The 57,671-nt window shown below is 60.2% G+C and carries 52 protein-coding genes (1 of these 52 running past the window's edge); 29 read left to right on the top strand and 23 right to left on the bottom strand.

What is annotated here, in order from left to right:
• Positions 1 to 1,287: the end of a diguanylate cyclase gene (locus AAF358_14375; protein ID MEM7706742.1), read on the top strand. It extends 1,587 nt beyond the left edge of the window; the window shows 1,287 of its 2,874 coding nt (coding positions 1,588-2,874); the start codon falls outside the window, past its left edge; it ends in the stop codon at positions 1,285 to 1,287.
• A 5-nt stretch (positions 1,288 to 1,292) separates the two neighbouring features.
• On the opposite strand, the gene AAF358_14370 is transcribed toward AAF358_14375, so the two are convergent.
• Positions 1,293 to 2,261: a helix-turn-helix domain-containing protein gene (locus AAF358_14370; protein ID MEM7706741.1), complete on the bottom strand. Its 969-nt coding sequence runs from the start codon at positions 2,259 to 2,261 to the stop codon at positions 1,293 to 1,295.
• Positions 2,262 to 2,431: 170 nt separating this feature from the next.
• On the opposite strand from AAF358_14370, the gene AAF358_14365 reads away from it, so the two are divergent.
• The 6 genes from AAF358_14365 (at position 2,432) to AAF358_14340 (ending at position 11,035) form a co-directional block, all read left to right on the top strand.
• Complete coding sequence (locus AAF358_14365; GenBank protein MEM7706740.1) at positions 2,432 to 2,806, top strand: VOC family protein; 375 nt, start codon at positions 2,432 to 2,434, stop codon at positions 2,804 to 2,806.
• A gap of 40 nt (positions 2,807 to 2,846) precedes the next feature.
• On the top strand, positions 2,847 to 4,589 hold the full coding sequence (locus tag AAF358_14360; GenBank protein ID MEM7706739.1) for an amidohydrolase: 1,743 nt from the start codon (positions 2,847 to 2,849) through the stop codon (positions 4,587 to 4,589).
• Positions 4,582 to 4,947, top strand: a complete 366-nt coding sequence (locus AAF358_14355; GenBank protein MEM7706738.1) for a nuclear transport factor 2 family protein — start codon at positions 4,582 to 4,584, stop codon at positions 4,945 to 4,947. The genes AAF358_14360 and AAF358_14355 overlap by 8 nt, the downstream gene beginning before the upstream one ends.
• Before the next feature lie 128 nt (positions 4,948 to 5,075).
• The gene (locus AAF358_14350; protein MEM7706737.1) at positions 5,076 to 7,502 is read left to right on the top strand and encodes a TonB-dependent receptor; all 2,427 of its coding nucleotides are present in this window, start codon (positions 5,076 to 5,078) and stop codon (positions 7,500 to 7,502) included.
• Positions 7,503 to 7,841: 339 nt separating this feature from the next.
• The gene (locus tag AAF358_14345) at positions 7,842 to 9,266 is read left to right on the top strand and encodes an amidase (protein MEM7706736.1); all 1,425 of its coding nucleotides are present in this window, start codon (positions 7,842 to 7,844) and stop codon (positions 9,264 to 9,266) included.
• 29 nt (positions 9,267 to 9,295) lie between these two features.
• Positions 9,296 to 11,035, top strand: a complete 1,740-nt coding sequence (locus AAF358_14340) for an amidohydrolase family protein (protein MEM7706735.1) — start codon at positions 9,296 to 9,298, stop codon at positions 11,033 to 11,035.
• 4 nt (positions 11,036 to 11,039) lie between these two features.
• Here AAF358_14340 and AAF358_14335 read toward each other — a convergent pair whose 3' ends face one another.
• Positions 11,040 to 12,557: an AMP-binding protein gene (locus tag AAF358_14335; protein ID MEM7706734.1), complete on the bottom strand. Its 1,518-nt coding sequence runs from the start codon at positions 12,555 to 12,557 to the stop codon at positions 11,040 to 11,042.
• A 4-nt stretch (positions 12,558 to 12,561) separates the two neighbouring features.
• On the bottom strand, positions 12,562 to 14,079 hold the full coding sequence (locus AAF358_14330) for an amidase (protein MEM7706733.1): 1,518 nt from the start codon (positions 14,077 to 14,079) through the stop codon (positions 12,562 to 12,564).
• Between the two features lie 212 nt (positions 14,080 to 14,291).
• On the opposite strand from AAF358_14330, the gene AAF358_14325 reads away from it, so the two are divergent.
• The 3 genes from AAF358_14325 (at position 14,292) to AAF358_14315 (ending at position 19,984) form a co-directional block, all read left to right on the top strand.
• Entirely contained in the window at positions 14,292 to 15,482 is a 1,191-nt protein-coding gene (locus tag AAF358_14325) for an efflux RND transporter periplasmic adaptor subunit (GenBank protein MEM7706732.1), read from the top strand.
• Positions 15,479 to 18,688: an efflux RND transporter permease subunit gene (locus AAF358_14320; protein MEM7706731.1), complete on the top strand. Its 3,210-nt coding sequence runs from the start codon at positions 15,479 to 15,481 to the stop codon at positions 18,686 to 18,688. Before AAF358_14325 ends, AAF358_14320 begins: the two co-directional genes overlap by 4 nt.
• Positions 18,689 to 18,763: 75 nt before the next feature.
• Complete coding sequence (locus AAF358_14315) at positions 18,764 to 19,984, top strand: hypothetical protein (GenBank protein ID MEM7706730.1); 1,221 nt, start codon at positions 18,764 to 18,766, stop codon at positions 19,982 to 19,984.
• A 4-nt stretch (positions 19,985 to 19,988) separates the two neighbouring features.
• Here AAF358_14315 and AAF358_14310 read toward each other — a convergent pair whose 3' ends face one another.
• Positions 19,989 to 20,183 carry a hypothetical protein gene (locus AAF358_14310; protein MEM7706729.1) on the bottom strand — a complete coding sequence of 65 codons (195 nt, stop codon included), beginning with the start codon at positions 20,181 to 20,183 and terminating at the stop codon, positions 19,989 to 19,991.
• Positions 20,184 to 20,444: 261 nt separating this feature from the next.
• Positions 20,445 to 21,872: an alanine/glycine:cation symporter family protein gene (locus AAF358_14305; protein ID MEM7706728.1), complete on the bottom strand. Its 1,428-nt coding sequence runs from the start codon at positions 21,870 to 21,872 to the stop codon at positions 20,445 to 20,447.
• Between the two features lie 206 nt (positions 21,873 to 22,078).
• On the opposite strand from AAF358_14305, the gene AAF358_14300 reads away from it, so the two are divergent.
• The 6 genes from AAF358_14300 to AAF358_14275 all read left to right on the top strand — a co-directional run bounded on the left by AAF358_14300 (position 22,079) and on the right by AAF358_14275 (position 26,626).
• The gene (locus tag AAF358_14300; protein MEM7706727.1) at positions 22,079 to 22,525 is read left to right on the top strand and encodes a hypothetical protein; all 447 of its coding nucleotides are present in this window, start codon (positions 22,079 to 22,081) and stop codon (positions 22,523 to 22,525) included.
• 108 nt (positions 22,526 to 22,633) lie between these two features.
• Positions 22,634 to 22,987, top strand: coding sequence for a hypothetical protein (locus AAF358_14295; GenBank protein MEM7706726.1), 354 nt, complete (start codon positions 22,634 to 22,636; stop codon positions 22,985 to 22,987).
• 22 nt (positions 22,988 to 23,009) lie between these two features.
• Entirely contained in the window at positions 23,010 to 24,209 is a 1,200-nt protein-coding gene (locus AAF358_14290; protein ID MEM7706725.1) for a class I SAM-dependent methyltransferase, read from the top strand.
• Positions 24,210 to 24,230: 21 nt separating this feature from the next.
• Complete coding sequence (locus AAF358_14285) at positions 24,231 to 24,755, top strand: FMN-binding protein (protein MEM7706724.1); 525 nt, start codon at positions 24,231 to 24,233, stop codon at positions 24,753 to 24,755.
• Positions 24,745 to 25,683, top strand: a complete 939-nt coding sequence (locus AAF358_14280; GenBank protein ID MEM7706723.1) for an FAD:protein FMN transferase — start codon at positions 24,745 to 24,747, stop codon at positions 25,681 to 25,683. The genes AAF358_14285 and AAF358_14280 overlap by 11 nt, the downstream gene beginning before the upstream one ends.
• Positions 25,676 to 26,626, top strand: a complete 951-nt coding sequence (locus tag AAF358_14275) for an alpha/beta hydrolase (protein MEM7706722.1) — start codon at positions 25,676 to 25,678, stop codon at positions 26,624 to 26,626. The genes AAF358_14280 and AAF358_14275 overlap by 8 nt, the downstream gene beginning before the upstream one ends.
• A 6-nt stretch (positions 26,627 to 26,632) precedes the next feature.
• Here AAF358_14275 and AAF358_14270 read toward each other — a convergent pair whose 3' ends face one another.
• The 6 genes from AAF358_14270 to AAF358_14245 form a co-directional block, all read right to left on the bottom strand.
• Positions 26,633 to 28,159 (bottom strand): FAD-dependent oxidoreductase, encoded by a 1,527-nt coding sequence (locus AAF358_14270; protein ID MEM7706721.1) that lies wholly within the window; start codon positions 28,157 to 28,159, stop codon positions 26,633 to 26,635.
• 69 nt (positions 28,160 to 28,228) lie between these two features.
• Positions 28,229 to 31,024, bottom strand: a complete 2,796-nt coding sequence (locus AAF358_14265) for an MMPL family transporter (protein ID MEM7706720.1) — start codon at positions 31,022 to 31,024, stop codon at positions 28,229 to 28,231.
• Positions 31,021 to 31,980, bottom strand: a complete 960-nt coding sequence (locus AAF358_14260) for an outer membrane lipoprotein-sorting protein (protein ID MEM7706719.1) — start codon at positions 31,978 to 31,980, stop codon at positions 31,021 to 31,023. The genes AAF358_14265 and AAF358_14260 overlap by 4 nt, the downstream gene beginning before the upstream one ends.
• Positions 31,977 to 32,603 (bottom strand): PqiC family protein, encoded by a 627-nt coding sequence (locus tag AAF358_14255; GenBank protein ID MEM7706718.1) that lies wholly within the window; start codon positions 32,601 to 32,603, stop codon positions 31,977 to 31,979. The genes AAF358_14260 and AAF358_14255 overlap by 4 nt, the downstream gene beginning before the upstream one ends.
• On the bottom strand, positions 32,600 to 34,264 hold the full coding sequence (locus AAF358_14250; GenBank protein MEM7706717.1) for an MlaD family protein: 1,665 nt from the start codon (positions 34,262 to 34,264) through the stop codon (positions 32,600 to 32,602). Before AAF358_14250 ends, AAF358_14255 begins: the two co-directional genes overlap by 4 nt.
• A complete protein-coding gene (locus AAF358_14245; GenBank protein ID MEM7706716.1) occupies positions 34,261 to 35,604 on the bottom strand; it encodes a paraquat-inducible protein A in 1,344 nt (447 codons plus the stop codon). The genes AAF358_14250 and AAF358_14245 overlap by 4 nt, the downstream gene beginning before the upstream one ends.
• A 154-nt stretch (positions 35,605 to 35,758) precedes the next feature.
• Here AAF358_14245 and AAF358_14240 point away from each other — a divergent pair, with 154 nt between their 5' ends.
• The gene (locus AAF358_14240; protein MEM7706715.1) at positions 35,759 to 37,468 is read left to right on the top strand and encodes a C13 family peptidase; all 1,710 of its coding nucleotides are present in this window, start codon (positions 35,759 to 35,761) and stop codon (positions 37,466 to 37,468) included.
• Positions 37,469 to 37,480: 12 nt separating this feature from the next.
• The gene (locus AAF358_14235) at positions 37,481 to 38,005 is read left to right on the top strand and encodes a hypothetical protein (GenBank protein ID MEM7706714.1); all 525 of its coding nucleotides are present in this window, start codon (positions 37,481 to 37,483) and stop codon (positions 38,003 to 38,005) included.
• Positions 38,006 to 38,012: 7 nt separating this feature from the next.
• Here the strand turns inward: AAF358_14235 and AAF358_14230 are convergent, their stop codons facing one another.
• The gene (locus AAF358_14230) at positions 38,013 to 38,477 is read right to left on the bottom strand and encodes a nuclear transport factor 2 family protein (protein ID MEM7706713.1); all 465 of its coding nucleotides are present in this window, start codon (positions 38,475 to 38,477) and stop codon (positions 38,013 to 38,015) included.
• 170 nt (positions 38,478 to 38,647) lie between these two features.
• Here AAF358_14230 and AAF358_14225 point away from each other — a divergent pair, with 170 nt between their 5' ends.
• Complete coding sequence (locus AAF358_14225; GenBank protein MEM7706712.1) at positions 38,648 to 39,277, top strand: hemolysin III family protein; 630 nt, start codon at positions 38,648 to 38,650, stop codon at positions 39,275 to 39,277.
• Positions 39,278 to 39,334: 57 nt separating this feature from the next.
• On the opposite strand, the gene AAF358_14220 is transcribed toward AAF358_14225, so the two are convergent.
• Complete coding sequence (locus AAF358_14220) at positions 39,335 to 39,706, bottom strand: hypothetical protein (protein MEM7706711.1); 372 nt, start codon at positions 39,704 to 39,706, stop codon at positions 39,335 to 39,337.
• 91 nt (positions 39,707 to 39,797) lie between these two features.
• Here AAF358_14220 and AAF358_14215 point away from each other — a divergent pair, with 91 nt between their 5' ends.
• From AAF358_14215 to AAF358_14205, 3 genes are all read left to right on the top strand, one after another.
• Positions 39,798 to 40,379 (top strand): TetR/AcrR family transcriptional regulator, encoded by a 582-nt coding sequence (locus AAF358_14215; GenBank protein MEM7706710.1) that lies wholly within the window; start codon positions 39,798 to 39,800, stop codon positions 40,377 to 40,379.
• A 264-nt stretch (positions 40,380 to 40,643) separates the two neighbouring features.
• Complete coding sequence (locus AAF358_14210; protein ID MEM7706709.1) at positions 40,644 to 40,982, top strand: helix-turn-helix transcriptional regulator; 339 nt, start codon at positions 40,644 to 40,646, stop codon at positions 40,980 to 40,982.
• Positions 40,972 to 42,258: a HipA domain-containing protein gene (locus tag AAF358_14205; protein ID MEM7706708.1), complete on the top strand. Its 1,287-nt coding sequence runs from the start codon at positions 40,972 to 40,974 to the stop codon at positions 42,256 to 42,258. Before AAF358_14210 ends, AAF358_14205 begins: the two co-directional genes overlap by 11 nt.
• 53 nt (positions 42,259 to 42,311) lie before the next feature.
• Here AAF358_14205 and AAF358_14200 read toward each other — a convergent pair whose 3' ends face one another.
• The 3 genes from AAF358_14200 to AAF358_14190 form a co-directional block, all read right to left on the bottom strand.
• Positions 42,312 to 43,472 (bottom strand): aspartyl protease family protein, encoded by a 1,161-nt coding sequence (locus AAF358_14200; GenBank protein ID MEM7706707.1) that lies wholly within the window; start codon positions 43,470 to 43,472, stop codon positions 42,312 to 42,314.
• Positions 43,473 to 43,639: 167 nt separating this feature from the next.
• Positions 43,640 to 44,668 carry a serine hydrolase domain-containing protein gene (locus AAF358_14195; protein MEM7706706.1) on the bottom strand — a complete coding sequence of 343 codons (1,029 nt, stop codon included), beginning with the start codon at positions 44,666 to 44,668 and terminating at the stop codon, positions 43,640 to 43,642.
• A gap of 171 nt (positions 44,669 to 44,839) precedes the next feature.
• On the bottom strand, positions 44,840 to 46,072 hold the full coding sequence (locus AAF358_14190; protein ID MEM7706705.1) for a S41 family peptidase: 1,233 nt from the start codon (positions 46,070 to 46,072) through the stop codon (positions 44,840 to 44,842).
• Between the two features lie 299 nt (positions 46,073 to 46,371).
• Between AAF358_14190 and AAF358_14185 the strand changes: the two genes are divergently transcribed.
• The 5 genes from AAF358_14185 (at position 46,372) to AAF358_14165 (ending at position 48,839) form a co-directional block, all read left to right on the top strand.
• Positions 46,372 to 46,821 (top strand): hypothetical protein, encoded by a 450-nt coding sequence (locus AAF358_14185; protein ID MEM7706704.1) that lies wholly within the window; start codon positions 46,372 to 46,374, stop codon positions 46,819 to 46,821.
• 5 nt (positions 46,822 to 46,826) lie between these two features.
• Positions 46,827 to 47,426 (top strand): ZTL protein, encoded by a 600-nt coding sequence (locus AAF358_14180; GenBank protein MEM7706703.1) that lies wholly within the window; start codon positions 46,827 to 46,829, stop codon positions 47,424 to 47,426.
• A 226-nt stretch (positions 47,427 to 47,652) separates the two neighbouring features.
• Positions 47,653 to 47,946 carry a hypothetical protein gene (locus AAF358_14175; GenBank protein ID MEM7706702.1) on the top strand — a complete coding sequence of 98 codons (294 nt, stop codon included), beginning with the start codon at positions 47,653 to 47,655 and terminating at the stop codon, positions 47,944 to 47,946.
• Positions 47,943 to 48,149: a hypothetical protein gene (locus tag AAF358_14170; GenBank protein MEM7706701.1), complete on the top strand. Its 207-nt coding sequence runs from the start codon at positions 47,943 to 47,945 to the stop codon at positions 48,147 to 48,149. Before AAF358_14175 ends, AAF358_14170 begins: the two co-directional genes overlap by 4 nt.
• A 219-nt stretch (positions 48,150 to 48,368) precedes the next feature.
• Positions 48,369 to 48,839, top strand: coding sequence for a hypothetical protein (locus AAF358_14165; GenBank protein ID MEM7706700.1), 471 nt, complete (start codon positions 48,369 to 48,371; stop codon positions 48,837 to 48,839).
• A gap of 233 nt (positions 48,840 to 49,072) precedes the next feature.
• On the opposite strand, the gene AAF358_14160 is transcribed toward AAF358_14165, so the two are convergent.
• The 7 genes from AAF358_14160 to AAF358_14130 all read right to left on the bottom strand — a co-directional run bounded on the left by AAF358_14160 (position 49,073) and on the right by AAF358_14130 (position 54,898).
• Positions 49,073 to 50,038 carry a hypothetical protein gene (locus AAF358_14160; protein MEM7706699.1) on the bottom strand — a complete coding sequence of 322 codons (966 nt, stop codon included), beginning with the start codon at positions 50,036 to 50,038 and terminating at the stop codon, positions 49,073 to 49,075.
• Positions 50,035 to 50,289, bottom strand: coding sequence for a colicin immunity protein (locus tag AAF358_14155; GenBank protein ID MEM7706698.1), 255 nt, complete (start codon positions 50,287 to 50,289; stop codon positions 50,035 to 50,037). The genes AAF358_14160 and AAF358_14155 overlap by 4 nt, the downstream gene beginning before the upstream one ends.
• Before the next feature lie 45 nt (positions 50,290 to 50,334).
• The gene (locus AAF358_14150; GenBank protein MEM7706697.1) at positions 50,335 to 51,168 is read right to left on the bottom strand and encodes a hypothetical protein; all 834 of its coding nucleotides are present in this window, start codon (positions 51,166 to 51,168) and stop codon (positions 50,335 to 50,337) included.
• A 93-nt stretch (positions 51,169 to 51,261) separates the two neighbouring features.
• Positions 51,262 to 52,002, bottom strand: coding sequence for a hypothetical protein (locus tag AAF358_14145; GenBank protein ID MEM7706696.1), 741 nt, complete (start codon positions 52,000 to 52,002; stop codon positions 51,262 to 51,264).
• Positions 52,003 to 52,219: 217 nt separating this feature from the next.
• Complete coding sequence (locus AAF358_14140; GenBank protein MEM7706695.1) at positions 52,220 to 52,525, bottom strand: hypothetical protein; 306 nt, start codon at positions 52,523 to 52,525, stop codon at positions 52,220 to 52,222.
• Between the two features lie 16 nt (positions 52,526 to 52,541).
• Positions 52,542 to 54,362, bottom strand: a complete 1,821-nt coding sequence (locus AAF358_14135; protein ID MEM7706694.1) for a hypothetical protein — start codon at positions 54,360 to 54,362, stop codon at positions 52,542 to 52,544.
• On the bottom strand, positions 54,359 to 54,898 hold the full coding sequence (locus AAF358_14130; GenBank protein MEM7706693.1) for a terminase: 540 nt from the start codon (positions 54,896 to 54,898) through the stop codon (positions 54,359 to 54,361). The genes AAF358_14135 and AAF358_14130 overlap by 4 nt, the downstream gene beginning before the upstream one ends.
• Positions 54,899 to 55,016: 118 nt before the next feature.
• Between AAF358_14130 and AAF358_14125 the strand changes: the two genes are divergently transcribed.
• Positions 55,017 to 55,643, top strand: coding sequence for a hypothetical protein (locus tag AAF358_14125; protein MEM7706692.1), 627 nt, complete (start codon positions 55,017 to 55,019; stop codon positions 55,641 to 55,643).
• A 64-nt stretch (positions 55,644 to 55,707) separates the two neighbouring features.
• Positions 55,708 to 57,435: a caspase family protein gene (locus AAF358_14120; protein ID MEM7706691.1), complete on the top strand. Its 1,728-nt coding sequence runs from the start codon at positions 55,708 to 55,710 to the stop codon at positions 57,433 to 57,435.
• Positions 57,436 to 57,671: the final 236 nt, after the last annotated feature.

The following is a 57,671-nucleotide window of genomic DNA, read 5'->3' as shown; positions in this document are numbered from 1 at the left end:
CGCGGCACCTATCGCTTTGACGGCGTCCGCTTCCTGGCTGACGACCTTGGAGGTCTGAGCGACCTCAAGCCGACGAACGAGGTACTGTCGTTTTTCGATGGGCCTAACGGATCCATCTGGGGCTACAACTATCGAGCGCTCTACAGCCGTCGGGCCGGTTTCTGGACCGTGACGGACTTAAGTGGCTTGGACTCGGGAGCGATCGATGCCGTGATGCTGGCGGCAGATAACTCGCTTTGGATCGGCGGGGCCAGTGAAGTATTCCACTACAAGCCGGAGGTCTCGTCCGCACCCGGCAGCGCGGCGCTCAGCCTGGCGGAGCTCGTTCGGGTGGACAGCAACGATGGTGACAACCAGGCACTGCCTCTGGTGGGAGAGCTCAGCCTGGCCGGCACTAGCGCCAGCGTTGAGGCGCGATTCCGACTGAGCGATCTGGATCAGGCCGCCTCAACCGTCTATCGCAGCCGTTTGCTGGGTCAGAGCGAACGCTGGTCGAGCTGGAGCGGGCGTGGCGAGGTCAGCTACGCAGGCCTGACGGCCGGAACGTATACGCTCGAGGCCGAGGCGCGTACCGGCACCGGCCGAATCTACACCCTGGAACCCCGCGTCTTTTCTGTGGTACCGCGCTGGTTCGAGGCAATCTGGGCCCGATCGCTGGCGCTGCTCTTTGTTACGGCGCTGCTGCTCGTAGCAGTCACCGCGATGCAGCGACGCCAGGTTGCGCGGCTTGCGGCACAGAACCGGGCGCTCGACGAGACCGTCAAGGTACGGACCCGGGAGCTGGAGGTCGCCAATCGACAGCTTCGAGATCAGGCGGAGCGTGATGCGCTGACCGGGGTTGGCAATCGCCGCCTGTTCGACCAGAAAATGTGTGAAGTCTTCGACGAGGTGTTGGAATACGGCACCTCGATGGCGCTGCTCCTCGTGGACGTTGATCACTTCAAGCGCTACAACGATGCCCATGGCCATCAGGCCGGTGACTGGCTGCTGTCCAAACTCGCCCGGGTATTGGCCAACAACGTTCGCGACGACACGGTGGTTGCACGCTACGGCGGCGAGGAGTTTGCTGTGGTTGTCCCGCGCTGCGACAACCTGTCGGCAGCCCGCCTCGCACGACGCCTCGTGCGTCAGGTTTCAGAAGAACTCGATGAGGTGACCGTGAGCATCGGCGTTGCGGGCTACGCTGCCGAGCGCGACGAGAGCCCGGACGACCTGATCAGCCGCGCGGATCAAGCGCTCTACAGCGCCAAGAACCAGGGGCGCAATCGGTTCGTATTGGCTGCCTGACCCGCTCAGGCGGCGGGCGAGTCCTCGTCGGCCCTCACCGCACTCGGACAGCGGCCGTAGCGTTCGCTGAAGGCGTGGGTCAGGTGCGACAGATCGTAGAACCCCCAATGGATAGCGATCTCGGTGATGGTCATATTCCGCGCCGTGGGATCCTGCAGCATCGCGTGGCACGCAGCCAGCCGCTGCGAGCGGATGTATCGGGTAACCGTGTCGGGTTCCGCGGAGAACAGCTTGTGCAGGTAACGCGTACTGATCGCAAAGTTTGAGGCGATCATCGCCGGTCCGAGGCGTCGGTCGCACAGATTTGTTTCAATGAACTGCTTCACCGCCATGAGCGTTTGCGCGGCCGGCTGCCGGACGGGCACGCCGCTCTGCGTTCGCGCGGTCACGACACCCCCGAGCAGATCGATGATGGTGTGCTCGACTCGCTCGGCCATCGTCTCCGGCAGTGCTGACAGCTTGCCGGCGACGTTGGCGACAAAGCTGGACAGCAGCGCGCAGCTGGGGTCTTCAGCCGGCATCCGCTGACCGAGAAGCTGCTCCCGATTTCTCAGCATTCGGTTAGCTGTGACTTCGTCGATGGCCAGCACCGACATCCGGTAGGGCCCGTCAAATCGGAGCCGATAAGGTTCGGTGTTGGAGCAGATTACAAAGTCGCCCGGCAGCAGGTGTGCCACCTGCCCACACTGTTCGAAACTCGACTGTCCCGCGAGCTGAAACTTCACCAGACAACTGCCCTCATTGATCTGCCCAATGTGGCTTCGCAGTCGGTCCACGCTCACCGCGGAGGTGGCGACGTTGGCGATGGCCAGGCGCTCGAGCTTTACCGTGTCGACGGCGCCGTTGAATGGCGCCGGCGGGCGTTTGGGAAGTCGACATCGGGTGGGACTGAACAGCCGATTGACCAGACCGGAGAAGTGTTCGAAGCGTTGCCCGGGAGCGACATCCGACAGCGGAAAATTCTGATAGAGCATTTTCCAGGGCCCCGCCACGAAAAGTTAACGTGTTCACAAACTACCGCGCTTTGCTTAAGCTGGCAAATCTGTCAGCGCCTGCCAGCGGCCGGCGCGGCGCTTGACAGACCTGAGCGGTTTCGCCTTTCGCCCGGCCGAGCAACCTGCCATTGCCTTGAGGAGGCCCCGTCATGATCCCTTACACCACCGTTGGAACCAACGATTTGCCTGCTGCAACCGCGTTCTATGACGAGCTGCTGGGCATGCTCGGCGGCAAGCGCGCCATGGATTTCGGCCGCGGCTACGCCTGGGCTGTGGCGCCGGACCAACCGATGTTTTGCGTCATGAAGCCGTTCGACGAGCAGGTCGCGAGCGTCGGCAACGGGGTGATGGTGGCGCTTGCTGCCGGCAGCAGCGAACAGGTCGATGCAGCCTACGCCAGAGCCGTTGAGCTGGGCGCCAAAGACGAAGGCGCCCCGGGGTCGCGCGGCGATGGTTTCTATGGCGCCTATTTCCGTGACCTGGACGGCAACAAGCTTTGCGTGTGCCATATTTCCATGGGCTGACAAGAACCGACGCACAGTCGGGGGGCTGAGGGAGAGAGTGATGATCAGACCGATAGTGCTGCTGTTGATCCTTGCGCTGGTGAGCGGCTGCGGCGAGCCGCCGGCGGAAACCGCGACGAGCGCTGATACCACCGGCGTCGCGGCAGGCCCGGACGCGATTTACCACAACGCCCGGATCTACACGGTTGACGCCAGCGATAGCTGGCAAGAGGCGCTGGCGCTCACCGACGGCAAGATTGTTGCGCTGGGGGCCAGCGAAGAAGTCCTCAAACTGGCGGGCGCCGAGACGCAGCTGGTGGACCTGGGAGGGCAGACGATGATGCCGGGTATCCACGATACCCACATGCATCCGGCTGACGCCGGCATCTCCCGAACGCTGGAGTGCAGTTTCCTCACAACCGACCTCACCAGGGCGCTGGAAATTCTGCGCGGGTGTATCGCCGAAGCGGAGCCGGGGGAATGGATTCGGGGTGGTCAGTGGAACGAAGTGTATTTCGTCGATAATCCCAAGCTGCCGAAGATCGTTCTCGATGAGATTGCGCCGAATAATCCGGTGTTTCTGATGGACTGGTCGGTGCACCATGCGTGGGTGAACACACTGGCGCTGGAGGCGTTTGCGATCGATCGCGATACGCCCGATCCATCGGGCGGCGTCATCCAGCGCGACGTGAGCAGCGGTGAGCCGACGGGCCTGCTGTTCGACAACGCGGCCTACAGCAAGCGAAAGCTGCTGCCACGCTACACCGAAGCGCAAACCGCCGCGGCGCTGAAGTGGGCGCTGGACCAGGTGGTGCCCTACGGCATCACCACGATCAAAGACGCGATTGTCACCACCGACCTGATGGCCGCTTACCAGGCCCTGGACGCGGCCGGCGAGCTGATTCCCCGAATCAAGACCAGCCTGACCTGGAAAAGCGCTTGGGCTTTGTCCCGCGACGATGAGCGGGCGTTGATGGGGGCTCGAGAAACCAACCGCACGTCGATGATCGATCCAAACTTCGCCAAGATCATGCTGGACGGCGTGCCCATGACGTACACCTCGGCCCTGCTGGCGCCCTACGAGCCCAACGACGTGGTGGGTCCCGACCATAAGGGCAAGCTGATGATTCCGGCAGATGAGCTGACCCGCGACGTGGTGGAGCTGGATCGACAGGGCATGAGCGTCAAAATCCACGCGACCGGCGACGCGGCCGCCCGGGCGGCACTGGATGCATTCGAGGCCGCCAGGAAAGCCAGCGGCAACCAGGACATCATTCACGAGGTGTCCCATGCGGAAATGATTCATCCCGATGACGTTCCCCGCTTTAAGGAGCTGAACGTTGCCGCCGAGATGTGCCCCATCTTGTGGTATCCAATACCTGGGCTGACCTGGGAAACCTGGTTCGGCAAAGATCGGGTTCCCGCATGGCAGGTCAAAACGCTGCTGGCGGCCGGAGCATTGGTGACCTATGGCTCCGACTGGCCGGTGGTCCCCACCGCCAATCCGTGGCCTGGTATCGAGGCCATGGTCACGCGCAGTGACCCGGTCAAGAGCAACCTGGAGCCCGAGTTTGCGGAGGAGGCTGTGGACCTCAAAGCCGCGGTGCGCGTGTTTACCCATAACAGCGCCATTGCCAACCGGGTAGGTGATCGGTCGGGATCGCTGGAAGTCGGCAAAGACGCCGACTTTATAGTGTTGAGTCAGAACATTTTTGAGGTGCCGATTCGGGACGTCAGCGCGACTAAGGTGGTGCTGTCCGTGATCGGCGGGGAACCGGTCTTTGAGGAGCAATCATATGAGTAATGAGACAGCGGCCGCGCGTGCCGTGATCGAACGCTACATCGAGGGGACCCGCAGCGGAGACGTGTCGATGCTGAAGTCGGCGTTCCATCCGGCGGCCATGATGGTGGGCTATCTGGGCCCGGATCTGCTGACCGGTGGCCCTGAGCCGTTTTACCAGGCGATGGAGGCTAACCCGCCCTCAGCGGAGGCGCAGGCGCAGTACGAGCCGGTCATCTCCCATCTGCGCGTGGACGGCACCGTTGCCACCGCCACGCTCGAGGAGAAAGGCGTGCTGGGCATGAATTTTGTGAATCACTTCCTCCTGATCAAAGACGGCGAGGAATGGGCAATCAACGCCAAAAACTTTGTGGTCGTGTAGCAGGTATCGGGTGGTGCACTCTCATACAAATGCCATGCGCTGATCGCCATGCGTCGCCTCGGGGCGCCACCCTATACTCAGTCTTTGCCGGCCTATCCGCCGGCCTGGACGAGGGAGACTGACCAAGCATGCAATCCAAGACCCGAGCAGCAGTATGGGGCGCCCTGGCGAGCGTTTCCGCCGGCGTAGCCGGCCTGGCCCAGGCCCAGGTGATCGAGGAAATCACCGTGACGGCCCAGAAGCGGGAGCAGGGCGTCAACGATATCGGTATCACCGTCAACGCCTTTACGGGGCAGCAGCTTCAGGAGCTGGGGGTGTTCAGCTCTGAGGATCTGGCGGTGTTTACGCCGGGCCTGACGGTGAACGAGACCGCCGCCACCGGCGTGCCGCTCTACAGCATCCGCGGTGTCGGCTTTCAGGACTACTCCACCGGTGCCTCCTCGACGGTTGGCCTTTACTTTGACGAAGTGGCGATTCCTTACACGGTCATGAGCCGTGGATTGCTGTTCGACGTCGAGCGTGTTGAAGTGCTCAAAGGGCCGCAGGGAGACCTCTACGGTCGCAACACCACCGCCGGCCAGATCAACTTTGTCAGCCGCAAGCCCACCGAAGAGTTCGACGCCAGCGTGGTGATCAACTACGGCCGCTTCAACACGGTGGACGTGGAGGGGTTTGTCAGCGGTCCGCTGTCCGATCGGGTCCAGGGGCGGTTCGCCATGAAAACCACCCAGTCCAATGAAGGCTGGCAGCAGAGCGCAACCCGCGACGACGAGCTGGGCGAGAAGGACGTCACCGCCGTGCGCGGTATGCTGAATTTTGATCTTTCCGATTCGGCCTCGCTGCTCGTGAACGTACATCACGTGGACGATCAGTCCGACAACCGTGCCAACACGGCCTACGACGGCCGGATTGTGGGCTTGGGTGAGTTCGTGAACCCCTACACGCCGCTCGATCAGTACATCCTGCCGACGGGGCAGTTTTTTGGCCAAACGCCGCCGTGGTACCGCACCGGCGACAACGAAACTGCGGACTGGACCAACAGCTACACCAGCCCGATCACCGGTCGCACCTTCGACCTACGGCCCCAGCGGGACAATCAGCTGACCGGCATTTCCGCCAAGCTCGAGTGGGACATCGGCGGCATGACGCTGACCTCGATCACCGCTTACGACGACTTTGACCGGGTGGAGTCCAACGACTGGGACGGCGGTTTTTTCAACGACTCCAGCAACATCAACACCACGGATCTGCAGGTTTTCTCCCAGGAGCTGCGCCTGAGCGGCGCCACGGAAAACCTGAACTGGATCGCCGGTTTGTACTACTCCGATGACGAGGTGGATGAGTATTACCACTACTTCATGTCCGATTCGGTGTTCGGCCTGGGGTCCATCCCCTTCGGCGTCGGTTTGTTTGCGCCGACACCGATCCGCGAGCTCGACACCATCTACGTTCAGAACACCGATTCGCAGGCGGTGTTCGGGCACGTCGAGTGGCAGTTTTCGGAGAAGATGCGCCTGACGGTGGGCGCACGCTATACCGAAGAGGATCGCGACTGGAGTGGATGCACGTTCGTCGCCGATGACGGCAGCCTGGCGGGTTTTCTGAACGCCCAGTTCGGCGCGACCCTCGGGCCCGGCGACTGCGGAACGATCGATGATGACCCCACTTCGCCGACGTTTATCTTCGCGTTGATCGGCGGCCCCAACGTCAACGACGCGTTCCGGGTTTACGAAGAGGCCATCAGCGTCGGTCGCTGGATGGGCAAGATCGGCCTGGACTATGCGGTCAACGAAGACGTCCTGCTCTACGCTACGCTGGCCAACGGGTTTAAGTCCGGCGGCTTTAACGGCGCCAACTCCAATACGACCCAGCAGCTGCGCTCCTACCGGCCGGAAAAACTGAACTCCTTTGAGGTGGGCCTCAAGTCGACGCTGCTGGACGGCGCGATGCAGCTCAACGCGGCGGCTTTCTACTACGACTATAAAGACAAGCAGGAGCAGGATCGGGCGGTGACCTTTGTCGGCAACATCTCCGGGCTTACCAACGTGCCGGAGTCGACCATCAAAGGCGCGGAGATCGACCTGCAGTGGGCCGCCACCGAGCAGCTGATGCTGCAGGCGACGGTAGCGCTGCTCGATACGAATGTGGACGAGTGGCTGGCGGTGGATCAGGACCTCAGCGTCTGGCCCAACACGGTCTTCCGCGACGCCTCCGGCATCGAGCTGGCTATGGCGCCCGACCTTTCCTACAGCGTGCGTGCTGAGTACGTCTGGCCCATGTCCAACGGTATGGAGGTTTTCCTCGGGGGCGACGCGAACTATACCGACGAAACCACCGGCGGTGCCCAGGTGACCGACGCCACCGACGATTTCACCATCGCCAACCTGCGGTTTGGCGTCGGGAACGCTGATGGGACCTGGCGTGCCATGCTGTGGGGCCGAAACATTACCGACGAGTACTATTTTCCGGCCGCTTACCAGGGCGGCAATGGACCTCTGGTCCGGGCCAACGGCATGCCGCGCACCTACGGCGTGTCTTTGAACTATCGCTTCTAACGCATAACGCCCGGCTAGTGGGCCGCTTGGCCATTTCAGTCTCCTCAGCGAGCGTGTCAGGCGTCGGGCCTTAGCGATTTGTCGTGGTCATAATCGATGTTATGACCATAGCGGATCAACGCCGGAATGGTGCCTGAGACGCCCGCCCTGCGGGTCGCCACCTGGACCCGCCTGGCGGCGTTGCAAGCCTTGCCAAGGGCTACGGCCATTGGCTGCGGCTCGCGCCTTTCCAGCCAGGCCCAGGTGACGACTGAGGAGACCGAAATGGTCAAGCGGCCCACTTGGGCCGCCCTGAGGCAAACTTAGGGCGGCCCTTTTTTTGGTCTGACTGAGGAGAACATGGCTCTGCAAGAGCTAGTCTGGAAATCAGCCGCTGAGCTGGCAGATCTCATCCGCCGGCGCGAGGTCTCGTGCACCGAGGTGGTCTCAGCCCATTTGGCGCAGCTGGACTTCTGCAACGAGCGGCTCAACGCGGTGGTGACCCGGACCGACGCGCAGGCGTTGGAGACAGCCCAAAGCCTCGACGATCGCCTGGCCCGCGGCGAGGTTCTCGGGCCGCTCGCCGGTTTGCCCGTGGCCCACAAAGATCTGGCCCTGACCAAGGGTGTGCGGACCACCTTTGGCTCCAAGACCAAGGCTGACTTTGTGCCCGAGGAAAACTCGTTGCTGGTCCAGCGCATGCACAACGCCGGCGCCATCATGCTCGGCAAAACCAATACGCCGGAATTCGGCGCTGGATCACAGACCTTCAACGAGGTTTTTGGCGTCACGCGCAATCCCTACAACCCCGAGCTCACGTGCGGCGGCAGCAGCGGTGGTGCGGCGGTGGCGCTGGCCGCGGGGATGGTCAGCCTGGCTGACGGCAGCGACATGGGCGGCTCGCTGCGCAACCCGGCGGCCTGGTGCAACGTAGTGGGGCTCCGCCCGACGCCGGGACGCGTCCCGAGCTGGCCGACGCAGTACCCGCTGGCGACCTTGCCGGTAGAGGGGCCGATGGCGAGAACCGTTGAGGACGTGGCGCTGTTCATGAGCGCCATCGCCGGACCTGATTCGCGCTGTCCGCTGTCCCGGCGGCTGAGTGAGCAGGATTTCTCCAAGGCGCTAGCCCGCAGCTTCAGCGGGTGTGCGGTCGCCGTTGCCGCCGACTATGCCGGACAGCTGCCGCTGGTTGAGGGGATGGCGGCTTACGTCGAACGCGGTGCTGAGGTTTTGGCTGACGCGGGCGCCGTGTTGTCTGAGGAACTGCCGGACCTCGCCGGCATCGATGAGGTGTTCAAAACGCTGCGGGCCAGCCTGTACGCGGGAATGTTGGGCCCGGCGCTCGACCACCATCGTGCAGACTACAAGCAGACGCTGATCTGGAACATTGAGCAGGGGCTCAAGCTCAGCCCAAAAAAAGTCGAAGACGCGCAGCTGGAGCTCGAACGGATTCGCCAACGCTTTGACCGCTTCTTCGAGCGCTTTGAGTATCTCCTGTTGCCGGTCACCCAGCTGCATCCGTTTCCGGTGGACATGCCGTACCCCGAGTCCGTCGCCGGTGAGCTGATGCACTCCTATCTGGACTGGATGCGGTCGTGCTACTTCATCACCGTTCCCGGGCACCCGGCGGTCTCGGTACCCGTCGGCTTCACCGACGAAGGGCTGCCGGTTGGGCTGCAGATTGTGGGTCGATACGGAGATGATTTTGGCGTCCTCCAGGCAGCGTGGGCGGTGCAGCAGGCCACCGGCTGCGGCCGTCAAAGGCCGCCAGGGTGTGTCCAATGATCTTGGAGAGTCCTATGGGAAGCTTGAGCGTGAAGAGTACAGCCCTGACCGTGTTGCTCTTGGCACTGGGCGCGTGCGGAACCACCTTGCGTGAGCCGCAGCAACCAAGCAGCCAGCGGGTTTTTCTCGACGGCGTGGTCTACACCGTCGACCCGTCACTACCGCAGGCGGAGGCGATGGTCATCGACGGCGAGCGGATCGTGTTTATCGGCGACAGCAAAACGGCTCTCCAAGAGGCGGAGTCGGGCGCGGAACGCATCGACCTGGCCGGGAAGATGGTGCTGCCGGGGCTGATCGACGCGCACCTGCATCCGATCCGCGGCAGCCTGCAAACGCTCTATGCATGCAGCTTTCCCTTCAGCGCTACGCCGGAGCAGGTCCAGCAGGCGATCGCCCGCTGTGTTGTCGAGCAGCCGGAGAGCGACTGGATCATCGGCGGGCAGTGGGACAGCGCGTTTTTCGAAACGCATGAGCTCGCGTCCCCGCGGCAGCTCCTCGATGCAGTATCGGGCGACAAAGCGGTGTATCTGCGAGACGACAGCCTGCACAACGGCTGGGTCAACAGCCGGGCACTGGCGCTGGCCGGGATCGACAAAGAGACCCCGGATCCGCCGGGCGGCAGCTTTCTGCGGGAGGCGGACGGCACACCCAACGGGGTGCTGCTGGAGACCGCCGCCAAGATGATGCAGGACGTGATGCCCGAATACAGCTCCGAACAAACCGCCCAGGCCGTTGAACACTTCATGCGGACCGCGTCAGCATTTGGGATTACCGGTATCAAGGACGCCTCGACCCATCCCTGGGAGTCAAAAGCCTGGAAGGCGATGGACACCGCTCTGGCCGACCGTGGCGGGCTGGACCTCAACGTGGCGGTGAGCCTGCGTGGTCCCGATGGACGGCGCATCACCGGCTTGGACTATCGGTTCTACGAAGCTGCCCGGGAGCGATACGCCGGCCGGCGCGTCCACACCAACTTTGTGAAGCTGTTTCTCGATGGTGTGCCGACCCCGGCACGAACGGCGGCGATGCTCGCGCCTTATCTGGCCGACCACAAACACGGCTCAAACTTCAGCGGCGGGCCGCTGCTGATTGCCCCCCAAGCGCTGGCCCGAGACGTGATCGAGCTGGACCGGCGCGGTTTTACCGTCAAGATGCACGCCGCCGGCGACCGCTCGGTGCGCGCAGCGCTGGACGCCATCGAGGCGGCCCGCGACGCCAACGGCGCCAGCGGGCTGCGTCATGAGCTGGCCCATGCCGGCTACATCAGCCCGCAGGATGTGCCTCGCTTTAAAACGCTGAATGCCGTGGCCGACCTGTCGCCGATCCTCTGGTATCCCTCGCCGATCATCGATGCGATTTACCAGGCGGTGGGTGAAGAGCGGGGCCAGTACTACTTCCCGGTGCGCGACCTGATCGACAGCGGCGCCGGGCTGCTGGCGGGCTCCGATTGGCCGGCGGTCGCGAAAAGCGCCGACCCTTGGATTGGCATCGAGTCGCTGGTGACGCGAAGCGACCCCTTGGCCGACTCGCGGGCCCAGCTATGGCCAGAGCAAGCAATTACCGTGGAAGAGGCCATTCGGATCTACACCATCGAAGGCGCGCGAGCGCTGCGTCTGGAGGGTGAGACGGGTTCGCTGGCGGTGGGCAAATCGGCGGACTTTCTCATCCTGGATGACAACCTGCTGGAAATACCGGCCGGAGACATCAGCGGTATTCGTCCGCGCGAAACCTGGTTTGCCGGTCGCCGGGTTTATCCGCGGGAGGAATAGCTCGCTAAGCTTCGGCCTCAAACAGGCCGCGATATCGATCTCGCAACCGGTTTTTCTGGACCTTCCCCATCGTATTGCGCGGCAGCTCGGCCATAGTCGTAATGCGCTTGGGGACCTTAAACGCCGCGATGAGCGGTTTCAGCGCGTCGCGCAGCGCATCTTCGTCGAGCGCGGCGCCGTCCAGCGGGACAACCACCGCCACCACAGCCTCACCAAAGTCCGGGTGAGGCACGCCGATCACCGCCGATTCGGCAACGCCCTCCAGGCCATCCAGCAGGAGCTCAACCTCCCGTGGGTAGACGTTTAGACCGCCGCTGATCACCATGTCTTTGGCTCGACCGACGATGGCCAGGTAACCGTCGTTGTCCCACTCGCCGTTGTCGCCGGTGCGGAAAAAGCCGTCGCCGGTAAAGTCCTCGCGGGTTTTGTCGGGCATCTGCCAGTAGCCCTTAAAGACGTTGGGGCCGCGGACCTCAATCTGCCCGGTCTCGCCCGGACCCAGCGAGTGGCCGGCGTCATCAACGACACGCAGCTCAACATTGGGAAGGGGCACCCCGACGGTGCCGGCTTTGCGATCACCGTCCAGGGGGCTCGACGTGTTGATCACCGTTTCCGTCAGGCCGTAGCGTTCGACAATACGATGTCCGGTCTGCGCTTCGAACGCCTCAAAGGTCTCGGCCAGCAGCGGTGCCGAACCGGAGATATACAGCCGACGATCGGCGCTGACCTCGCGAGTGAACCGCGGGCTTGCCAACAGCCGGGTGTAGTAGGTCGGCACCCCCATCATCACGCTGCAGTCGGGCAGGGCGTCGATCACGGCGTCGACCGAAAATCCGGGCTGCCACCGCATGCTGGCGCCGCTGAGCAGCGCGCAGCCGACGGCGACAAACAGGCCGTGCACGTGAAAGATTGGGAGCGCGTGCAGCAGAACATCCCGCTCGCTGAACTGCCACCAGTCGGTGAGGACCCAAGCGTTGCTGAGCAGATTGCCGTGGCTGAGGTCGATCCCTTTGGGCTGTCCGGTGGTGCCGGACGAGTACAGCAGCGCCGCGCTGTCGTGAGCATCGCAGGACACGTTGATGAAGGTGTCCGCTTGATCAGCCGCTGCGTCTGCCAACGTCCCGAGGCCGCTATGATCGAGGGTGAGCACCGTCTGTGGGCTGCCGGGCAGACCACAAAACAGGTCCAGGCTGGCCGGGTCGGTCACAATCACCTTCGGCTCAGCGTTGCCGACAAAATACGCGAGCTCCGCCGGCTGGTAGCCGGTGTTGAGCGGATGGAACACGGCGCCAGCCCGCAGGCAGGCCAGATAGAGACACAGCGCTTCGGGCGACTTGTGGACCTGTGCCGTGACCCGGTCTCCCTTAACGACGCCCAACCTCTTTAGCGCACCTGCCATGCGGGCAGAATGCTGGTCCAGGTCGGCAAAGCTCAGTCGCGTGCCGCTGTCTGTGATCACCGCATCTTTGTCAGCCCAGTGGTCAAAGCACTCGGCATACGCCGCAAACAGATTTCCTGGCATCCGCTTAGCCGGCATAGACGGGCGGCCGGCGCCGTTCGAAAGGCAGCGCCTGCTCGAGCTGGGCGCTGACCGCCAGGATCCGCGCGTCGTGACCCAGGCCGGCGCTGATCATCGCCGCCACGGGCAGGCCGTCTTTGGACAGGCCTACCGGTAGGGAAGCGGCGGGCATGCCGGTGAGATTCTGCAGCGGCGTGTACGCTGAGTAGGTGCGAAAACGGTCGACAAACTCCTGGTAGTTGTCCTCCGGCTGCTCGTTGATTACGCCTAGCTTTGGCGGCGGCGTCACCGTGACCGGGCTCAGCATCAGGTCGTATCGCTCAAAAAATCCGGCGAGGCTTCGGGTCACGGACTGAACATGCTCCCAGGCTGCGACGTACTCGGTGGCGCTGGTCGCCGCGCCCACCTCGACAAATTCGAGCGACAGCCGCTCCAGGGTGCTGGCGTCCAGCGGCCGGCCAATGGCGCTGGCAAGACTCTGCATACCCTGAGAAAACTCGGCCAGGATCATCGTGTTTTGCGCCTGGTTCAGACGGTCAAAATCCACGCCCGGTGCGGCCTCTTCGACCCGATGGCCCAGTTCTTCAAGCTTCTTGGCCACCTTGTCGATCGCCGCCGCCACGCCGGGGTCGAGTCTTAGCTCCGGCTCATCGGTCACCAGCGCCACGCGCAGGGGTTCGGGCGCTTGGCTCACGGCCAATCGATAGCCCCCGACGGGCTCGGGTGACACAAACGGCAGGCCGGGCGCGTAGCCGGCGGTGACGTCAAGCGCCGCCGCGCTGTCGCGCACCGACCGCGATATCACGTGAGAAACGGACATCATGCTGGGCCCGACAGCGCGCGGCGTCAGCGCGCGGGTCGGCTTCAGGCCAAACAGACCGCAGGCGGCTGCGGGGACCCGGATCGATCCACCGCCGTCAGTGGCGTTGGCCATCGGCACAATACCGGCCGCCACCGCTGCCGCGGCGCCGCCGCTGGAGCCGGCTGTGCTGTGTTTAAGATTCCACGGGTTGCGGCAGGGGCCAAACAGGTAGGGCTCGGTGGTCAGCGCCATGCCAAACTCCGGCGTGTTGGTCTTGCCAAAGATCACCAGGCCGGCCTGCTTATAGCGCTGCGTCAGGACATCGTCCTGCGGCGCCTCGATGCCCTTGAGCAGCCGCGAACCGCCGGTGGTCACCGTACCGGCGAGTCGAGCGCCGAGGTCTTTGAGCAGAAACGGGACGCCGCGGAAGGGGCCGCTCGGCAAAGGCTGTTCCCTGACGTATGCCCGCGCCAGCTCGAAGTGCTGGGTGGTGACGGCGTTGATCTTTGGATTGACCCGCTCGGTTCTGGCGATGGCTTCCTCGAGGAGTTCGGCCGGTGAAACGTCGCCTGCACGAACGTGTTCGGCCAGCGTCAGGGCATCCGCTTCGCTGTAGAGTTGGGTGAGGTCTGATTGCGGCTCGGCGGCGCGGGCCGCCGCCAGCCCGCCGACAGCCGCCAGCGTGCCGAGGGTAAAGTCTCGACGCGATATCGTTTTGCTCATGACTACCCCTGCCCGGTCGATCGACTTCCGATTATAAGTCAACGGTATTTGGTAGAATGGCTCGACAAATGGGCCGCCTTGTTTGCCTTCACACACACCATACCGGCGGCATGTCAGCTTTACGCCGCTGGCGGGCGAGAGGCCGCTAAGGCCAGAAATCGCGGGGACTTTTGGGACAGGCCACCCGCCTAACGACCGAGCAAGATACGAAAATGAAAAGAAAATGGCTCGCCCGCCTACTGCGCTTTGTCGTCGGCGCCGGCATCCTGATGCTGGCGGTAGCGGTGGCGATCGGCCTGAGCGCAACTCGCCAGCCGCCGGACCGTAAACCAAAGGAGCTCCTGCCCCCGTTGGTTGACGTGCTGACGCTGGTGCCCGATCAGGTGCAGTTTACGGTTGAAAGCCAGGGAACGGTCCAGCCGCTTACCCAGACGGCGCTTTCTGCCGAGGTGGCTGGCAGCATCACCGCCATGTCCGAGCGGTTTATTGCCGGCGGCGTGTTCGAAAAGGGTGACGTGCTGCTGCGCATCGATCCGGTGAACTACGAGGTAACACTGGAGCGGGCCAAAGCCGCTCTCCGGCAGCGCAAGGTGGAATACGACGGCGCCAGCCGCCTTCGCGAGCAGGGGTACCGAGCTGAAGCGGAGCTCGCCTCCGCCGAGGCGGCGCTGGCGGCAGCCAACGCGGATCTGGTTTCCGCGGATCGGAACCTCGAGCGGTCGATTGTGCGTGCACCTTATAAAGGTATTGTTCGGAGTCGCTCGGCCCAGCTCGGAGACTACGTTGCGCCTGGCACCCCGCTCGGCGTGTTGTTCGCTACCGACGCGGTGGAGGTACGTCTGCCGCTGCCAGACACCGAGCTGTCGTTTGTTTCCCTGCCGCTGGTCGGGGAAGAGGTGGCTGACGGAGGCCCTTCGGTGGCCCTTGAGGGAAGCTTCCGGGGCCGACCTGCAAGGTGGACGGCGCGCATAGTCCGCACCGAGGGCATCGTCGACGAACGTAACCGGATGGTCTTTGCCGTCGCCCGTGTCAACGACCCCTACCGGCTGGCGCTGGCTGATGAGGCGATTACGCCACTGCCGGTCGGCACTTTCGTGACGGCCAGTATCGACGGCGTGTCGGTGGAAAACGTGGTTCGCATCCCGCGGCTCTTAGTGCGCAACGGCAACCAGGTGGTGTTCGTCGACGACGAATTGAAGCTGCGTTTTCGCGAGCTGACCTTTCTGCGTACCGACACTGAATTTGCTTATCTCGACGCCGCGCAGCTCGTGGAGCGTCGCGTCCTGACGACCCGGCTCGACGCCCCGCTCAACGGCACGAAGGTACGCACCGCGATTCCGGAGGAAACCATGTCTGACAGCTCTTCCGCCCTGGAGGGTGGTGCTGAGGCGGGCGCACGATGAGCGCTCCCGGCCAGCAAAGCGGGATTATCGCGTGGTTTGCCCACAACAACGTGGCGGCCAACCTTATGATGTTCCTGATCCTCGGGCTGGGCATCTACTCGGCAACCACCATCCGCAAACAGACCACGCCAGACTTTGAGCTGGACAAGCTGCAGGTATCCGTCGTGTTTCCCGGCGCCGCCCCGCAAGAAGTGGAAGAGGGCATCGTCGTCAAGATCGAGGAGTCACTGCAGGACGTTGCGGGCATCGAAGAGATCAACGGCCGCTCCAGCGAGGGCGTCGGGACGGTCATCGTCGACGTCGAGCCGGACGCGGACCTCGACCAGGTACTGAACGAGGTTAAGTCGCGGGTCGACGCGATCAACACGTTTCCTGAGCTCGCCGAACGACCGGTCATCGAACGCCAGGCGCTGAACTTCCCCGTGATTTTTATCTCGGTCTATGGCGAGCTTGACGAGTTTGCCCGCAAGGCGCTCGCCCAGGAGATCAAAACCGGTCTGCTGGCGCTGCCCGGCATCAACGACGTCATCAGCTACGGCGAGCGCGACTACGAAATCAGCATCAACGTGTCGGAGGACACGTTGCGACGCTATCAGCTCACCATGAGCGAGATTGCGTTAGCCATTCGCAATAGCTCGCGGGATATTCCCGGCGGCACGCTGCAGACCGACGGCGGCGACATCCTGCTGAGAACCCAAGGCCAGGTTTACACGGGCGATAAATTTGGCGACCTGGTAGTGCGAACCTTCCCCGATGGCACCCGCCTGCGGCTGCGGGACATCGCGACGATCGAAGACGGGTTTGAAAACACCAAAGGCTTCGGGCGATTTCAGCGTGAGCGCGTCGCCACCCTGAACGTGCTCGCTGGCGGTCAGGAAAATGAGCTGGAGACCTCCGCCCGGGTCAAAGGCTATATGAACGAGATCCGAGCGAAGTTGCCCGAGGGCGTTGAGGTCGACGTGTGGGTCGATCGCTCAAAGTATCTGGAGCAACGGCTGGACCTTATGTTCCGCAACCTGCTGCAGGGTGCGGCGCTGGTGTTTATTGTGCTGACCCTGTTTCTGCGCCTGAAGTTTGCGCTGTGGGTCATCGTCGGAATCCCGGTCGCGTTCTGCGGGGCCCTGTGGCTGATGCCGCTGAACCCCTGGCCGGTGACGATCAACATGATCAGCCTGTTCGGCTTCATCCTGGTGCTGGGGATTGTCGTGGATGACGCGATCATCATCGGTGAGAGCATCTACACCAGCGTCCGGGAGAAAGGGCATTCCATTCGGACGGTTATTCAGGGTGCCAATCGGGTTGCGGTGGCGGCCACCTTCGGGGTGCTGACCACCATCGCAGCCTTTGCGCCGATGCTGGCCGTCGGCGGTTTCGCGGGGCCATTCCTGGAATCGGTATCCGTAGTGGTGGCGCTGTGTCTGTTGTTTTCGCTGGTCGAATCGAAACTGATATTGCCTGCTCACCTGGCGCATGCGTCGATTCCGGCCGTTGATGAAGACGAGATTTTCAGCCCTTATCGCCGTACCCCCTTATGGCGCTGGCCCCTGAAGGCCATCGAGCGAGCCCAGCGCCACACGCAGCACGGGCTGCACTGGGCGATTGACCATCTCTACAGTCCGGCGGTGGCATGGGCCGTGCGGTTTCGCGGCATCACCGTGGTCATGTTCTGTTCGATGCTGGTGGTTTCAGCGGGACTGTTCGGCGGCGGACTGCTGCGGTTTGTGTTTTTCCCCGAGATTCCCGGCGAAATTATTCAGCTTGAGATGTCGATGGAGAAGGGCACCTCCACCGAACGTCGCAACGACGCGCTGCTCCAGATGGAGGAGGCGGTCTACATCGCCCGCGACCGGTACCTCAAAGAGTCTCTGGACGCCGTGGATCCGCTGCTGCACGTCGCTACATTCACCCAAGGGGCGGGCACCGGCCTGGTGCTGGTGGAGACACCGGCAACGGAGCTGAGCACGATCAGCCTCGAGGATCTCACCAACCGCTGGCGCGATGAGCTGCCCGATCTGCCTGGTGTGCGTACGATCACGTTCTCCAACGGCAATCCGCTCGGCGGCGGTCCGCCGCTGAGCTTTGCGTTTACCGGCAGCGACTATCGCGCGCTTGAACAGGCTGCCGACGAGCTGGCGGTAGAGTTGAACGCCTACCAGGGCGTCTTCGATATCGTCAACAATTCCAGCTCCGGCGGTGACGAGATCCAGCTGCGCATCAAACCGTCAGCCGAAGCGCTCGGCATCACGCTGGCGAACCTCGGTACGCAGGTGCGTCAGGCGTTTTTTGGTGAGGAGGTCCAGCGCATCCAGCGCGGCTCGGACGAGCTGAAGGTCATGCTCCGCTATCCCGAGAACGAGCGCCGCTCGGTGGAAAACCTTGAGGAGATGCTGATCACCACTCAGGACGGCGATCAGGTGCCGTTCTCCGAGGTGGCTGAGGTGACGTACGCAAACGCTTACTCGGTGATCTATCGGGAGAACGGGGAGCGCACCGTCACGGTTACCGCTGACGTTGACCCGGTGGTCGCCCAGCCGCGCTCGGTGATCGAAGACGTCGGCCGCACGATTATTCCCGACATTGTGGCCCGCTATCCGGGGCTTGAGTACAAGCTGTCGGGGAGCAGCCTGGAGGAGCAGGAGGCACAGCGGGATATCTCGGTCGCCGGGATTGCGGCGCTGTTTCTCATCTATGCCCTGATCGCGATTCCGCTGCGGTCGTACAGCCAGCCGCTCGTGATCATGTCCGTGATTCCGTTCGGCTTTGTCGGCGCGGTTATCGGCCACCTGGTGATGGGTGAGGCGATTAGCCTGTTCTCGGTGTTTGGGCTGATTGCGCTTGCGGGCGTGGTGGTGAACGACAGCCTGATCATGATCGACTTCGTGAACAAGGCAAGGCTGGAGGGGCAGTCGCCCGTGGATGCGGTGATCGAATCCGGCAAGGCGCGGTTCCGGGCGATTATTCTAACCTCGCTGACAACCGCCGCGGGGCTAATGCCGATCCTGCTGGAAACCAGCACTCAGGCGCAGTTTCTGATCCCGATGGCGATCTCACTGAGCTTCGGCATCCTGTTCGCCACGGTGATCACGCTGATTCTGGTGCCCTGCATGTACCTGCTGCAGATCGACCTGGCCAACCGGACGCGTCAGTTCTTCGACTGGCTGTTCGGGCGCAGTGCTGGCCGGGAGCCGTCGCGGGATATGCCGTAGCGCGTTATTCGGCCGAGGCATCTAGGCCATCAATCGGCACTTTTTCCTGCACGAATGATGTCGTATCCTGGCTGTATGAAGCAGTCTATTACCGCGCTCTTCTGTATTTTGTTCTGTGTTGCCCCGTTCGTCAGTGCGGGAAGGTTTGATCCACTGCGTTATTACACCATCATTGATGGTGCGCTCGAACCTGAGCTGATTCCCCGGGGCGCAGTAGTGGAGCGTCTCTTTGGGCGGTTCCCGGAGTATCCGAAATCGCTGGATTTTCCGCTCGCGGATGCCCGGATGCTGGCGCAAACGGCATGGGATCTCTGCCACTATCGCGCCGCTTCCACCGAACGATGGGAGGCTCTCAAGACGCCCGAAAACCTTGCCGATCCCGCTGCCGCTGGTCGCGCCGTGATGGCGCTTCAGGAAGCTGAACTGGCGCACCGGGACAATCGTTGGGAGGCTGTTCGATCCGAGCTATCGGAGCCGGCGGGGCGCCAGCTTGACCTATACCTGCAGCAAAAGCTTACGCCTGAGGTCCGTCACGAGATTGTGGACTTCGAAGCCATGTTTTCCGAGGAGAGCCAAACCTTCGATAACTTCCGGCGGCCTACGGGTGAAGCCAAACCTCAGCCGCAGATGTCAGTCTCAATCGCCAGCTCCGGGGTCGGTGAATCAGGCGGCGTGATTCTCGCCGGCGGCGGCTTTTCTCCGGACACCAACACGGAGTGTTTGCGGGCGTTTGTTGTCTGGCTCGAACCGACGTTGGCCAGCTCGTATGCAGCCGAGCTGGGGCTGGACCTTTCGCAGGCGGGCGTCGAGCGTTTTGTTTTTGACCGCCATCCTCAGTCTTACGACGCCGTTACGGTTGAACAAAATCGCCTCAACATGCTGGCTTTGGCGGATGCGCTGGAGTCGGTTGGGGCAGGGGATTCTGCCGAGGAGGCTTTCGAGCGGCATGCGTTGGCAGACCGAGGAATGGATCTGAAATCCTGGCAATCTATGGCACAGCGCACAAACCCGAAGCGGATTGAGCAATATCGAAAGGCGGCTGCGGAAATGTATCCGGAGGTTATGCTGGAAAACTCCGCCAAACAAGAATGGTCTCGCTACGCTTACCTGGAAATGCAGCTGGGCGACCAATCTACCGACCCAGCGTGTAGGAACTCGTCGGGCTATCCGAAGTCTGACGCGTGCCGGCAATTCTTGCGAGAGGCGTACCTCGCTTATGCCGACCGATCGGTCTTTAATGCTCCCTCGGGGTGGCGCGAGCAGCTACTGCTGATTCGCATCGCCAGGACAAGGTAGGCCGTCAGGGGTTGATGAGGGGATCGTTTGCCGCGTCGGCGCAGATGCTGTCGGCGATCATCATCAGCCCGTCAACAATTTCACTCATGATCCAGCGGTCGTGGCTGCCTGCTTCGAGCGACGTGTCGAGGTGGGTCTCATTCGCCGCCGCCGACAGGTTGATGGGGGTGACGTTGGCTGATTCGGTTTGTGTATTCATGCTAAGTGCCCGCTGTTGAGTTCTGTGTTCCGTCGAAGTGCTAGCAAATACAGAGCAAGGCTCGTGCCAGCCCGGCGATGATTGCGCTATTTCTCGGTATTCTGGAGCAAAATCAGCGGCCTAGAGCGCCATTGGTGACGGACCGGCCTGCAGCAGCGGCGGCGGTTCCAACCGGCAAACCGTGAAAAAACTGACGGTCACCGCCGTAAAAGCGACAAATCCGGAGATTTTTGACGCCTGGGGCGTCAACGGCCTGATTCGTCAGCCGGCCGGGCGGCCCCGCTTCCGATAGTCCTCAACGTCCCGGCGCAACTCCGGCAGCAGCAGATACAGGGCGATCACGTTTGGGACCGCCATCGCAAACAGCATGGAGTCGATGAAATTGAGGATCGCTGACAGCGATACGGCGGCGCCGGTGGACAGCAGGAGGCAAAGAACGAGCTTGAAGGTCACGTCCGTCGCTCGCGTTGGTCCAAAAAGATAAGCCGCTGCCTGGCTGCCGTAGAACGCCCAGCTCACCAGCGTGCTGAACGCAAACAGCAGCGAGGCGACCAGCAGCAGGTAGGGAAACCAGCTGAAGGTCTGTGCAAAAGCCGCTGAGGTGATTTCGATACCGACCGCCTCGGGCTGGAAGAGAAACGGTTCGTAGACGCCGGTCACGACCACTACCAGCCCCGTCAGGGTACAGACCACAATCGTGTCGATGAATGGCTCCAGGAGTGCCACGTACCCTTCGGTGAGCGGCTCGCGGGTTTTGACCGCCGAGTGGGCGATCGCGGCGGAGCCCACGCCGGCCTCGCTGGAGTACGTGGCGCGCTTCATCCCGTTGATGAGCGCGCCGACAACGCCACCGCCGGCGGCATCCAGCCCAAAGGCGCTGGCAAAGATCACGCTGACCGCGCCCGGTATCGCCTCGATATTCAGCGCCAGAATGGTCAGCGCAGCGCCGACATAAAGCAGCCCCATCGCCGGGACAATCAGCCGGGCGGCAGCGCCGACGCGCCGAATGCCGCCGAGCACAATCGCCGCCACCGCCGAAGCCATGATCACGCCGAACACCACGGGGGCTGATACGCCGGTGACGTTGGCAAACTGGGCGTGTGCCTGATTGACCTGAAAAACGCTCACCGATGCGCCCATGGCCATGACGGCAAAAAAGATGGCCAGCGTCTTGCCCATGCGGTTCATGCCCAGGCGGGCAAACACCGCTTCGATGTAGAGCATCGGCCCACCGAGCGTGCGTCCGTCGGGAAGCACGCGGCGATATTTCACGGCCAGCGCGCATTCGGCAAACTTGGCCGACATCCCGAAAAATCCGGCGACAACCATCCAAAACAGGGCGCCGGGCCCGCCCAGCGTGAGGGCAACGGGCACCGAGGCGATGTTGCCCAGGCCGATGGTTCCGGACAGCGCTGCCGACAGGGCCTGAAAGTGGGTGATTTCTCCGGGCGCGTTGGGGTCGCCGCGCCGGGTGAACAACAGCTTCCAGCCGTGACCGAAGCCGCGGATATTGATCAGGCCCAGCGCCAGCGTCAGCACCAAGCCCGCGAGCATCAGCCAAACCACAACAAGCGGCAGCGAAACGCCGAGCAGATCCACCGAAAAGAAGACCACCGCTGACACGGCGTCGGCGACGGGCGTCAGAGTGGCGTTGATGCGTTCGGCAATGGTTGTCGGTTCGTCGTTCACGGCGGATTAAGGAGCCGGGCCAGGAGCGGCGCATTGTACTGCCTCGCCGATACTTCGGCAGTGCTACAAACGAAGGTTGTACTATCCTCTCGGAGCCGCCGTTCGGGCGAAAGGGCTGGGAGGCAAGTTGAAAGCGGATCGATTGGTCAACGGCGGCGTTCAACCACAAAACGCCAAAGTCTTCGGCGCCACGGAGCACCCGAGCCATGAAGCGTAGCCACCGACTGTCGATCTACTGGCTTTCGGGCGGCTTGCTCCTATCGGGGCTGATCTGGCTGTACGGCTTCTATTTCGTGCGCGTCGTGGATCAGTTTGGTTTTGAGAATCCCCATCCGGCGCAAAAATGGCTCCTGGTGGCGCACGCCCTTTTTGCGCTGCCGACGGTGTGGCTGCTGGGCTTCCTGTGGCACATACACATCAAGTCGGGCTGGCAGAAAAGGCTCAAGCGCTGGACGGGCGGGACCCTCTGCGCCCTGGCGCTGTGGATGGCATTGAGCGGCTATACCCTTTACTACGTCGGCAGCGATACGGTTCGGAGCTGGCTTTCCTGGTCTCACTGGATTGCCGGCCTCTTGGCGCTGGTGATCCTTCTGTTTCATATCTGGCAGAGCCGCGCACTGGGGCTCAAGGAAGGCAGCGCCAGCGGCGATTAAGGGTGGTCCTGCCGGAGCTGGAACGGTTTCCGGGTCGGCGCCCGCTTTTATGTCGCGCCGTTCCTGGTCTATATTGGAATGGCCAGATCTTTCGACAGGAGAGATATCGTGTCCAAGTCCACCGAAAAACCCGACCGCGAGACCTACGTCAGCTCACCGGTTCCCTTCGACTTCGGCGCCCAGGAGATGCTCGGTAACCCGGCTCTGGACAACGTCGTCACCTGCCTCGTGGCTATGGGTGCAGAGCTTTGGGCCACCCGGCGCCGGCTTGGCGCGCTGGAGGCGATCTTAGAAGAGAACGGCGTCCCGGCTGACGCGGTTTCGAAATATGTTCCCAGCAAGGAACAGGAAGAGGCGTGGGAAGCTGAGCGTGATCGCTTCATCGCGCTGGCCCTGGCGCCGCTGGGCGACAAGGCGTTTCGAAAAATCTCTTCGGACGACAACGGCTTTACGCAGTTCTGACTGACATGAGTGGTGAATCGTGATGGACAGACGTGAATTACTGAATATGGCGGCGGTCAGCGCCGCCGCAGCGGCGGGTGCCGGCACGCTGGCTGGCAGCAGCAGCGCGCAGGCGACCACCCAAGCGCAGCGCATCGAATCCTTTTTTGCACCCCGCGGAGGAGATGGCCGACACCAGCGGCTCGGCTCGTTCGACGCCGAGAGTCGGCAGGACTTCACCAAGGGCTTCCGCGACATGCACCGAAAGACGATCCGCGCCAACGCGTATGCGGCGCTGGATCGCCTGCTCGAGCGAGAGGGGATCGACCCGACCGTGAAGGTGGATATGAAAGGGTTGCTCCAGCTCATCGAGGATGAGCCGGCGATTAACATCTCGCCGCATACCTGGATCGCGAATCAGCGCCTGACCTGGCAAAACCTGCAGCATTACCTCCACGCCAACGCCGACCGCTACCTGTCGGAAATGGAGGCGGCCGACCTCAGCGGGCCTGGCACGCTCGAACTGAATCCGCAGCTGCAGATTCCGGAACACGCCAGCCACCAGATTCACATCCAGCCGGGTGGCTACGTGGGTGACCCGTTTGCCGGCCACATGTATCACTACGGCACCAACAGCTTTTATTTTGGCGGCCGGGGTCACAACAATCAGGACCAGATCCACCGCGGGGCTGCTGAGAACATTCCGATGCCCGCTGACGGCAAGGTGAAGCGCATCCTCGATTACGGCTGCGGCATTGGCCAGTTTTCGCTGGCGCTCAAAGAGCGCTTTCCCGACGCTGAGGTCTGGGGGCTGGACGTCGGCGGGCCGATGGTTCGCTACGGGCACATGCGGGCCGCGCGGCTGGGCTTCGACGTGAACTACGTGCAGCGGCTGGCTGAAGACATGGGTTTCCCGGCCGGCTATTTTGACATTGTCACCAGCTTCATCGCCCACCACGAAATGCCGGCAACAGTGTCGCATCAGGTGATTGCGGAAGCGCAGCGCGTGACACGCCCCGGCGGCGTCTACTATCCCGTCGATTTCATCTCCGGCGGCAAACAGATGATTCCTCGGGCGCTTTTCGGACGCTGGTGGGACCACCGCTGGAACAACGAGCGCTGGTCGCTGGAGTACCACGAGATGGACTTCAATGCAGAAATCCAGGCCCGGGGCTTCGACGAGGTCGCCAAGGCCGAGCCCGTCATTCGGGGGTTTGGCATTCGACATTTCGTTCGCGTCTAGTAAATCGATGCTAAGGGCGCGGTGAAGTTTCGCTTCCTGCTGGCGCCGGCGGTTGCGCTTGGCGCAAGCGCCGTGGCCGTCGCTGACCAGTTCCAATCGCTGGAACAGGGCATTGCGCGGATTTATCCCAACGAGGCGCTCACGCCTGCGGACTTCAAGCTCAACTCGCAGGACTACGCCAAGCTCAAACACGAATATCAGGTTCCCTCGATCCGACCGCAGGTAAAGGCCTGGCGGGCCGAATCGGGCGACTGGCTGTTCCTCGACCAGGTCTACGGACTCAACGACGTGGTGACCTACCTGCTTGGGGTCGACACGCAGGGTCGGATTTCCGGGCTTGAGGTCCTGACCTGTGAAGAAGGCTACTGCGACAGCCTCTACACGGATGAGTGGCTTGGCCAGATGGCGAAAGCGACCCACGGACGCTGGATGCCGGAGGACGTTGTCCCGATCGTTTCTGGCGCCACGTTGTCGACCACCCACGTGGCTGAGGGCGTCAAGAAGCTGCTTGCCATCCACGCACGCTATCTGCCCGATGCGGACTGACGGCGTAGCGGTCGCCAGGCAACGTTCGCCTTTGCCGACGGTCGGTTGGCTGGAGCTGCATCTCGGAACTCGAGTCGAAATCTCCTGCCGGGCAGAGCAACGCAACGCGGGTGAGGCGGCGGTGCAGGATGCCTTTGCCGAGATTCAGAACATCCATCAACTGATGAGCTTTCATCTCCCGGACAGCGACGTATCCCGACTCAATCGGCGCGCGGCGCGGGAGGTTGTGACGGTGGATCCCCGAACGGTCAAAGTCGTCCGCGCCGCGTGTGAGCTGTCGCGCCAGTCCCAAGGGCATTTCGATTGCACCACGGCCGCGGAGCTGGTCGGCGACGGCCACCTGCCGCGCCCGGTGTCTTGCGATGCACCGGACCCCAATGCCTCCTGGCAGGACATCGAGGTCCTCTCAGACGACACGGTATCGTTCCGCCGTCCGCTCTGGCTTGACCTCGGCGGAATCGCCAAGGGGTTTGCCGTTGACCGGGCGCTGCACCGATGCCTTGCCGGCGAGGTGAAGGCGTGCCTGGTGAATGCCGGCGGCGACTGTCGGGTGAGCGATGCGCTGACTGCCTCGGTCACGCTCGATGTCCCAGGCCAACGCAACGATCAGGCGGCGACCATCCAGCTATCCGGCGGCAGCCTGGCGAGCAGCTGCGCGGGCCCAGGCGATGGGATGCGCGAAAGCGCGAAAGCCGGTCCGCACTATGACGGCCGCCGGCGTCGACCGCTCAACAAATCGATTTTTGCCACGGTGTTGTCGGAAGATTGCATGATCGCTGATGCCTTAACCAAGGTTGTGCTGTGCCTGGGAGATGAGGCCGCGCCGATTTTGGCGCGCTGGCGCGCAACGGCGTTTCTGTTCAACGCGGACAGCGGCTGGAAACAGCTACCCGCCCCGAGGTCTGCTTGGAGAAAAGCTCATGGTTGAAACCACCCGTCGCCAGCTGCTGCTCGGCACCGCCGCCGCGGGCGCCGCCATCCTGGCCAACGCGCTGCCGGTGCGCGCAGAGCCGCGCAAGACGCGAGCGGAGCTCAATCCCTACGCGCTGCGTTCAGGCCCCATGGATGCACCGTTTGTCCCGCGTCGCGGCTATGCCGACGGACCGTATGGTCAGGTGCACTTCCGGGACACGGGCGCCGGCTTACCGCTGGTGCTTTGCCACCAGGCGCCGCAGACCTCTCGGCAGTTCAGCAACGTCTACGAGCCGCTTCACCGGCGCGGGATCCGCGCGATCGGTATTGATACGCCAGGCTTTGGCGAGTCGGACCCGGCACCGTTTGTGCCGACCATCGAAGACTGGGCGGGCGTGATTCCCGCGGTGCTCGATCATCTCGAGATTGCACAGGCGGACGTGCTCGGGCACCACACGGGCGCGATGGTGGCAACGGAAGTAGCGCTTCAGTTCCCGGCCCGGGTGCGTCGCCTGATCGTCAACGGGCCGCTGCCGGTGGATGACGCTCAGCGCCAGGAATACCTCGAAGGCCTGCAGGAGCGGGAGATCGATTTCCGCTACCTCGTTGATGGCAGTCACCTGCAGGCCTCGTTTGCCACGCGCTTCCGAATGTATGGAGAGGGCGCTGACCCGAAAACCATTACGCGCTACGCGGTGGAGAAATTCCAGGGCTACGCGCCCTTTTGGATTGGCCACCATGCGGCGTTTATTTACGATCACGCGGCGGCGATGAGAAAGGTAAAGCACGATACCCTGATCCTCACGAATACCGGTGATGTGATCAACGAGGAGGCGCACGAAGCCAAGCAGCTGCGGCCGGACTTTGCGTTTGCCGAGCTCGACGGCGGTGGCGTGGATATCGTCGATCAGCAGCCCGAGGCCTGGGCGGATGCCGTTGCGGCTTTTCTGAAGGCGTAGCGGTTGCTATGCAAAGTCCAGCAGTTTCTGACCGAGAAGCCGGCCGAAGGTCAACGCGGGCGTCACCAGCATGCCGCCGCAGTAGGACCGGCCGTTGAACTGGCCTGAGCCGAGCAGCTCGCCGGCCGCATAGAGATTGGCGACGGGTGAGCCGTCTTCACGAATCACCCGCAGCCGATCGTCGACCGCGACCCCGGCAAACGAGGTCAGCAGCCAGCTTTGTAGCTGAACGGCGTAGAACGGGGGTTCGGCAATGGGCAGCGGCAGGTGCTGCCGGCCCAGGCTGTCGCGGCCGTCAGCCTGACCGCGGTTGTAGTCGGCAACGGTAGCGGCGAGGCCCGCTGCGTCGATCCCCGCGGCCTTAGCAAGCTGCTCGATCGAGTCGGCCTTGTAAAACATCGCCATCCCGCTGTCGAAGGCCAGACGGATGTCCTCGGCGTCGAGCGGCCCTGCAAACGAGCCGCGTACGAGCTGCGGGGCACGCGTAAAGATGGCCTCGTCAAAGATCACCCAGCACCGTTCCTCGGGCTGCTCGAGTAAGGCGTTTTCATGGGCATGGTGGCTGGGGATATCTTCACGCAGGAATCGCTGGCCGTGGGCGTTGACATAGATCTCCCAGGGCGGGCGAGCTGGCGGCCAGGGTCGCACGGTGCCAATCATGCGGGCTGGATAGCTGTCGCTGGCCAGCACAGCGCCAAACAGCGGCAGGTGATGTTCGCCGCCGCGTACGGAGCCGCCGGCGGTTAACGCCAGCGTGATGCCTGCTCCCTGGCTGTAGGGGTAGGTCACATCAGCGAAGTCGCGCGCGCCTTCGAGCTGCAGGAACATGTCTTCGTTGGCCGTATAACCGCCGCAGGCCAGCAGCGTATGGCGTGCAGAGTGCTGAACCACCTCGCCGGCTTCGTCGCGTGCGATCACCCCTGCCACCGATCCGTCAGGCGTCAGGACCAGCTCGGTCACTTCCGTCCGCAGGCTGACCGATACCCGACCGGCGTCGATGTGCGGCTGAAGCTGTTCGTTGAGAACGCGAATGATGGACCGTCCCTGATCTTTACCCCAGGCGTAGCGGGCCTGGCTGTAGGGCTCGTGATTGGTGCCGGTGACGGGATGTTCATCGTGCACATCGAGCCCGTGGTCCATCAGCCAGTCGAAGGTCGCCGCGGCGTTGAACACCGCGAGTCGAACCAGATCGGGGTCCGCCGTCCCTTCGCTGATGCGCATAATGTCGTCGTAGTGCAATTGGGGGGAATCTTCGATCCCTTTGCTCGCCTGCAGCTGGGTGCCGGCTGCGCTCATCTGGCCTGAGGACAGCCAGAGCGTCCCACCAAGCTGGGTCGCCGCATCGATGATCAGCACCCGGGCGCCTCGCTCGGCGGCGAAGATGGCGGCCGGCATCCCGGCGTTCCCGCCGCCGACTACCAGCAGGTCCCAGACGGGAGACTGGCTCTCCTGAGCGTGAGAGGGCAACGCCGCCAGTCCCGGCGTTGATCCGAGGATGGAGAGAACGCTTCGGCGCGACAGCTTTTGGCTCATAAGGTGGGTCTCATCCGTTCGGTTCTCCGCCAGTATAGGGCAGGGCCCTTATCGTGCGCTGCAGGCGTGTCAGCCGGGGTTGCCGTGATCGAGCGTGTCGGCCAATCGCTCGCCTAGAATGGCGCTGATGTTGAAGTTGAGGTTCGCGACAATCGTGGGGAAGAACTTGAGGTCTTTCTGCATGCGGTCGAACTGAAAGCGCAGCACCGTCACCGGCGTGCGCGCCCGCACGTCCGCGGTACGCTCCACCGCGCGGATGTAGCCGATCTCACCGAAGATCTCTCCGGGTTTCAGCATCGCCAGCGTTCGGCTGCTGCCCCCGTCCCGCCGAATCACCTCGGCCTCCCCTTCCAGGATCAGATACATGCTGCGGCCGACCACCCCTTGCTCCACCAGCAGCTCACCGGCTTCGACCTCGTGCATTTCCGAAATCAGAATGGCTTTGCGGCGCTGATAGCCGGACATGCCGCTGAACAGCGTACTGCGGTCAAGCACCTCGCGGTCGACCCGCATCGAGAGGATCTGATAGAGCCCAACCAAACGAATTCGGGTCATCAGGATCGGAGTGACCAGCAGGTTGGCGATAATGGAAATCAGCATCGTGGCCGCTGCCAGGGCGCCGAACTGGGCCACGACGGTAAAGTTGGAAAAGAGCAGCATCCCAAAGCCCAGCGCCAGCGCCAGGCTGGAGCTGATGAGGGGCGTGGCCACATCGTCCATGGAGTCATGGACGGCCTGCACGTAGTCAGAAGTTTTGCGGCAGCGTTCGTTGTAGCGCGCCAGCAGGTGGATGGTGCCGTCTACCGCAATTCCCACAGCGATCACCGCCACCATGGCGGTACCTGGATTCAGCGGGATGTTCAGCAGCCCCATGATGCCGAACATCAGCGCGATGGGAATGATCGCGGGCACCAGCGCCAGCGCGCCACCCTTGAAGGAGGTGAACATGATCGACATCAGGACGAAGATCAGCAGCAGCAGTAGCGCCAGCGCTTTGAGCTGCGCCACCATCAGGCTTTCGGCGGCCTGATTGACCATGAGGTTTTCGCCGACGATGTCGGCCTGGATCCCTGGCCCCGTAATCGTTCCGAGCGCGTCCTCGAGCTCCCGTACGTATTCGTTGAGCGTATGGGAGTCGCTGATGGAATGGCGCACGAGGATGTTGGCGCGGCGATAGTCGTGGCTGACGTAGCTTTCCAGTTCGCTGCGGTGGAAAAAAAGCAGGTACTGGGCGATCAGCGCGCGCGTTTCGGGCAGGTCGCTGCTGGCGAAGCGGCCCCGGAACTGTTCGTTGACGTAGCGCAGGTGATCAGCGAGCGACAGGCTGCGGTCGTAGGCATCCTGCGCGCGCGCAAACTCCTGGATCTCCGCGAGCTTTCGGACGTTGTCCGGCTCCAGAAACGCCCGATCGGAGTCGGCTTTCAGCGTGACAAAAAACACCCGAACACCGGCAAGTTCGCTGCTGATGCGGCGCGTGTCCTGAACCAGCGGCCGATCGCTGGGGAAATAAGACAGCGGATCGTTGGTGACGTAGAGCTTGGACGCTTCGTAAAGAAAAAAGACGACAAGCCCCGCGGTGATCAGCAGGATGCCGATTGGGAACCTGCGCTGCGATTGGCGAAACAGATTGACGATACGACCCGACAGATGAACAGCGGGCCGCTGCTGCGCTTTGGCCTCCGCCTCGGCGATAAAAGCCCGCGGCAGTCGGGCAGGGCCGAGCTGCGACAGCAGCGGCGGAACAACCAGCACGGTAACGATACCGTTGGCGACCATGGCGACCGTGGCGGCAATCGAAAACTGTTTGATTAGACCGATATCGCTGAACAGGTTGGCCGCAAAACCGAGCGTGGTGGTGATCACCGTCAAAATCAGCGCCAGCCCGGCGTGGCTCGCCAGGTAGCGGATTGCGGTGCGACGGGCCTGGTTGGGCTCCTGTTGTCGGTGCTCGGCGAGCCCGCGAAAGTAGGCCGCGATCAGGTGCGTGTCTTCGGTGGAGCCGATGGCGATGATGAGCGACGGGATCATCGCGCTCAGCATATTCATCGGCACGGCCAGCCAGCCGAGCAGACCAAAAGTCCAGATGATCGACAGTGCGGACGTCACCAGCGGCACCATCGCCGCCACCGAGCTGCGCAGAAACACCACCATCGCCAGCACCAGCGCTGCGGCAGACAGGGGCGCCAGGAGGCGGAAGTCTCCGCTCAGGCTCGCGGCCAGCTCCGACTGGATTCGCGGAGGGCCTACCTGGAACAGGCCGTCGAAATCGCCCCGAAACGGCGCCATGGCCGCCTCGAGCGCATCGTTGAGCGTCTGGTCAAAGTCCGGCCGATCGTTGTTATCGCCAACCGACACCAGGAGGGCGGTGGCGGTACCGTCGGTCGACAGAAAGTTGCCGAGGTACAGCGGGTTAGCCAGAGCCCGGTCGCGCGCCGCCTCGGCATCCGCCAGCGTCTTGGGCACGTCGGCGAGTACCGGCATCGATTCGATCTGGGACACGGCGCGGGCATTTTGATCATCGGGCTCAATGCCGCGGATCGCGCGCAGGCTGAAAACGCTGTCGACCCGCTCGACGTCCTCGATTCGTTCGAGCGCAAGCTGGAGCTCATTCAGGCGCTGAAGGCCCTCCGGCGTCCAGAGGAGACTATCTGAGGCGTACACGATGGTCAGGTTGTCCGACCCAAACTCCTCCATCACCTGCTGGTAGGCCACGCGGGCAGGATCATTTTCGGGGATCAGATTCCCGAAGCTGGTGTCGATCTCCAGCTTCGGTAGCCCCATCGCCGCGAGGACGGTGACGGCGGTCACCAGCGCCACCACCCACAGCGGGCGCCGGAAGCCGAGCGTGAACAGCGCGTTGATCACGCGTCCACCTCCAGCGGTGCGGCGGCATCCGTTGTGTCATCAGGAGGCTCCGCCGCTTCCTCATCGACCGCCGGCGCGTTGGCGAAGATCCAGTCGGCCGTAAACACCTCATCGGGCACGTAGTCCGGCGAGAACACGCGCTGGTCGACCTTGATAATCGTCTGATGCACCTCGCGCAGGTTATTCATCAGCATCATGTTGGCGCGCCACGTTTCGCCGTTGACCACCACCAGGTCGTGGTGAGTTTGCCGCGACTCGACCGCGCCGTTTGCGGCGAAGTGGTCGGTGCGGGTAATGAAAAGCCCTTCCTTGATAACGAAATGGCGCCGCAGCGGCGCCGCCGTGGCGGGGTCGACGCCGGGGTCGAACGCGTCGACCACGTAATATTCCGCCTGATCCATCAGCGCGTCGCGGCGACGCTCGTAGCGGTAGTGGTCGAGGTTTTCGCCGGTGAGATTCTCGATCGAAAAATCGGTGCCGAGAAAATGCGGATCCGTGATCGCAAAATCTTCGCCTTTCAGCGAATTGTTGCTGATCAGCTGTCGCCCTAGCGCCGGCAAAAACACCTGGCGCTTTGACGTACCGTCTGGATACAGCGTGGCCAGCAGCGCCATGCCGAGCAGTTCACTGGGATCGGTAAAGCGCAGCAGGACCCTCACGCTGCCGTCCGCTTCGAGCCGCGAGTAGAGCGTCAGGCGTCGAGTCTCGCGGCGACCGTGTCGGTCCACCAGCACCATCGACTGCTCCTCATAAACGTGAGGATAGCGCTGGTGCCGGCCGTACACCGCGTCCATCAAGTCCCGCCCCGAGGCGTTGGCCATCGGAGACCCGGTAGGCTCCGCGGCGGCAACCGCAGCGGATGACTCCTCCGGCTGCGCATCGAGCGGAGCGACTGGCGCTAACCAGCCGGCCAGCATTAGCGCCGTCATCAAACCGATGGGGCGAGACAGGGTCAAGAATCGGCATCCAAAGTGACAACCTGCCGCGCAATAGCCACGGACAGCTCGCCAAACAGGCTTTGCATGGACGCGACAATTGCGTCGTAATCGCCCGCTCTGACCGTGCTCGCCGAGGTCAGCTGACTCTGAAAGCTGCGTACCGCCTGAGCGCCGCTGGCGTCCAAAATCTGCCAGCTGGCGTCGAGACGAACGGTGCCAGCCACGTCTCGCTCAAACTGCGTGACGCTGACCCGCACCCGGTAATCCGGTGCGGTAGCGCTCCGCGCCCCGGGCGCGCCGATACTGGGGCTGCCGAGCAGCCGCGAGAGGTTGCGAGACAGCGTGCGCAGCAGGTTCTTACGCAGGTTCTCACTCCACTGGTGAGCCTCCGAAAAGTGCATTCGGTTCGGAGCCGCCTGGGTCGCGATCTGGACCCGCTCCAGGTATTGAGGCAGATCCAGCCCGATGATCTGTACCGCGGACGGCGCATCGCCTGGGCTCAGCGCATCAGCCTCAATCGGGCCAATGATGTAGTAACGCGTCGGCGCGCCACCGCCACCGGCGCAGCCGGCAAGGGTGAGCGCCAAGGCAAGCGTCGCGGCAAACAGTCGGGTAGATCGGATACAGGCAGCGGTGATCATGGGTCTGACTCCGAATCATTGTCCTTACCGAACAGCAGCGAGCTGGGCTGGCGCTGGAGCAGGTCCATCAGGTTGCGGATCGAGCGCGCGGTTTCTTCGAGCTCCGCGGTGAGCTGCGTCAGGTTGTACTGAAGCGGCGAGGACGGCGTCAGCACGTCGCTCGTCAGCTCCAGCGCTTCGTCCAGCTGCACCAGCGCCGTGTTTGCGGCGCTGAGGGTCTGATCCAGGTTGCCGGCGTCGAGGTCCTTCAGCACGTTGCGCAGTGACCGGATCGAGGCCTGTAGATCGGTGGCTACATCACCACTGATGTCGGTGTTGATCAGACTGTTGGCGCCCGCCAGGACGCCGTTGAGGTTTTCCGCCATCGCTTCGAGATCGATGGAATCGAGCTGCGAGATAAAACGGTCGACCGTGGCGGTGATCGCCTCAAAGCTGCCGGCGATGGTGGGCAGTTCGGGGTAAGGCTGTTTGCCGTCACCGCGAAGATCCAGCGGCGCCTCGTCATACATGTTGAGCTCGACAAACAGTTGCCCGGTGAGCAGGCTGCCGGTCTGGAGCCGCGCCCGCAGACCGCGCTCAACCAGCGTGGACAGGATGTTTTCGGGCGCCTGCTCGAGATTCTGCTGGCCGACAATTCGATCGGGCTCCAGCTCGATGATCACCGGGATCAGAAAGCTGGTGTCGTCCGCGTTGAACTCCAGGCGTACGTCGTGAACGCTGCCGACGCGAATCCCCTTGAGCTCCACGGGCGCGCCGGCGTTGAGCCCTCGTACCGAGCTGTCGAAGTAGAGCACGTAGCGCAGGCGCCGGGCGTAAGCGCCCTCCGCGATGGCCTGGAAATCGGGATACAGCGTAAAGACCAGGTCGGAGATGTTTTCGGGAACGGGCTCGGTGGTGTTGGGCGTCTCAAAGGCGATCCCGCCAAACAGGAGCGACTGGACCGAAGCGGTACGTACCTCCAGCCCGTCAGCGCCGAGCGAGATGTCCAGGCCGCTGACGTTCCAGAAACGCGTGTTGCCGCGGATGAGCTGGTTGTAAGGGTCGCGGACAAACGCGTGCACGTAGACGCTCTGCGCATCGCTCGCCAGGTCATAGCCGAGTACCTCACCCGCCAGCAGGCCCTGGTAGTAAATGGGTGAGCCCGTGTCGACCGATCCGAGTGCGTCGGAGATCAGCGTGATCCGCGAGCCTTCGTCTTCGGCGCTGATCAGCGGCTGGCGTTCGAGGCCGACAAAGTGTCGCTGGCGCGAACCTGGCCCCGGGTCGATTTCGATGTAGGCGCCGGACAGCAGCGTTTCGAGCCCCGAGGCGCCGCGCACGCTGAGCTGGGGCCTGACAACCCAGAAGCGCGTGTTGCGCCGAAGAAAATCGTCGAGCCCCTTGTTCAGCCGCAGATTGGCGATGATGTTACCGAAGTCGTCGGCAAACTGAACGTTCTCGACCATTCCGATATCCACGCTCTTGTACTTGACCCGGGTCTTGCCGACCTCGATGCCGGCCGCCGTTCGGAAACTGACGGTTGCGGTGGGGCCCTGTTCGGTGAGCGTTTTGACGATCAGCCACCCACCCACCGCCAGCGTGACGATCGGCATGAGCCACACCATCGAGAAACCTGAGCTTTGGCTGACCTCCGGTGAAGCGACGGGCGGCTGGTCGTTCATGCTGCCGGTTCCGCCGCGGCCTGAGTTGATCCATTCGGCTGAGGATTCAGATCAGCGTGATCCCAGATCAGCCGGGGGTCAAAGCTGTGGGCAGCAAACATAGTCAGGATGACGGCGGCTCCAAAAAAGGTGACGCCCAGACCCGGCTCAATCGAAGCCACCAAACCCAGGCTGACCAGGCCGGCCAGCAGTGCCACCAGGAACACGTCGATCATCGACCAGGCGCCGATCATTTCAGTGACGCGATACAGTGCCGTGCGATCTTTCGGTCGCCAGGTCGCGTCCGACCGGATCGAGCGCAGCAGCAGGCTCAGCGAGACCAGCTTGGCGACAGGCACGGCGACGCTGGCAAAAAAGACGATGAGCCCCAGTCCCCAGGCGCCGTCCTCCACCAGGTGCACCACGCCGCCCAGAATGGTGCTGGGCTCACCCTGACCCAGCTTTTTAAAGGTCATCACCGGCAGCAGGTTGGCGGGAATGAGCATGACCACCGCCGCGGCCATCAGGGCCCACGTGCGCTGCACGCTGTTGGCGAGCCGGGGGTGCAGCGGCGCATGGCATCGAGCGCACTGAGGATGGGGGTGCTGTGAGGCCCGATTGAGCAGGCCACAGCTGTGACAGTGCAGTACCCGGCCGGCTGCGGGCAGGTCAGCTTCGGTCAGCCGACGCAGGCGCAGCGGTCGCCAGATCACTTCCGGGTCAAAGCCGGTTCGCGCCGCCGCGTAGACCACCACCAGCGCAAAGAGTGCGTACAGGCCTGGTCCCGGTACGACGGTCGCGAGATCCTTGAGCTTTACGATGGCGATCAGCGTGCCCAGCAGAAAGACCCCGATCAGGCTCCATGACCCGAGCGCGTTGACAACGCGGTAGACGAGCCGCATGCCTGGAGCCACCACGTCCAGCCGGCTCGCGATCAGTAGGTACAGCGTGCCCGCGATCGTTACAAATGGGAAAGCGATGCTGGTGAGGAACACCACGAGCCCAAGCTCCGCCATGCCAAAATCCACCAGCGCCAGACCACCGCCAATGACGTGGTCCTCCTCAACAATGCCGCCGACCTTCAGTGCAAGAAAAGGAAACGTGTTGGCGATAAGCAGCAGCACCAGCGAAGCCAGATACAGGGCCAGTGAACGATCGAGCGACGCTGGGACGCCCCGGTAGAGCAGCGCGCCGCATCGTTTGCAGGTGGCTTTGGCACCGGGAGCGATCGGCTCACGACGATAGATGGCGTCGCATTCATGGCAGGCAATGAGCGGGATCTCGGCGCCGGATGTTTCGGAAGGCGCAAAGCCGGATTCGCCGTCACGCGCAGCGGACGCTTGGTCAGCCGGCGCAGCCAATCCGATCCCTCCTCTTTCCCATCTCTGAAGTCTACCAGAGCCTCGCGCGCTGTCCCGAGTTCGTGACGCGGTCCACAGCGGTACCAAAATCGGGTTTTCCTGCCGATGGAACGACGGTAATCTCAACCTTGGCTATCAATATTGAGAAAACGCCATGTGGTGTCTTAAACCCTTGCGACGCCTGACGCTGACGGCCGCGATGATCGTCAGCGCAGCGGGCGCCGCCACCGTAGAGCTGCCCGACGGTAGTCGTTATGACGGCGAGCTGGGGGACAACCGGCTGCACGGCCAGGGCGTGCTGGTTTGGGCGAACGGCGATCGCTATGAGGGCGGGTTCAAGAACGGCCTGATGCATGGCGAAGGCCAGTTCGCCTATGCCAGCGGAGATCAATACGTTGGAGAAATGCGGAAAGGGCTGTCCGAGGGTGAAGGTGTGCTGGAATACGCGGACGGCTCGCGCTACCAGGGGCAGTTTGTCAGCGGTTATCCCAGCGGTCAGGGGACGCTGACCTTCGTCTCCGGAGAGTCCTACCGAGGTTCGTTCGCCTACGGCCATTACTCTGGGCAGGGTTTGTTGAGCTATAGGGACGGTGGTGAGTACGAAGGCGCCTTCGCGCAGGGCAGAGAGCACGGTGAGGGCGAAATGCGCACGCCTGATGGAGCGGTCTATCGCGGGACCTTTGAGGACCAGGGGTTTGTGGCCGGACGCTGGACGCTGCCGAACGGAGACTACTACGAAGGCACCTATACCAACTGGATTATTACCGGCAAAGGTTCCTACGTGTCGGAAGCCGGTACCTACAGCGGCAACTTTGAGAATGGTTATCTGATGTACGGAACGCACGAGCGAAGTGACGGTGGCACTTACGAGGGTGGGTTCGACGGCTACTACGCTTACCACGGCATCGGCCGGCTGACCGCCGCTGACGGTACCGTCAGCGAAGGGCAGTTTTCCTACGGAGATTACGATGGGCCCGCGCCCAGTTGGCTGGACTCGCTGGCCAAAACGGCGGTCGCGCTCGTCGATGACATGACGCCCGGACACAGCATGACGGGTCCAGATCCCGCTGAATTGCTGGCGGAAAAAAGCCTCTACGTCCAGGAGGCGCTGCTGACGGAGGCCTTGGAGGCCGTTCCATCCGAGCGCCCCGGCGAGATCGACCTCTATATTGTTCAGGTTGCGGGTGACGGGCGGCAGGAGGTCTTCCGCCGCGAGGTGGAGTTCGCCAGCGCGTTTTACGGCGGTGAATGGCAGGCGGCTGACCGGCTGGTCACACTCGCGAACAGCCGCATCTCGGTCGAGCGGCTGCCAATGGCGACACGATCGAGCCTCAGGCGGACGCTGGAGGCTGTGGCGGGAAAAATGGATCGAGACCAGGACATCCTGCTGCTTTACCTGACCAGCCATGGCAGCAGTGATCACGAGCTGTCGCTCGCGCAGCGCGGCATGCGACTGCCCGATCTGCCCGCAGCGGAGCTGGGTGAGATGCTCCGCGAGGTGGATATCGAGCATAAGGTGGTGATCGTGGCGGCCTGCTATTCCGGCGGGTTTATTCCTCACCTGGACGACGGCAAAACCCTGGTGATGACCTCGGCTCGAGCCGACCGAAACTCCTTCGGCTGCGCCGATCAGAACGAGATGACCGATTTTGGGCGGGCGTTCCTCGCCGAATCCCTTAGCGAGAGTGAGTCGCTCGTGGAAGCCTTTGGGCTTGCCCGGGAAAAAGTCGCTGAGTGGGAAGAGGAGCAGGACCTGACGCCGTCCGAGCCGCAGCTGCTGCGCGCCGAAGCGGTGGAGGCTCAGCTCGCTGCGTGGCGAGCGAAACGGCAGCAAATTACCGGCACTGCGCCCCAGTCGGAGTAGCGAGAACCCCGTGTGATCAAAAATTCTGAGGCGAGTCAGGCGCGTGAGCAGACTGACGATGACGAGGACTATGAAATCCAGCCCGGCGACCGGGTTTTCGACGAGCGACAGCTTTTGGGCTGGGTGGCGATTGTCGGCGCTGTTGCCCTCGCTGCCCTGTGCCTTTGGGTGATCTTCCAGCCTGCCGAGTTCGGGGCGTATAAGGTGATCGTTGCCGGTATGGTTATGCTGCTTGGCGGATCGCTGCTCCTCTATGTAGGGCTGGGAACGCTGGTGGCGCAGTTCATCATCAGCGAGTCGAAGATCGTCGAAATCACGTTAAATCGGGTCATCCAAGTGCCCTTCGACGAGATCGAAGAAATCAGCGTGTTCATCAGCCGGAAAACCGGCCTCCACGACACGATGAAAATCGAGCGTCGAGGACAGGACGAAGTTTGGCTGGGCTTACCGCCGGAACACTGGGACGAGATCAAGGCGCTACTCGTCAAGAAAGCGCCGGTCGTCGAGCGGCCTGGCAGCGAGCTGTACCTTCCGTAATCGCGGGCTAGTGCCCGTAGCTGGCAACCCGGGTGACGGTCCACCGGTTGTCAGCAAACTTCCAAACGTGAAGAAACTTGAAGGTGCCGCAATCCATTGCCTCACCCACTGGATGGCAAAACCGGTGCTCGCCAACCTGGATGGCGCCATAGCCCGGGACCGGATGCACCTCCATCGTGTTATGCAAAAGCTCGCGCCTGAGGCCGGTGTTGGCCGCAAAGAGACTCTCGGAGTTTTTGATCGCCTGGGAGTAGTCAATCAGGCCTTCGGTGTCGTGAAAAAACTCAAGGTCCGGGTCAAAGATCTCGCGGGTGGTCTCAATGTCCCGGTTGTTGAACGCCGTAAACAGTTTTTGATCCATCGCCAGAATCGTGTCGAACAGCGTGTCATCACGGGCTGAGACGGAAATCGCCGCCCCTGCCGCCAAAATGCCCGTTACTACAACCATCCAGAAACGGTTTACCGAGTTCATCTCAAACGATTCCTTGCATTTGGGCCCAACAGCATTACGTCCCGCGTGGCCGATGGTTACAGCGTGCTGCGCACGTGAGTTTGGTGGGTGCAGAAAGCTGCATACGACGCAAAGACTTGCGCGTATGATGAGACCGCTCGATCGTTTCGGCACGGAAAAGGAAGACCGCGATGTATCACGGTGAGCGGCTCAACAGCATCTCGCACCTGGTCGGAACCGCTTTTGCGCTCATGGGCCTCGGGGCCCTGCTCACGGTGAGCATCGATAGCCGAGACCCGTGGATGATCACCAGCTTTGCGGTTTTTGGGCTGAGCATGGTGCTGCTATACACCATGTCGACGCTTTACCACAGCTTTCAGCCGCCAGATCTCAAGGCGCTGTTTAAGGTGCTGGATCATATTTCTATCTACGTGCTGATCGCCGGCACCTACACCCCTTACATGCTGGTAACGCTGCGCGACGGCAACGGGTGGATCATCATGGGGATCATCTGGTGCCTGACCGTCATTGGCATCCTGCTGGAGGCATTGCCTTTTCGGCACCCCAAAGTGCTGCAGCTCGCGATTTACCTCGGTATGGGCTGGGCGTGTGCGTTTGACTTCGCCAGCCTGGAGGCGGGGCTCGATCCTGCCGGAGTCACCTGGCTGACGGTCGGGGGAATCACCTATTCGCTGGGTGTGATCTTCTACCTGCTGGATAAGATGAAGCGGATGCCCCACGCCCACGGGATCTGGCACTTTTTTGTGCTGGCGGGCACGGTGAGCCATTTCATTTCGGTCATCGGTTACGTCCGGCCTTAGGAACGCTACAGTCACGATAGCGGCCAAAGCACTTCAAACGTGCAAACCAGTACTCTGCTAGTCAGCGGACGCGGGCAGCTCACCAAAAAAGCCGATAACGGAACGCACTAAGCCGTCAGCGTCAGTCTCGACCACGTCGAATCCCGGCAAGACCAGCTTTCCACTGTTGTCATGAATCGCCCAGTGATAGCGATGGAACCCATGCTGCGAATCCACCCGGCTGGCCATGGAGTAGGCATACCCCGGATATTTCTGGTGAACCTCGTGCACATTTTTCTCAAAGTCATCGATGCCGGTCAGGTTGATGGTGGGATCAACAAATCGAACGTCAGCTGCCAGCGCCTTTTCCAGGTGCGATCGAACGAGCGCTGGGTCGCTCTCGTTCCAGGCGGCATACATATGGTTAAACGAATCGGGGTAGTCGGACATCGAGGCATCCTCTTGCGTCGTGAGAATTTTACCGACACCGTGTCGGTAAATTTCGCCTACACTAACAAACCGACACGCTGTCTGTAAACAAATGGCCACACACGCAGAGCGACGCAAAGCCACACGATCGAGCATCATATCGGCAGCGAGGGAGTGTTTTGTTGCGCAGGGATTCGAGGGTACGCATACCGACAGCATCCTCGAGCGGGCCGGCGTTTCGCGGGGGGCGATGTACCACCACTTTCCCAGCAAGCGAGACGTCTTTGAAGCCGTTTACGTGGCGCTGGTGGAAGAGACCATTACTCAGGCCCGGAAGACCCGTGTCGACAGCGATTCACCCCTGGAAGCGTTGTTTGCGGCCTGCATGGCCTGGCTGGCGGCCGTTCGTAAACCGGCGATCGCGAAGATCCTCCTTGACCAGGGGCCTCAGGTGCTGGGATGGACGAGGGCGCGCCAGATTGAGGCCGAAATCAGCCTGCCGCCCATGCGAAGCGGACTCGAGAGAGCGCAGCAGGCCAACGAGATCGAAGTACCCTCGGTAGAGGTTGCGGCACTGCTGATCAACGCCCTGCTCGCTGAAGCTGCACTGTTGTCGGCCTACGGCAAGCCGAAACCGTCGAAGGATATGATCGAAGCGTCCATTCGGAGATTTGTCGACGGTCTTCGACCGTAGACGGCGCTGGCAAGCCGCGTCGAGTCTTTTCCGTAGGGGCGCACCGGTGCATCGTCCGGATTGGATTGATACTTCCAATGGCCCGGACAGGGCTCATCTTCGGACTGGGGTACATCAAGCGTTATGTTCCATTAACCCGCCATAGATGTTTTGTGCGTTCCATTTATGGAGCGCAAATTTCTGAGCGTGCTCTAATTCTGATAATATGATCTATAAATACATCATGAAATTATTTAATGATTTATTAATAGAGCATAACTGACTATGGCAAAACCCTCGCATCCGAGCTATTCCCGTTTCGCGCGCGAAGCCGTACAGCTCCTCGGACTGATGGTACGGACGGCGCGAATCGAGCGTGGACTCACCGTTACTGACGTCGCTGAGCGCGCTGGCGTTTCTCGAGGTCTGGTCCAGCGAATCGAGAAAGGTGAGATGGGTTGCGCCATCGGTGCCGCTTTTGAGGTCGCGGCCATTGTTGGACTGCGTTTGTTTGACACAGAACCTACGAGCCTGACGCGGCATGTTTCGACCGAGCGGGACAAGCTTCGCCTGCTGCCAAAATCCGTCCGGACAAGAACGGCGAAGGTGAAAGATGATTTCTGATCGCCCATACGTCGAAACATCTGACGAAGCCTACGTCTGGCTGTGGCTGCCCGGCGCGACGACACCGGTTGTCGCCGGCCGCATTGGGCGCAGCGACGAGCGACTGATCTTCAATTACGGCATCAGCTACCTGGGCCGGGACGACCGCATTCCGATCTTCGAACCAGAGTTACCGCTGCGCCGCGGGGCGATCGTGCCTGAGACGGGGCTCCATATGGCGGGATGCCTCCGTGACGCCGCGCCGGACGCATGGGGTCGTCGCGTGATCTTGAACCGGATGTTCGGCAGCCAGAGCCGAGGCGCCGACGTTGCCGCGCTGGATGAGCTCACGTACTTGCTCGGGTCCGGCTCCGACCGCATCGGCGCTCTCGATTTCCAGGAGTCGTCATCCGAGTACCAGGCGCGCGATGCTAAGACGGCGACGCTTGAAGATCTGCTGAACGCCGCTGAAAGAGTTGAAAAAGGTCTGCCGCTGACGCCCGACCTCGATGCAGCGCCTTTTCACGGAACGTCACTCGGCGGGGCGCGCCCAAAAGCGATGATTCAGGACGGCGATCTGAAGATGATCGCCAAATTCTCGTCCTCTACCGACACTTACAACGTCGTCAAAGCGGAGTATATCGCTATGCGCCTGGCTAAGAGGGCAGGGCTTGATGTTGCACCCGTGCGTCTCGCCAAGGCCGCCGGAAAAGACGTGCTGCTCGTAGAACGCTTCGACCGCGCAAAGATCGATAACGGCTGGACCCGCAAAGCGATGGTTTCGGCGCTAACGCTGTTTGGGCTTGATGAAATGATGGCGCGCTATGCCAGCTATGAGGATCTCGCGGAAATCATTCGCCACCGTTTCACCGCGCCGAGGCAGACTCTCCACGAGCTGTTCGGACGAGTGGTTTTTAACATTTTATGCGGCAACACCGATGACCACGCGCGAAATCATGCGGCCTTTTGGGATGGCAAACACTTGACCTTGACGCCCGCCTACGACATTTGCCCTCAGAGTCGCACAGGCAATGTGGCGAGCCAGGCGATGCTGATTATCGGCGACAAACGGGCGAGTACTCTGGCGACCTGCCTTGAGGCCGCGCCCAGTTTTCAGCTCGGCGAAGATGCGGCCAATGACCTGATCGCCCGTCAGATTGCGACCATCCAGGACGGATGGGATGAAGTCTGCAGCGAAGCTGACTTAACGGAAGTGGAACGCAACCTGTTTGGCCAGCGAATCTTCCTGAACGATTATGTCTTCGAAGGTGCGCCGGCAAGCCTTCGACCGCGTTAGCCCCTGTGTCCCGCGGCGCCAATGCGCGAGGACTGGCTACCTTCTCTCACAACCTAATCAGTCTTTCTCAGGCTAGCCGCCCCACCGTCCCACTCAAGATCAATGACGTCGGCCGACATCGCTTCGAGTGCACGGGTGATGCCGCTACAAGAATATTCCACCGCTGCACCATTGATGGACGTAACCGTGCGCCCGACAGGTAACCCGGCGTCCGAGGCCGGCGTTTCCTCCCATACCAAACTAATGGTGATCGGGTCCGAGAACCCCAGGGCGAAACCAAATGTGGGTCGCTCGAACGGCCCGTCACGATATGCGGCAAAGAAGGCGGCTTCGGATCGATGGTCGAGCGTCACTACAAAATGATCCAGCAACGGCGCGCCGAGCAGGCTGGGCGGGGCCTCGCGCACATGCGCTGAAACACGGCCTAGCCGAACGTTGCCCACGGAAAACGCTTTGAGCTGAGCTCGTAGCTGGTCTTTAACGGGAGCCTGACCACCCAGCGATCCGCCCAACGACCCGTGGCCGCGGGTCTTGCCGGCAATGCCTTTGTTGCGGCTTGCGCCTTCATAGTCCGGCGGAGAGAGGGCTAGCTGGGCGGGCGACCCGGTGTCGAACATGGCCTTGCTGTTGGCTTTTTCTGCCAGCTGAACGTCGAGATAGGGTGTATGGGGATAGCCAAAGCTAAAGAGACGCTGCTTTTTTGCGTCTTTGATGTGGTCGAGGCTGTTCAGGTCGGTGTTGCACCTCAGTACGCCAGCCGGTTTGTCGATCTGCCAGGCGCACAGCGGCAGGATCTCTGAGCCCAATACGCCGTCACCAATGAAACACTTTGCGGCCAGCGAGGAGCCGAAGTCCGCGGCAAACAGCGGCACCTTGTTGAACGTCACGTCATCCAGCGTGATTGGAGCCTGGACGATGTCACTCTCGATCATTGTGCCGTGAGAGTCTCGCCCTTTGCGCTGGTCGACAACCTTGAGCCCGAGGCTTTTTGCCAGGTCACTTCGGATCATCGAAGGTGAGCCCGTATCGAACACAAACCGTCTCGGCTCGCCGCCAAGCTCAACGGAAACGTAGAGTTTCCCGGCGATAGATTCGATCGGAAGGCTCAGAGAGAAGGCCTTGGCGTCGACGTAGGGCCCCTCGGTTACCCAGGCGGGTGCCTTGCCCTGAGCAAGGACCTGAGGTGTGATCGTCAGCACCGTGAAAAGCGCCATGACAAAGTGTTGCCACCTAGTAAGAGAGGAATGGTTCAAGCGGCTTTCCTGGCTATAGAGGTGCGGCTATTGTCCAACGAGCCATGGGTGATGGATGCACAAATGTTGCTGGAACGAAGGCTGACCCGTCGTGACCCGCTAGAAGCGAGCCTCGACGGATTCATGGTTCAGGTGCCTAGCCGCTGCCTGAGGATTTTTAGCACGCGGTTGTAGATGATCTGTGTGAGCATAATGATGTCGTTGCCCGTCGTGCTCGTAAACTGAATCACCACGGCGTCAATGTCCGCGTGATAGCGCGCAATGCTCGAATAGCCCAGTACCCATCCGGTGTGCTCGAGTTCATACAGCGATTCGTAGACCGCCTGCTCCTCGTCGTTAAAAAACGTTCCGTCGTTCAGGGCCCGGAGAAACACGCCGACATCTTTAGCCGTCGCAACGTAGCCCTGGTCGAGATCCTTGAAATCCGCTTCGACGTCGACGAAGTAACCACTCATCAGGTCACGCGGGTCAAAGCCTTCCATCGAGAAGTAGGTCCGCTCCAGTCCAAGCGGGCCGGTGACCTCGTCCAGCATAAACTTCCCGTAGGGGTAGCCGAGCACCTCGTCCATGATCTTAGCGAGCAATAGGTAATTGGAATTGGAATAGCTGTACTCTGCGTCGGGCTCAAAGTCAGCGGGCTCGTCGAGGATCATCTCGATGACGTTTGGGGCCGGATCGTCCCACCGGAAATCCGGGTGCTCAACGTAATTTGGGATACCGCTTCGATGCTGGACCAGCATGCGCAGCGTAATCCGGTCCGCGTTCTGAATTCGCGCCGCCATGGTCGGCAAATATTCAGAAAGCGTGCCGTCCAGCGAGAGCTTTCCTCCCGCAACGAGTTTGGCCACCGCCGACGCGTCGTACAGCTTCCCGATACTGGCGATCTTGAATAACGCGTCTGGCCGGGCCGGTAGCTGCGCCTGGCGATTGTGCCAGCCGCTGGCATAGCTCAGCGGTGCTTCGCCGGCGACGTCGACGTAGAGCAGGTAGCCATCGACACCCTGACCCGGGACCTGATCGACCTGCGCCTCGATGGAGTCGGGCAGCGGGTACAGGTAGTAGAGCCCATACTCCCAGGGTGCAAACAGGTAAATGCTGCCCCCCGTAAGGACGGTCGCGAGCAGGATCTTGGAGAGAACCCTTTGGGTTTTTGTCATTGTTCTTGAAACGTCTTGGCCGCCGAGCTAGTTCAGTATCGCAATCGCCGAGCGCATGGCAAGCGGTTTGCCGTCCGGGAATCTAGAAGGCTTGAACCAAGACGCCGCTGTCGCGGCGTGCAACAACACGGGGTAAAACCGGTCGCCGGTTTGGCCAACTCTCGGTCGCCGTTACCTGGCAGCACCCGCCGCAGCCTGTTCCTTCACCAGCAGGCGGGCTCTCGCTAAAACGGTGTCCTGATCGGTCAGCAAGTCGGCGACGGTCATGCCGAGAGCAATATCTGGCTCAACAACGGTCACCTCGCCGAGCTCCGGCGTTGCCGCGGTGAAGGTGTTGCGGGCGATCCTGTACCGGAGTTCGGAGACCTCTGACGTAAACCTTCGCTTGTTGTCGTGCACCCGCGAGCCGGCGCCCGAGGGTGAGCCGATAAGGGTCGCCAGCTCATGTTCCTTGATGAGAGCGAGGAAATGGCCGGTCGAAGAGCCGGTTTGACTATTGGCCAAAATAAACACCTTGCCGTCGAACTGAAGTGCTGATGGTTCGAGCAAATCCTTTAAGGCTGGGTTGCCTGCGGAGTTCTTCGCAAAATACGTAAACGGCGTTTCCGCGAGGTGCCTCAGCAGATACGCGGTGGCGCTGCTGCTTCCCCCCAGGTTGCCGCGGACGTCGATGATCAGCCTTTCGAGCTGTTGTTCAGCGAGCGTTCGAAAGCTGTCGTCGACAAACTGCTCGAAGTCTGCGATTCGCTCTCCATAGAAGTCCCAGTTTCTGATGGTCATCACCGCAATGCCATCACTGCCCAGGTGCAGGCAAAGCGTCTCCTGACATGGGTTGCCGGGATCAATAAGCGGGCGGTGCCGAAACGTCGTCAGCGGCCTTAGGACGGTGGCTGTGCCCGAGCCTTGGACGGTCACTGCGTATGACTTCGGAAAGCTCAGAGCATAGGTCAGGTAGCCTGTCGCATAGGCGTTGGCGTAGCTCGTCTGCGCCCCCCGGTTGTAATGGTCAGCGGCGATGTGATCGAAGATCGTTTCCCGTAGGTCCATGACCGAAAGCCCGTTGATCGATTCGATCTCCACACCGAGCGCAACCCGGTCGCTGTTGACCAGCGGATCGATCACAAACAGCCGTTTGCCCACGAATCGCACGTCGACCGGAAAGCGCTCGTCTGGCTCGATCAGCGAGTCTTCCTGGTTGAAAAACCCCAGGTTGGTGTGTCCACAGCCGACCGCTGCAAGCAGTCGACTGAAGTTCCACAGCTGGTCGGCCTGGGTTGTCTTGGCGTCGATACGGCTCACCAGCTTTTCGGTAAGCGCTTCAAAGTCCTGCGCTGAGATCACCGCAAAAGGGTCTGGGTGCACCGTTCGCAGCTGTTCGCTCAGGGTACGGAGTTCTTGTTTCAATGAAGCTGGGTCCAGTTCGTCCGCCTTGCCGATCGTGCAGGTGAAAGCGATAAGTAGGCCGGCTAGAAAAACTAAAGCGAAGTGACCGCTGCCGACCGCGAGTGGCACGAATGAACAGCGAGGTTTACGTGGTGCGCGGAGTCCGGTCATAGCGGGCGTCTTCCTGTTGGCAGAGTGCTCTTGCCAAGGTGACGCGCTTGATCGCCCAGCGTTACGTTAGGTCTGGATGAGGCGAGCTTGCGCTGGAGACGCGACTCTCGATAAAGGATCTAAGGTGTGTTGCTTAGAATGTGAATTATGTGAATCTGCGTGGTGTCCTGCTAGCTGTTGAGTTAGCAGAGTTTCCAGCAGAAATGACCGATTCGCCGTTTATCCCCGAAAGCCTAAGAGACTTGAAGCCATCTGAAGCGCTGGACAGCTTGTCGATGTCACAGCTCGCGCGTAACGGATCAGCGATTTTGCGATCGCTGATGGAAACTGAAGGCGCTGTGACCGTTAAAGTCCAGGGGCAGGGCGCTATGGTCACGTTGTCGCAACGGCGTTATGACGAATTGGTAGCGCTGATACGATCGCTGGAAACCCCGCCTGAATCTGATCGTCTAACGGAGGCGCTGAGATCGGAGTTTGACGCGCTGAAGTCTGCGATGGCGAACGAAGACGCTTCCGATACGGCAGACAAGGCTTTGTTCGGCGGCGTGGATACACTTCGCAAAAGTTATCGGCCGGGAGAGACGGAAGCGAAGTCTTGATTTTTGTGCTGGCCGGCGTCGACGGCGCCGGCAAGAGCAGCATCGGCGGCTTGGCGCTGCGGGCCGTCGGCACCGACTGGTACAACCCCGATGAAATTGCCCAACGGCTTGCCCATAGCAACCCCGAGGTGTCGAGTCAGGAGATTGCCAGCCGGGTCTGGAAAGAAGGTCGGCGACGGCTGATCGAGGCGATCGCCAAAAGAACTCACTTCGCGTTCGAAACCACGTTGGGCGGCAACTCGATGACCCACACCCTATTAGATGCTATTGCCGCAGGTGTCTCAGTCAATGTCTGGTACTGCGGTCTGGAATCGGTCGAGCTGCATATCCAGCGAGTAGCCGAACGGGTTGCGCGCGGCGGCCACGACATCCCTGAGGAGCTGATTCGCCGGCGTTATCGCTCCTCGATGAGAAATCTCTGCCGGCTTACGCCGGGCCTTAGGCAACTCGCAGTCTTCGACAACTCGCGACCCTTGGGCAGCAACGGCAAGCCACAGTTACGCAGGCTCATTCATATTAAGGAAGGTGATCTGCTGACGATTAGTAACAGAATGCCGGACTGGGCCAGGCCTGTTGCGGCTGCGTGTTTGAAACGCACGTCGTAGGGGAAAGGTCGCCCCACAAAGATCGCTTGCGAACCCTATGGGTGCGTCGGTGGTGCCGGGGGCGGGAATCAATTAAATTAGATAACATTCTGATTTATATCAGATAGTGGTGTAACCCTTTCTCAATATGCCCCAAATAATGCCCCACCTTTGGGAAGTTACCCGCACCTACTGACCGTCAGAGTCTTCCGCATTCCTGCTTCTTTTCACAAGCCAAGGAGCAGACATGGCAATTCCAAAAGACACGTACGACCGCCTTACCTTCCTCGCAACTACAGGCCGTGGCCATTCCCTAAACCTTGGGGATGAGCTTTATTCGCAGGATCAGGACAAGGCATACACCTTCTATACGTTTGCCCATCTGTTCGATCAGATGGACCGCCTACTTCACAAGCTCTATCAGGAAGTCGATTTCGTTCCCCGACAGGAGCCCCAAGGGGCAGAAAACCATGCCGAGACCATGTTCGACGCCATAGAGACGTTAGCTCGTTCCGGCCGGAAGCAAGGAGGTGCCGCATGAAGACCCCGCCAGGCACTCCCGACCAGCGGATTCTCGAAGACATCGACTTTATTTGCGATCTAGCGCTAAGGAAGGACTACATGCCCATGTACTACGCCCTCCTGACACTCAGAAAGGACTTTGAGACCTACGTAAGGCTGAGTGAGGTCGTTTGGCTGCCTGTCTTAGACAACCAGGCCATTCAGCCGGAGGTGGGAAAATGACCTGCTTCTACAGCCAAATGCCTGCCGACGTAGAAAAGGCCGTCGAGGGAGGCGCCAAGCACTGGTTCGCCACGAGAGACGCCGACTATTGGCGGTTCATTCCCATTGGTCCAATTCGGTTGACCTCTGAAGAGGCCCTAGAGGACAGGGATGTACTGACAGCGATCCACCCTGAAGCATCGGTTACCTGTTTTCAGTGGTGGCCAGAGGAGGAATGCGATGACCAGTAAGTGGCCGTATCTCTGGGCAATCGGCGTTGGGTTGATACCTGAGGCAGTTCTGGCTTACCTCCTAGCCCTCTACATTGGGGACAATCCTGTTTGGTTGGTCGCCTGCGGGATCTGGCTCACCCATCAATCGATCAGAATGATCACCAGCGTCTTCCGGGCGCTGGTTTTCATCATCACCTCACGGTCGAACCGGAAAGCGTATCTGGAACGAACTGCTGCTGACTACAGAAAGGTAGGAATGCCATCGGCTGACGAAGGGATGGGCTCATACCAACACTTCAGCCGGGTGGTAGACGACGAGACTGCGCCAGTAGAAGCCCGCATTATTGCGATGGGGGATTTACGGACGTTGGAGTCACTGATCAGGTTTGGTCATTTTGTGGCTTACAACGAGCTAGCCGGCATTATCACGCAAGCGTTGCCAGTCGATGAGCCATCGCAAAAGGACAGGGTCGCGTAGAGCCACACGAACTATTAGCGGTAACAAATCGAATCTGGTCTGGCGTTGTTTGCCAGACCAGATCAATCTATGAGCATCTACGTTGCCCCATGTCCGTCATTCACCATGCACGAGCATTGTTACGGCTTAGGATAGAAAACGACCAAAGTCGGCCATTCCTGAGTAACAACTTCTAACCCTTACTTGTTATTCAACCGGTTAGATACTAGCGATTGCCTCTTAGCGAGCAACAATCAGTCTGATAGCTTCTCCCCGCGTAATTTCCAAGCCTCTGCGACTTTCTTCATATAGTCCTGGTCATCCAAGTCAATGATTTGTGCCCATCCGCAAGCCTGTTTATCAACTGCTTCCCAAAGCGCTGCGATTTCTTCAACCTCGCTGTCAGTAAATGGTTCTTCTTTACGTTCAGCTTGGAATTGTTCTGGGGCAATCGTCGCCATGCATGATTGAGCCATCCAGTCGACTAAAAGCGCGCAGGGGTGGTTCTTTCCGCGCTGGGTATCGCCGTGCTTATCCACATAGCTTTGCAAAATACCAGTCTCAAAGGTAAAGCCGCTCCGCATATTCTCTCTCCACATCGCCATGATGTCGTCGTCCTTAGAGAATTCATTTAGTAAGAGGCTTCCCGCTTCGGCATCCAATGGAAGGTTGTCGAGGCATACTTTTACGTGTCTGACGTGTTGCTCAGAGTGTTCCAAACGAGTCTTAGCCCTCAAAGCGATAATCGGTAGCATGCCCGCATAAAGGCTTATTCCTAAGACGTTTGAGCGAGGGTACACATTCCCGTTCCAGGACAAGGATATCGGGGTTGATCCCTCGACGTTCCATTCAGCTCCTATCTTAGGCCGAATACGGTTGATCGCTTCGCACGCCCATCTCGCGTAAATTCCATTGGACAATCCTGTCGCGGCCACAAGATCGAGTTCAACCAACTCTCGATCTAGGTAGTCGAGCAGTTGTCGAGCTGCCCTAAGTTTGCGTTTCTTTGTCCTAACCTTCCCATACTTTCTCAGGCCAGGCATACCTTCTTCACTGCTGGACATCAAGCCGACCATGCACATCTTTTCTCGATCGCCTGGCTCCAAACTTTCATCAGGCTTCCAATCGACGAAAAGCCCTACATACTTCTCTTGCTCGGTTGTTGGTGTCAAAAGACCTCTTTCCATCTCCGGTTTAGGTAAGAAACGATCTCCGATCACAGTTGAATCGCCTTGTGTGCAACACCAATCTCGACAATCTCTTCGGGGGTGGGGTTGTAATCCGATAAAGCACCGTCGTTCTTACGGAAATCAAAACTCTCGGGCCAGAAGAACAGATTCGCGAGGTCCGGGTGAGAGAAGTGAGCATTGAATTCTTTATAGAGCCTGCTGGTTTCTTCGTCGGTCTCAGACGCTAAAAGCTCTTGGGCTAAAGCTATGAGTTCTTCCTTGCTTGCAGATGAAATTATCACTGTACGATTAGATACGCGTTAGGTTTTTGTCGGACGCAGATTAGGCTATTTGTCGATATCCGGCTTTTTCTCTCTGATTCGGTCAAGCACGTCATACATATCCATCTCGGAGACCGACTCACCTTTTCGTTTCAGTTCATCAACCGCCTCACGGTACACCGTGATCCCCACTTTCTTGATCTCTTCGTCTCTCCGAAATTCCAGGTCGGTTAGCTCTTCGTACATTGAAGCGTAGTTGTCCCAATCGTTTTCTCGATTGAGCCGTTCTTCATATGCAAGGGACTCATCGTCAAGATGCGCAGAGATCAATTCCTTCGCCTGCTTCGTGCTCAGACCCTTTGGGGCTATCAAGCCAAAAAACCGGAAAAATTCTCTTTCTATTGGCGAAGCTGGGCGGTTTTCCCATTTTTCTTTGTTCTGGGGATCCGCAAAGATCTCGCCGATAAGCTGCCTTGCTTCTGTCTGAGAAACGCCAGATAGCGGTTTCTTGAAAAAGCGCAAAATCGCTCGTTCGTTTTCGTCGGGTTTGTAGTGGAGCCCGATCAGGTCAGAGGCCATGCCCTTGGTGATGCTGTTTCGCCTAAGGGTTTTACAGACCCCCTTCCATGTTCCGGGAAGACCGAGCTCATTGAGCTTTTTCAGTTGTCTGTCAGTAGGTTCGTCGAAATACCAAGCGGGGAAGGAGCTGTTTCTACTACTAGGCTTCTCTCTTTCCTGAGTGTCCGCATAATTGAATCGGGCAATAACCCAGGAATAGTCTGTCGCTTTTTTAACGGGAGAAGCTCTTTCAGCCGTGAAAGGCTTAAACAGTTTTTGTAGCTTCGTATAAACCCACCAAGCAAGCGCAGCGAGAAGTATGAGAAAGACTAGTGCATCCAATACTGTCGGCCTCCAACTTTCCTACGTTTAGATTACTCAGCCACTTGAATTCGCGCCCTTACTGATCGCTGCTCGAATAATGGCAGCGCATATTCAATTCAGCCTAGAGACTCCGGCCGCTTCCCTGCGGTCGATGTTGGTCATCACGTGTGTGAATTGGAAGGATTGGGAGGGGCAAACAGTCACGGTATCCAGGCTCAGCCATAGCGTCGCGTTAATCCTATCGAAGCTATCAGTCTCCCAGGTCTGGCCATTTTGAAGGGTGATCACCCTGCCGCTGTCGTTGTCGCTAACGATTGATTGAATGCACACGCCGTCCCCTGACAGAAGATCATTCAGCACCGGATTCGGGACCAGAGTTTGGTCGCAGTTAACAGGCGACAGAAACCGGGAAAGGAAAATGGCGTCAGTTATGGTGCCGTCGGGCAACTCGTAGTCCATCCTGATCACATTACAGTCTTCTGTTGCCTGAAGGCTCATTCGAAACGCTTCAGTGAGAACCGCTGGCGTCGGTTCCGCTGTTGGCCCCAGCACACCGCCTTCAGTTGTAAACATTTGGGCAATAACAAACTCAATGTCGCCAAACTCGTCAGAGCCTGTCTGGATATTGTCGCCGCCCGCGAGATATAGGGGGCTTCCATCCTCCGCGTACGTAAACCACGCAATAAACACGAACCGGGAGCCATCGGCCTGATCGGCAATTGTGATTGATAGGCCCTCGTTGTCCATTAGCGACGAAACATACATTCCGTCTGTCAATTCGGAAAACAACAAATCCTGGCAAGACGCTGCTAAGGAAAGGAGAAAAAGCGAAAGGCCAAATAGGATTTTCATAAGTGCCCCTGTCGAATCCGGCTGAACGCGCTCAGTCTTTGCCAGAAGTTAACTAGCAATCGTACGCAAGACTAGTTGAAGAGCTTTCAAGTTAGCATTTTGCGTTTGAATTTGCCGACTATCGACTAAAATTTTGTAAACTCGACCGACTAAGGCCTAGTGAAGAACAGGAGGTTTGTCGCGAGTTCGATCAGACGCTAATCTTGCGCTCTCGATTCTATTGTCGCTTTTTGTTGATTTCGTCGTATTGAGGCAAACGGCTAGGCGGATTGGCCCAGGTCGCTTTAAGTAAATGCCTCAGCTCGTCGGTGTCCTTATCGCTGGTGTGTTTCAACTCGAGAGCTTTCATGTCCGGCACGAACTTGTTGATGGCCAGTCTGCAGGCGTTGAATTCCACGGGGCTTAGTGTCTCGGTACCAGCGATACACCGCTCAATCCGTTCTGCGGCTATGGTTGCAGCCCGCTTCATAACCGTTCGAGCTTGGTTCTGGCGCTCAGATGATGTCGTTGATTTGCTTGGCATTTCGCCGTGCCGAATATTAGTCGGTGCCAGCGTAGACGGGCGGACCCACCAGCAACCCGGATGGCCTGTTACCCAGGAGAGATATACCGCCTCTCAGCGCCCGTACAGGCCCCGTACCGAGCAAATCACTGATTGGCATCTTTCCACCAGCAAGTAGGCTAGACGTCGCTCTCCCGGCCAGTGCCAGGCCTGCAGGAGCCAGCCCACCGGTCAAAGAGCCTGAGAAGTAGGCTGTACCCGCACTAGGGCCGATCAGGCTGCTGGCAAGCTTCAGCGTGGCCTGGCGGGATGCTGTACCAGAGTCTGGGAGCTTGTCGGGAAGCACCTGCTGAGCGGCGTTAATCAGCTCCCGCCATTCGGTGTCTTTCAGGTTGGATTTCTTGCTGCGTCTTTCCAATCCAGCCAGAGGAATAATCCCTTCGGCCGTCGACGTACCGCCTGATGTGACGTAGGTGTCCTGAACCTGACGGAACCGTCCGTACTCACGATTTAGGCCTTTGAGCTCTCCTGGAGAAACTTTCTCGAATTGGTCATCTAGCAGCTCCCGGATATCTCGATACAGCCCAGCCAGCTTTGGATTACTGTCTCTGAGTGACCATGCTTCGTCGCCGAAGAACGAACGCCATTCGTGGGCCTTGAGGGCATCCACAGGGCCACCAGAAGCCTCGGCCATCAGCTCATCAACGACGGACTTCAATTCCCGCTTCTGGTTCGGTCCGATGAACTGCGCGTGTTTGGCTTCGGTGTTTGCCAGACCATCCAAGAACTCATCGGATCCCAGATCGAGCTTCTTACCCGTCAGGGCATCGCTGTACCGCTTGGAGAATGCTGCCTTGGCGTTGTTGACGGCTTTGTCGTTGACCAGACCTTCCGCAACATCATCTGCTTGGAATCCAGCCATTCGCATGATTGCGCTTTGGGTTTCCTTTCTCTGGGCCAGACGAGCGTCAGCCAGCGGCTTACCGATGACGGGAATCTTTTCTAGGGTTCCCTCTAGCCCCTGCGCAGCATCGTTTCCTAGGCGCTGTGAGCGCGTCAGAGAGTTTACGCCAGCGTTCTCCAGGACTTGGGCTGCTTCGTCCAGTTGGTTCGGTTTGAGGGCTCTGCTGACGCCCTTAGCGACTGTTGGAACCGCAGCGCCGGTAAAGCCGCCGAGCAGTGAACCAGCAGCGGTATCTCTTAACAGCCCCTCAGCGGATTCCTCGTCGGACGAACCGTAGCCGTATGCACCGCCCTGGAGGCCCGTAAGCAACGTGGACTTGATCACGGGGCTGTTGGCCAGCATCCCGCCTGCTTTGGCCCCAGCAGTTCGAGCAAAGCCAATGCCGCCGGTCGCGAGGCCACCGGCCAGTTCAGCAGCTAGCGCAGTCTTGGGGTTACGGTCAGCAAATGCGGCTTCGTTCCTTCTGGCGGTGTCCCTGATCTCCCGGTAGGCATCCGAGAAGGGAATATCCGTTCCCTTTCCGAACAGCTTGGCGCCCTCATTGACCACTGCCCCGACGCCACCGGCAATCTCATCGCTAATTCCAAGAGCTGCTTGGCCGATAGAATCGAAGATGCTGCCGCCCCCTAGTTCGCCTGCTGAGGGTTGTGCTCGCTGCACAGGCTGAGTGCGCATGTCCACCAGCGCCTGAGTCAGCTGACGGGCTGCCTGCACATCACCGGCGTTATGGGCGTTCCGAAGAGCGCTTTCGAGTTGTTCGCGGGTGTATCCGCTTTGCGTTGATTGCTGCCGCTGATCCTGGAGCATCTTCGCCAGCCGCCTTGCCGCGTGGGTGTCTCCGGCGTTGTGGGCGTTACGAAGGGCAGTGGCAATTTGGTCTTCGGTGTACTTCAATTTTCGTGCGCCATCGCCACGAGTGCAGCCACGACTGGGTGAGCTTCTTCCTTACCTTCACGTTCTTCTTTTGTGGGAAGTATTGGGAGCGGGTTATTCCAGCACTCCTCTAGGAACTGCCTAACCGGGTTCTCAGTCGTTTGCTCAACAGTCACCTTGTCCCGCCACTGGGCAGGCTGGCGATTCTTCAGCCAGTAGATGCATGCGGTCGTATCGGGCGGAACCTCCTTTTCCGTTTCGGTGACTCTGACTTCCCCTGTTCGTTTTCCGTTCTCTTCCAGGTACTGGCGTTTGACTTCCTTCACCGTGCTGCCGATGGCCCGCTTATGCAGGCTTGCAGCGACGTCGATATCCGTTTCGCTCTTTCCCTGTTTTAGGGACTCCGAAAACTCAGGGTGTTCTTTCTTCCACTTGTTCAGCGTGCTTTCCGCGACATCGAAATAGGCCGCTAATTCAGTATCGGTAGCACCGAACGCCATACATGCTCTGAAGGCTTGTTCAGCGAATTCTGGTCGATATTTCGATGGTCTAGACATACTGTATATTTTAACAGTTCTTCCTGACCTTCCCAACTCTTAAGATTCTGGAAATTGCTTAACAACGCCCACGGCAGCCTAATGTTGACGCAAGTGCGGTGATAAAGAGGAAACAGCAATGATGGAGTGGCTCGCCTATGTCGAAGACATACCGATCGTAGGGCGTTGGCTAGGCGTTGTTGTATTCGCAGTTCTTTTTGTGCCAAAGCTGCTGGAGATGCGGCACGCATTTGGTGAGCTGCGCACAGGGGCGAAGAATCGCAACGCCGTCAAGGACGAACTGGAGATTCTAAAGCTACGGTACGAAGTTGCTGAGCTGCGTCAACGTGCGAACGATCAGGCTTTTAACCCATTTGCTGAGTCGCAGTTGCCCACTAGACTTGGCGACACGAGCGGGAAGTCAACGACTTCTTACTCAGGGTTGGAAGAACGTGAAGAGGTTTCAAAGCCGGCCCCGCTCTCGAATTCGGTCAATCAACCATGGGCTATGTTGCGCTGGCTACAGGACCGGAGCAACGGGCTGGCGCGTGCCTTAATCGCTGTTCCAGCGGCCATTGCCTTTTTTGTTTCGGTCTTTCTATTCCTTGGGTCAATTATGTTTTTCGTGGACACTAAGGGCGGATCGCTTTCCGGTGGGCTATTTGGCCTGTGTCTGGGTTTCGTCACTTGGTTAGTTTTCTCAGTCTTGAGAAAACAGGACGACAAGCTGCTCCTTCGCAAGGAACTACTGGACGATAGACAATGACCGGCAATCCGACTGCTTACATACTGCTCAAGATGGCGGATTAATGCGAGACCTGCGGTTTCAGATGGATCACAGATATGCGGCAAGTCATGCGCTTATAGTCGGAATCGACAAATACCGACACGTATCGCCGCTTTCGTATGCAGTTAGTGATGCAGAAGCCATCAAGCAGTTGCTTTCTGAGTCGTTTGGCTTTCCGAACGAAGGGATTCGGTTCTTAGCTAATGAGCAAGCGACACGTTCTGCCATTACCGAGGCGTTCCTAGAGTTTGCGGCAGATGGTACCGAGATAGATGATCGGCTGTTGGTTTTCTACGCAGGTCATGGCCATACAGTAAACGGGGTCCGCGGAGAGGTTGGGTATCTTGTTCCGCATGACGCGGATCTGGGCAATCTTTCTACTCTCATCCGCTGGGATGAGCTTACCAGGAACGTTGATCTGATTAAGGCAAAGCATGTGCTTTTTGTAATGGATGCTTGCTACGGCGGCTTGGCGCTTAATCGGAACTCTAGTGCTGGTTCGGCGCGGTTTTTGAAAGACATGCTTCTTCGATATTCCCGCCAGGTGCTTACAGCTGGAAAAGCAGACGAAGTAGTAGCGGATTCGGGAGGGCCTCTTCCTGACCACTCGGTTTTTACCGGGCATTTGATCGAAGGGTTACAAGGGAACGCCGCTGATCCTGAGGGTGTTCTAACGGCTAACGCGTTGATGTCTTATGTATACCGCAAGGTTTCTTCAGACAAAGACTCGCATCAAACGCCGCACTATGGTTATGCCGACGGGGATGGGGATTTCATTTTCTCAGCGCCTGGGCTCGATGATCTTCAAGCCGATAAGAGATTTGATGTAGATAGACTTGTTGTGCTGCCGCAAGCAGAACCAGACTCAGGCCCGGTGGACTCGCCATCAAAGGTTGAGCGTTGCAAACAACTATTGGCAGAAGAGTCCTCATCCATCTCCCTTCACGATTTCGTCATAAGTGAGGTCAAGTCCTTTCTTTTGGGCACGAGCGTTGAAGTGTTTCCGGTCAACGGGTCCTTTTCTCAAGATGAATTTTTGGATCGTATGTCCAGATACGAAGAGGTCGGCAGTGACTTGGCGGTCTTATCGGCCTGTTTGGCGTATTGGGCGAAGGAAAGTCATTTTCCCATTCTTCAAAAGCTGTTTGCTCGGATAATCGATGGGCTTAACGTCAATGATGGTCTGGTCGTATGGCTCAGCCTCCGCTGGTATCCGATCATCAAGGCTTTTTATTGCGCAGGCATCGCGGCCATCGACGGAAAACGCTACGACTCTCTATTTCACCTTTTCGGTGCCAGGGTCCAAGTTTCCAAAACTGGAAACGAAGACCTGCTGCTCGCCAAAGCAGTCTCAGATGGAGTGCTTGAGCTGACACGATCTGAAGTGTTCAAGCATATTCCAGGACATGAGAGACAATACGTTCCAATGAGTGAATACTTGTTCAAGGAGCTGCAGCCCAAACTTGATGAAGCATTGTTTGTCGGAAAGGCCTATGAGACCTCATTTGAAGAGTTTGAGGTTCTATTCGCGCTGGCAGTGGCTGATTTCCACAAACAGAACGACGAAACGATTTGGGGGCCAATTGGGAGATTTGGCTGGAAGCACAAGAGCCGGCGCAACGGCCCTTTTGATCGAATTCTAAACGAAGCTGAGCGGGAAAATTCGAATTGGTTGCCTTCTAGACAAGGTATGTTCGGGGGCAGCACTAGACGGTTTCTTGACGTCGCACACGAATATCGAGAGATGATCAACAAACTCAACTGGTTTTAGTCGTGGTCCGCTTAAAGCCCAGCCCGAATCGCTGAAGATACACCCGTGGAAAAGAGAACCTGAACCCACAGACAGTAGCGGCGAATGCAGGGCATGGCATAAGCCCTCGTTAGCTTACGCCGCCGGAGGTTTTCAGTAGGAATCTCGGTAGGGTCCACGGTAGGGTTGATCCCCCGAGCTTGTCTGTTTGCCTTTCAGCTTGTATGTACAATATTAATTCTAAGATACCGTCCACA

It is taken from the genome of Pseudomonadota bacterium, assembly GCA_039033415.1.
Taxonomy (GTDB): Bacteria; Pseudomonadota; Gammaproteobacteria; order Xanthomonadales; family SZUA-38; genus JANQOZ01.
The sequence above is the reverse complement of the archived record's forward strand: the minus strand, read 5'-3'. Positions and strand labels throughout refer to the sequence as shown.

Excerpts from the sequence above, each read along its gene's own strand:
- AAF358_14270 (MEM7706721.1), bottom strand. The coding sequence starts at position 28,159 with ATGAGCCAAAAGCTGTCGCGCCGAAGCGTTCTCTCCATCCTCGGATCA.
- AAF358_14335 (MEM7706734.1), bottom strand. The coding sequence starts at position 12,557 with ATGCCAGGAAATCTGTTTGCGGCGTATGCCGAGTGCTTTGACCACTGG.
- AAF358_14290 (MEM7706725.1), top strand. The coding sequence starts at position 23,010 with ATGGACAGACGTGAATTACTGAATATGGCGGCGGTCAGCGCCGCCGCA.
- AAF358_14315 (MEM7706730.1), top strand. The coding sequence starts at position 18,764 with ATGAAGCAGTCTATTACCGCGCTCTTCTGTATTTTGTTCTGTGTTGCC.
- AAF358_14330 (MEM7706733.1), bottom strand. The coding sequence starts at position 14,079 with ATGAGCAAAACGATATCGCGTCGAGACTTTACCCTCGGCACGCTGGCG.
- AAF358_14145 (MEM7706696.1), bottom strand. The coding sequence starts at position 52,002 with ATGAAAATCCTATTTGGCCTTTCGCTTTTTCTCCTTTCCTTAGCAGCG.
- AAF358_14280 (MEM7706723.1), top strand. The coding sequence starts at position 24,745 with ATGCGGACTGACGGCGTAGCGGTCGCCAGGCAACGTTCGCCTTTGCCG.
- AAF358_14140 (MEM7706695.1), bottom strand. The coding sequence starts at position 52,525 with ATGCCAAGCAAATCAACGACATCATCTGAGCGCCAGAACCAAGCTCGA.
- AAF358_14215 (MEM7706710.1), top strand. The coding sequence starts at position 39,798 with ATGGCCACACACGCAGAGCGACGCAAAGCCACACGATCGAGCATCATA.
- AAF358_14350 (MEM7706737.1), top strand. The coding sequence starts at position 5,076 with ATGCAATCCAAGACCCGAGCAGCAGTATGGGGCGCCCTGGCGAGCGTT.
- AAF358_14255 (MEM7706718.1), bottom strand. The coding sequence starts at position 32,603 with ATGATCACCGCTGCCTGTATCCGATCTACCCGACTGTTTGCCGCGACG.
- AAF358_14175 (MEM7706702.1), top strand. The coding sequence starts at position 47,653 with ATGGCAATTCCAAAAGACACGTACGACCGCCTTACCTTCCTCGCAACT.
- AAF358_14360 (MEM7706739.1), top strand. The coding sequence starts at position 2,847 with ATGATCAGACCGATAGTGCTGCTGTTGATCCTTGCGCTGGTGAGCGGC.
- AAF358_14205 (MEM7706708.1), top strand. The coding sequence starts at position 40,972 with ATGATTTCTGATCGCCCATACGTCGAAACATCTGACGAAGCCTACGTC.
- AAF358_14310 (MEM7706729.1), bottom strand. The coding sequence starts at position 20,183 with ATGAATACACAAACCGAATCAGCCAACGTCACCCCCATCAACCTGTCG.
- AAF358_14300 (MEM7706727.1), top strand. The coding sequence starts at position 22,079 with ATGAAGCGTAGCCACCGACTGTCGATCTACTGGCTTTCGGGCGGCTTG.
- AAF358_14200 (MEM7706707.1), bottom strand. The coding sequence starts at position 43,472 with ATGGCGCTTTTCACGGTGCTGACGATCACACCTCAGGTCCTTGCTCAG.
- AAF358_14370 (MEM7706741.1), bottom strand. The coding sequence starts at position 2,261 with ATGCTCTATCAGAATTTTCCGCTGTCGGATGTCGCTCCCGGGCAACGC.
- AAF358_14365 (MEM7706740.1), top strand. The coding sequence starts at position 2,432 with ATGATCCCTTACACCACCGTTGGAACCAACGATTTGCCTGCTGCAACC.
- AAF358_14230 (MEM7706713.1), bottom strand. The coding sequence starts at position 38,477 with ATGAACTCGGTAAACCGTTTCTGGATGGTTGTAGTAACGGGCATTTTG.
- AAF358_14225 (MEM7706712.1), top strand. The coding sequence starts at position 38,648 with ATGTATCACGGTGAGCGGCTCAACAGCATCTCGCACCTGGTCGGAACC.
- AAF358_14210 (MEM7706709.1), top strand. The coding sequence starts at position 40,644 with ATGGCAAAACCCTCGCATCCGAGCTATTCCCGTTTCGCGCGCGAAGCC.
- AAF358_14170 (MEM7706701.1), top strand. The coding sequence starts at position 47,943 with ATGAAGACCCCGCCAGGCACTCCCGACCAGCGGATTCTCGAAGACATC.
- AAF358_14165 (MEM7706700.1), top strand. The coding sequence starts at position 48,369 with ATGACCAGTAAGTGGCCGTATCTCTGGGCAATCGGCGTTGGGTTGATA.
- AAF358_14275 (MEM7706722.1), top strand. The coding sequence starts at position 25,676 with ATGGTTGAAACCACCCGTCGCCAGCTGCTGCTCGGCACCGCCGCCGCG.
- AAF358_14120 (MEM7706691.1), top strand. The coding sequence starts at position 55,708 with ATGGATCACAGATATGCGGCAAGTCATGCGCTTATAGTCGGAATCGAC.
- AAF358_14240 (MEM7706715.1), top strand. The coding sequence starts at position 35,759 with ATGTGGTGTCTTAAACCCTTGCGACGCCTGACGCTGACGGCCGCGATG.
- AAF358_14320 (MEM7706731.1), top strand. The coding sequence starts at position 15,479 with ATGAGCGCTCCCGGCCAGCAAAGCGGGATTATCGCGTGGTTTGCCCAC.
- AAF358_14325 (MEM7706732.1), top strand. The coding sequence starts at position 14,292 with ATGAAAAGAAAATGGCTCGCCCGCCTACTGCGCTTTGTCGTCGGCGCC.
- AAF358_14250 (MEM7706717.1), bottom strand. The coding sequence starts at position 34,264 with ATGAACGACCAGCCGCCCGTCGCTTCACCGGAGGTCAGCCAAAGCTCA.
- AAF358_14195 (MEM7706706.1), bottom strand. The coding sequence starts at position 44,668 with ATGACAAAAACCCAAAGGGTTCTCTCCAAGATCCTGCTCGCGACCGTC.
- AAF358_14130 (MEM7706693.1), bottom strand. The coding sequence starts at position 54,898 with ATGTCTAGACCATCGAAATATCGACCAGAATTCGCTGAACAAGCCTTC.
- AAF358_14345 (MEM7706736.1), top strand. The coding sequence starts at position 7,842 with ATGGCTCTGCAAGAGCTAGTCTGGAAATCAGCCGCTGAGCTGGCAGAT.
- AAF358_14355 (MEM7706738.1), top strand. The coding sequence starts at position 4,582 with ATGAGTAATGAGACAGCGGCCGCGCGTGCCGTGATCGAACGCTACATC.
- AAF358_14220 (MEM7706711.1), bottom strand. The coding sequence starts at position 39,706 with ATGTCCGACTACCCCGATTCGTTTAACCATATGTATGCCGCCTGGAAC.
- AAF358_14125 (MEM7706692.1), top strand. The coding sequence starts at position 55,017 with ATGATGGAGTGGCTCGCCTATGTCGAAGACATACCGATCGTAGGGCGT.